Here is a 55,421-nt window from a genome sequence, read left to right as displayed (position 1 = left end):
GGCCCGAGGCCCGGATCCGCCCGCAAAGCCGCCGCCGTCTGCACAAAGAGTGCATAATCGGCCTGCAGCGCGGGATCCGCGGCAATCTGACGGCGCAGCTGCGCAGAGGTCTCTGCGTCAAGCTCGCCGTCGGCGAGGGCCATCAGCATCTCATCCTCAACCCTCATGGCGGACCTCCTTTGTGGTGTCATCGCTTCGGCCGAGCATGGCGGCCAGGGCGCGGCGGGCGCGGGCAAGGCGGCTCATAACGGTGCCGATGGGCAGCCCGAGCGCCTCGGCTGCCTCGCGGTAGCGCAGACCTTCAACCCCCACCAGCATCAGAACCTCCCGCTGCCCCGGATCCAGCGCCGCCATGGCCCGGCCGACGGCCCGAAGTTCAAGCCGGTCTTCAATCCGCGCGGCTCCGTTCAGATCCTCAATCTCGCGCTCAGAGATATCAGCCGCCAACGCCAGGTGTCGCGGGCCGCGCCGCTCATCCAGAAAGCTGTTGCGCATGATCCGGAACATCCAGGCGTCCAGCCTGGTGCCATATTCAAAAGACGAAAGGGCCCGCAGTGCCTTTTCACAGGTCAGCTGCACCAGATCATCCGCCGCTGCCGCATCCCGCGTCAAAGACCAGCCAAAGGCCCGCAGGCGCGGCAAAAGCAGGATCATCTCCTGGCGGATCTTCTCATGCTCGGTGTTCATCACGAAAAAGGGTCCTGGCCGTCCGTCAGAGAGAAAACGGCACAGCGGCCGGATTTATTCCCCGCGCCGTAAATAATATACCGCAGGGCGGATGAAAACTGCCCCTCCGCCCGTTATCCTGACCTGCGACAGGAGAAGTTCATGCGTGATGATGCGTTTACAAGGCGGCGGGCGCTGCTGATCGGTCTGGGTGTGACCGGGGGCGCCTGGATCGCCCCGGCGCTTTGTGGCTATGACACGGCGCGTGCCTCGGGCGGTTCGGTCAGTGCCGTGTCGCGGGCGTCAGCGCCGTCGCGCCCGGCCCCTCCCCGGGCTGCGCGGCCTGAACTTCTGGTTCTTGGACCGGCTTTGCAGGAAGGTGCTTTGGAAGCGGCGGGATATGTGGTGCTGCAAAGCCGCGCCTTTGCCGGTGGTCAGCTTTACCGCCTGCTGAGCCCCGCCCGGCTGAGCACCGATCAGGCGCTCAGCGATCTGGCGCGGCGATTTCCCGCCGCCACCGTCAGCCGCAACGCGCTGTATCGCAGCGGGGCGTTTCTTTGCGAGGGCGGAGATTGTCTTGCACATCAGGCCATTTCCTGGCCCCTTTCCCGCAGGGTGACTGCGCGCCGGATCGGCATGATCGATACCGGGATCAACCTCGGGCATGAGGCACTGAAGGGCGCGAACATCCGCGTTTTTCAGGCGGATCTGGGCGAAAGAAGCCAGGCGGGTCGCCGCCACGGGACCGCCGTTGCAGCCCTTCTGGTGGGGCAAAGCCTCAGCCGCACACCGGGGCTTCTGCCGGATGCCGAACTGGTGGCGGTTGAGGCCTTCCATAAATCCAGCACAGGCGAAGCGGCAGACGCCTTTACCCTGACCGAGGCCGTCGGGCATCTGATCGGGGCCGGGGTTGCGGTCATCAATCTGTCGTTTGAGGGAGAGGAGAACCCGGTTCTGCATCTGGCCCTGCAGGAGGCGGCGGCGCGCGGGATTGCGCTGGTCGCCGCTGCCGGAAATGGCGGAGCGGGCGCGCCCCCGGCCTATCCCGCCGCCTGGCCTGAGGTCATCGCGGTGACGGGGGTGGACGCAGAGGGACGGGCCTGGCGCCAGGCCAACCGGGGTCCCTATATCCGCTTTGCCGCGCCGGGTGTGCGGCTTTGGACGGCCGCCTCAATCTCGGGAGGGCGGCTGCAGTCGGGCACCTCTTATGCCGCGCCCTTCGTCACGGCCGCCCTGGCGCTGCGCCTCGCGGAGAACCCCGACCTCAGTCTGGAGGCGCATCTCCGGGCCCTCGAGAGTTGCACCACGGATCTGGGGGTGCCCGGACGGGATGATATTTTCGGCGCGGGTCTTGTGTCTCTGGAAGATCAGTGCGGCGGGTGAATATCCGCAGTCGATAAAAAATTCTGAGGGGTGGAATAAAGCCCTGCGCTGTCCCGTTCTTCTTCTGTCGCCGCATCCGGCGTCGTGGTTCAGAAAGGATCCTGTCATGGGTAAAACGCAGATCGACACCCTCTCCCGTCGCCGCCTGCTGGCGAAAATGGCTCTCGGCGCCTCCCTGGCCTGGGCGGCCCCGGCGATGGCGGGCTTTGACGTTGCCCGCGCGAGCGGCGCCTCTGCGGCGACTTCCCGTGGCGCCTCGGATGGAAATTCGGCGGGGCAGTCGCGCGGCGGATCACGTGGGACCTCGCGCGGCAACTCACGGGGCGGTTCGCGGGGCGCAAACAGCGGCCCGTCGCGCGGTCAGGTCAGCCGGGGGTGAGACGGGCCGGCCTCCGGGGCGCGGCGCTGCAGGGCTGGTCGTTTGACCGCCGGGCCGCGCCGCTGCTTCTTCCCGATGATCCCGCGCTGAAAGAGGCGCTGTTGCGCTGCCTGGACGGCTGGTCACTGCAGCCGGTCCGGAGCAGGCCCGATGAGGCGCTGGCTATTGCCCGCGAGGCTTCCTGCGGGCGTTGGAAGATCACCTCGCGCTATAGCGATCGTCCGACCGGCGCTTTGCCCCTTGCCTCCGCTGTCTGCGCGCTGATCGCCGATCTGTCGCTGGCGCGGCTGGAGAGCGGGGAGGACCTCCTTGGCCTTCATGCGGCCGCAGTCGCCCTCGGGGGTCAGGCCTTTGTGCTGACCGGTCCGGCCCGGGCGGGCAAAACCAGCTTTGCCACCCGCCTCGCTGCAGAGCCGGGGGCGGAGTTCATCTGCGACGATGTTCTCGCCATCACCCCTGACGATCAGGCCATGTCCTTTGGCATTGCCCCCCGGCTGCGTCTGCCCCTGCCGCCGGATCCGACACTTCGCAGGCTGCTCGGTGGGGGGGCCGTCCTCCAGGATGACCGCTACGCCTATGTCCGGCTGCCCTCAGCGCAGCCCTGTGGCGCAAAATCACCGATCGCCGCGATCCTGTCGTTTGAGAGGCGCGGGGATCATCCGCCGAGCCTCCGGGCTCTGCCGCCTGAGGCGGCTTTGCCCCTTCTGCTGCGCCAGACGCTCACGCGGTTTGAGACCGCCTCTCAGGCCCTGGACCGGCTTACCGCGCTGACGATGCGGCTTCCCCGGGCGCGCCTGATCTGTTCGGACCCGGACGAGGGCATCGCTTTGCTGCGGGCCTGGCAGGCGCAGGGCCTGCCGCAGGATCTGCCCGAAGCCCTCCTGCCCCTGTCGCCTCAGGCTGCCGCCCCCGATCTGCCGCGGCCCGCATCGGGTCAGATCTTTGCACGCAACCCGGCGGTGCGGCTGCGCGCCAGCGGGCAGATGGTCTGGCTCTGGCAGGAGGAGGACGGCTTTCTCTGGGAACTGAACCCCATGGCCCATGCGCTGTGGCAGATGCTGGAGATGCCCGGATCGGTCGATGATCTGGCCGAAGTGATGGCAGAACTCTTTCCCGACACGGCCCCGGCGCGCATCCGTGAGGATCTCGGCCGCTGCCTCGCGCAGTTTCATCAGGAGGGGCTGGTGGTGGTGCGCTGATATCCCCCGTCTGCCTCAGGCCGGACAGAGCCGGGGTGAGCTGAACCGCGGTTCCTTCGCGGTTTGCGGTCGATCCTGAGGGCGGGGGCGGCGGCTGTCTTCAGACCCCCGGGCGCAGGCGCTGCGCCTCACGAACTTGTCAGAGAACCGGGGTGATTCGCCGAAGCCGCCCGGGTCTGCGAAAAACAGATTTCCCCCTGGACAGGCCCCGACAGCAGAGAATTTCTGCCGGGGAACTGGCGCAGAATGGCTGTGTTCCAAACTTCAAAACCGGCTCGGGCTTTCGTTGAAGAGCGCTGCAGTTGCGCGCAATTGTCCGGGAAAGTTTTTCTCTGATACCGGATTTCCGCAATGTCTCAAAGCCTTACCCGCCGTGGTCTGCTGCGTTCGGCGGTCGCAACCCTGCCGCTTCTGGCCGCCCCTTCGCTGATCGCCTCACGCGGCTTTGCGGCGGATACCTGGGCGAAGAAGCCTGTCACGCTGATCTGCCACACCGCCCCCGGCTCGGCTGCCGATATCTACAGCCGTGAACTGGCTGCAGCCCTTGAGCCGGTGATTTCGCAGACGGTGGTGGTCGAGAACCGCACCGGCGGCAATGGCATGGTGCAGATGGCCGCGCTGCGCGGGGCAAAGGCGGATGGACAGACGCTTGCGATCAACACCGTCTCGCATCTGTCGATCCTGCACACGGCGGGCAAGGGCACCTTCGGGATCGAAGATTTTGACTGGATCGCCCGGGTCCAGACCGAGGGCTTCTTCACCGTTGTGCGTGCAGACAGCCCCTTCAACACCCTCGCAGACCTGGTGGCCCATGCCAAAACCGCGCAACCGCTTCTGAACATCGGCGGACAGGGGGCGCCGGGGTCGGCCCATAACATCCACACCAATATTCTCGCAGATGCTGCGGGCTTTCAGTTCAACTGGATCCCCTTCCCCGGCGGGATTGAGCATCTGACCGCGCTGCTGGGCGGCTCGCTGGATGCGACCTCGAACAACCCGCAGACCATCGTGCAATTCGCCGAAAGCGGCCGTATCCGTCTGCTGGGCTATCAGGGCAGCGAGCGGCTCGCCTCATTCCCCGAGGTGGCAACCTATCGCGAGCAGGGCATTGATGCCGATCCGGCCTGGCAGCAGATGCGCGGCGTGATCGCCCCCAAAGGGCTTGCGCCCGAGCTGAAAGAGGCGATCGCCTCCTCGATCCGGACCGCGACCGAAACCTCTGAGCCCTGGGCGAAATATATGACCGCCTCGAACCTGAGCGCGGGTTACATGGGACCGGAAGAGTATCACGCCTTCGTCCTGCGCCAGAGCGATGTGACGCTGACCTGGCTCAAGCGGCTCAGCCTGGTGTGATGGGGAAAGTTCATCTGAGCGCGGCTGCGACGCGCCGGGGGGCAGCGCTGCTGTTTCTGGTCGTGAGCGCCGGGGCGATCCGCGAAAGCCTGCGCCTGCAGGCGCTCTCCGGCGCAGATGCGGTCGGGTCCGGGGCTTTCCCCGGCCTTGCCGCTCTGGCGCTAGGGCTTGCCGCGCTGGTGCTTCTCAGCGGCTGGCGTGATCAGAGCATTGCCTTTGAGGTCTCACAGCCCCTGCGGGTCCTTGCGGCGCTGCTGGCGATGATCGCCTTTGTCGCGGCGCTCGGGCAGGCGCCGATCCTGCCGGTCATCGCCGCCTTTGTGGCCCTTTTTCAGGCTCTGCTCGGCGAGCGGCGCCTGCCGGTGATCTTTGGCGGCGCGGCTGCGGTGACACTGGCGATCCAGGTGATGTTCGGGCTGCTGCTGAACGTGCCCTTCTGAAGGAACTGAGATGTTCGAACATTTGCTGACGGGCCTCGAGGCGGTTTTCCACTGGCAGGTCCTTGCGGCCATCGTCTTTGGCACCATCATCGGTTACGGCATCGGGGCCATGCCGGGGGTGGGGCCGCTGCTGACCATCGCGCTGCTGATCCCCTTTACCTATGGCATGGACCCGCAGGTCGCCATCATCGGGCTGATCTCGCTTTATGTGGCTGCCGAATATGGCGGGGCAATCTCGGCCATTTTGCTCAATACGCCCGGCGAGGCGGCGGCCGTGGCCACGGCCTGGGACGGCTATCCCATGGCGCGGCGCGGCGAGGCGGCCAAAGCGCTGCATATCTCGATCATCGCCAGCGGCGTGGGCGCGCTCATCTCAGCCCTTCTGCTGATCATGACCGCCATTCCGCTGGCCGAATTTGCCATTCAGTTCGGACCCAGCGAATATTTCATGCTCTCGGTCCTGGGTCTGACGCTTGCGGCGGGTCTTGGCGGAGCCTCTGCGCCGCGCGGGGTGATTGCCGTGGCGCTTGGCCTTCTGGCGGGGGTGATCGGCATCGACGGCATCTCGGGCCAGCCGCGCTTCACGCCTGCGCCGATGTTTTACGACGGCATCCCCCTGGTGGCGGCGCTGACCGGGATCTATGCGCTGTCTGAGGCGCTGATGATGGCGGAACGCGCTGTGGTGACATCGGGCCGGGCCGGAAAGATCGGCTCGCTGATGGCCTTTCCGCTGTCGATGTACAAAGGCATGTGGGGCACCATGACCCGCAGTTCGGTCCTTGGCTTTTTCATTGGGGTCATCCCCGGCGCAGGCGCGGTCATTGCCTCGCTTGTCGCCTATAATGAGACAAGGCGCCGCTCAGATGACCCCGACAGCTTCGGCAAAGGCAACCCCCATGGCGTGGCCGCCGCAGAGGCTGCGAATAACTCTGCCGTGCCGGGCGCTCTCGCCCCGCTGCTCGCGCTCGGCATCCCCGGCTCTTCCACCGCTGCCATGCTGGCGGGGGCGCTGATGATCCAGGGCATCCAGCCCGGACCCATGCTCTTCTCCTCGCATCCCGAGATCCCCTATTCGATCTTTGCGGCGCTTCTGGTCGGGCTGCCGGTGATGGTGCTGACCGGGCTTCTGGGGGTGCGGTTCTGGGCAAAGGTCACGGATATTCCACAGCCGCTGCTGGCCGCACTGATCGTTGTGACCTGCTGCATGGGGGCCTATTCGACCACCAATGACATCTACCCGGTCTATATCACCATGGCCTTCGGGGTGCTGGGCTGGCTTTTGCAAAAGATCGGCATTCCGCTTGGCCCGCTGGTGCTGGCCTATGTGCTGGGAGAGATGCTGGAAGCCAATTTCCGCCGCTCGGCGCTGCTGGCACAGGGGGATTATACGATCTTTCTTCACCGCCCCATCACCCTCGCTCTCGCCGGTCTGACCGTGCTTTGCGTGATCTTCGCCCTGCGCGCCGGGATCCGGTCCCGCAGATCCCCCCCTGCCCGATCGGAGCAGATCTGATGTCCCTGACCCTTCAGCTTGCCGAACATATCGCCGCCTCCCGCCCGGGGGCCGGGGCCCTCGCCGCCGCGCGGCTGGCGCTCACGGATTACCTGGCCTGTGCCATCGCGGGCAGCCGTGGCAGCGATTTTCAGCGCTTCAAAGCGGCCTTTCTGCCCGGCGCGGGCAAGGGCCAGACCCTGGTGATCGGAAGCGCCGCGCGGGTTGATCCGACCACGGCTGCGCTGCTCAATGCCTATAGCGGCCATGCGCTCGATTATGACGATGTCCATGCCTCCATGCGCGGCCACCCGGGAACGGTGCTTTTTCCCGCCCTGCTGGCCGCAAGGCGCGGCGAGAGCGCCGCGCGCGTTCTGGAGGCCTTTGTGGTGGGTCTTGAGGTGGCGGGCCGTCTGGGCCTGAGCCTTGGCCCCTCGCATTATGAGCGCGGCTTTCACGCCACCTCGACGGTCGGGTCAGGGGCGGCCGCTGCCGCTGTGGCCTGGCTGCGCGGATTGCCCCCGCAGGACATCGCAAAAGCCCTGAGCCTCGGGGCCACCCAGGGCGCGGGGCTGCGCGGTCAGTTCGGCACAGAAGTGAAACCCTTTCACGCCGCGATGGCCGCGCGGGCCGGGCTTGAGGCGGTGGTCATGGTTGAGGCGGGTCTCTCCGGCTCGGAGAGCCTTCTGGACGGGCCGACGGGCTTCATCGCCCTGATGGGCTTTGACAGCGCCGCCCCCGAAAAGCTGCTGCCCGGCTGGGGCGCGCCATGGCAGATCGAGGCGCCGGGGCTGATTTTCAAGGAATTTGCCTGCTGCACCGCCACTCATTGCGCGGCCCAGGCCATGCTGCATCTGATCGCGCAGCACGACCCCGCCGCAGATGAGGTGGCCGCCGTCACCGTGACCTTCCCGCCCGGCGGGGATGCGGCGCTGATAACGGGGCCTGCGCCCGAAACCGGGGTCGAAGGCCGCTTCAGTGTGGAATATGTGCTGGCGCGCGCGCTGCTTGATCGCCGGCTGAGCGTGGCGGCTTTTGATGAAACCCCCGTCTCCGCTGCGGCGCTCGCTCTCGCAGCCCGGGTGAGGCGGAGATGGGATCAGACCGCCCCGCGCCAGTCGAATGATCCGAAAACCCGCTTTGCGGAAGTCGCTCTTACCCTGACCGACGGCCGGTGCCTCAAGCGCCGCGAGACGGCGGTGAGGGGCCTGTCTGATCCGTCAGAGAAATTTCTTGATGCCACCGGGCAGAACCACACCCTGCTGGCGCAGATCCGCTCCATGCAGAGCGTGGCGGATTTCGACCGTTTACTCTCTCTTCTTGCCTCTGCGGAGCTTTAAGCCATGACCCGAAAACAGCTTCATCTCGGCCTCTTTCTGCAGGGGGCGGGGCATCACGTCGCGGGCTGGCAGATGCCGGGGGCGACCTATGGCTCTGAAAACCTGCCGCATCTGCAAAATGTCACCCGCATCGCCGAAGAGGCGAAGTTCGACATGGTCTTCCTGGCCGATGGTCTGACCACATCGCCCACGGCGCATCCGTCGATGGTGGCCCGGCTGGAGCCGCTGACTCTGCTTTCGGCCCTGGCCATGGGAACGCGCCACATCGGTCTCGCGGCCACCGCCTCCACCACCTATGGCGAGCCGTTTCACACGGCCCGGGTCTTCGCCTCGCTCGATCACCTCAGCGGCGGTCGCGCGGGCTGGAACGTGGTGACGACCTCTTACGCGCGTTCTGCCGCCAATTTCGGCAAAGCCCATCCCGATCACGACGCCCGTTATGAGATCGCTGATGAATATGTCTCGGTGGTGCGCGCGCTATGGGACAGCTGGGAGGATGATGCCTATGTGCAGGACGCCGAAGAGGGCCGCTATATCGACCCCGCTAAAATGCATGTCCTCGACCACAAGGGCCGCTATTTTGAGGTCAAAGGCCCGCTGAATGTCACCCGCCCGCCCCAGGGGCATCCGGTGATCATTCAGGCCGGATCGTCCGATCCGGGGCAGGAACTGGCGGCGCGCAGTGCCGATGTGGTCTTCACCGCTCAGGCAACGCTGGAGGGGGCAAAAGCCTTTTATGACGGGCTGAAGGCCCGCATGGCGAAATACGGCCGCAACCCCGATGAGCTGGCCATCATGCCCGGCGCTTTCGTGCTGATCGGCGACACCCGGGCGGAGGCAGAGGCCCTTCTGGAGCAGCTTCAAAGCCGCACCGATCCCGCAGAGGCCTATCCTTTGCTCAATGAGCGTCTGGGCACCGATGTTTCGGGCTATGACATCGACGGCCCGCTCCCCGATATTCCGGTGTCCGAAGAGATCCGCTCGCGCTCAGAGCTGCTGATCCGTCTGGCGCGCAGCCGCAATCTGACGATCCGTCAGCTGTTGAATATGGTGGGTGCCGCGCGTGGTCATCTGATGCTGGTGGGCACCGCCGAAGAGGTGGCCGATGAGATCGGGGCCTGGTTTGAGGCCGGGGCGGCGGATGGCTTCAACATTATGCCCGCCTGGTTTCCCAAACCCCTCGAAGATTTTGCCACGAAAGTCGTGCCGATCCTGCAAAGCCGCGGTCTGTTCCGCGAAGACTACCAGGGCCGGACCCTGCGCGAGCATCTGGGCCTGAAACGCCCCCGCCATCCGCGCGCCACTTGAAAAGACCTGCCCCCGGCCTCACAGGCTTCAATGCCCGTGAGGCCGGTCAGTCTGCAGCGGGAAGAAAGGGCTTTCTTCCTTCCCCGCCATTCCCGGCCCATGGCGAAATGGCCAGAAAGAAACCCTCACCGATCGTCGGATGCCGCGCCCTCTTCAGGGCCGGGACCTGTCTCCGGCTGCGGGCCCTCTGCCCCTTCGGGTTTGAAACGCGGCAGGACCGCCAGGGTCGCCGTGGTCAGAAGTGCGATGACAATCGCAACCTCATAGGCCCCGAGCCCCACAGCCGCCCCGATCGCGCCCGTCCCCCAGAGACTGGCTGCGGTGGCTGTGCCCGTGACGGAGTTCTGAAGTTTCAGAATTGCGCCGCCTCCGATGAAGCCGATGCCGGTAATCAGACCTTCGACCACCGCCCCCATCGCGCCAAGATCCTCGCCCAGACGCCCCTCTGCGGCCTGGACGAACCCGCAACAGGAGACGGCGACGAGCGGGAAGGTCCGCAGACCTGCGCTGCGTTCTTCGCGTTCCCGGTTCCAGCCGATGGGCAGCGCCAGGAGATAGGCCACAAGAAGCGTGATCGTCTGGCGCAGCATATCCGGCCACTCGATCTGGGAGACCCATTCATACATCGGCGCCACCCTCCTGTAAGGTGACGGTCAACGTCTCTGCGGGCGTCAGGCTTCCGCCCGGATCCGTCGTGAGTGGATCTCCGCTCAGGGGCCCAGGTGTGCGGCCCGCCCGGCAGGCCTGGTCACAGATCAGTCAGCTCACGCCTCACGGCTTTTCGGCAGCGGTCTGAACCGGCGAGAGGAACACATCATAACGGGTGGATTTGCCAAGGATCTGATGCGAGGGCTTTCGGATCCCCTCCAGCGGCTTGCCTTTCAGCGGCCACTTCAGCACGGTGCGCCTGCGCGCGCTGGCCAGAGCCACCTGCATCAGTTCGGCGGAATCTTCATCCGCACCGACGATGTCACGCACCTGCCGAAGCGGAAGTTTGACCAGCGCCGAGCTTTTGCGGGGAGGATGCATCGGATCCACATAGATCACCTCCGGCGCCAGCTGCGGCAGAAGGTCTTTGGCATCGCCGCATAAAAGCGTCATCCGCCCGGCGATCTCGGCATATTCACCGCCCGCCTGCCGGCATTGCTCCAGCCCCTCCTGCAGAAGGTTCTGCATCGTCTCGGAACGCTCAATCAGCGTCACCTGAGCGCCGAGCGAGGCCATGATGAAGGCGTCACGGCCAAGACCGGCCGTGGCATCCACGACATGGAACTCCTGCTTTCCCTTCATCCCGAGGGCGCGCCCGAGCGCCTGAAGGCGCCCGCCGCCATATTTCAGGCGATGAGCAATCGCTCCGCTAAGGTAATCAACGCGCAGGCTGGCTATGGCCCTGTCCTCTCACAAACACTTATCGCCGTGCCTCTGGGGCGGCGGATGCGGCTGTTCATAAGAGCCTGCACGGATTTGGACAAGACGGTCCGGATGTTGCCCCGATCACGGGGCAGGTGGTGCGCCCCCCTCCGGGCAGGGGGGACGCGGTCTCTGACAAAGAAGCGGGGCTTACGCCTCGTCAACAACACCATTGCGCAGCAGGCCGACGCCGCTGATTTCCACCTCGACCGTGTCACCGGCCTTCATGAACAATTTCGGTTCACGGAAGAGGCCGACGCCGCCGGGGGTGCCGGTTGCAATCACGTCACCCGGCAGCAGCGTGCAGATCGACGAGCAATAGGCAATTAGTGCCGGAATGTCGAAAGCCAGATCCGAGATCGGCGTCGATTGCATTTCCTCGCCGTTCAGCCGGGTGATCATATGTTGCGACGCCGGATCGAGCAGCTCAGCACTGGTCACCATGAAGGGGCCCATGGCGCCCGAACGGTCGAAGTTTTTGCCCGGCCAGAACTGGCTGGAGTGGCGCTGGAAATCACGCACGGAGCCGTCGTTGAAGCAGGCGTAGCCGGCAATGGCTGCCATCGCATCGGCCTCGGCGATGTGACGCCCGCCTTTGCCGATGATCACGGCCAGTTCGCCCTCAAAATCGAACCAGGTCGAGGATTTGGGGCGCAGCAGATCTTCGCCGTGCGCCACGATAGAGCCGGGATAGCGGGTGAAGATCGGCGGATGCGCAGGCTTTTCGCGGCCGGTCTCCAGGATATGGCTCATATAGTTCAGGCCGATGCAGATGATCTTATCCGGGTTCGGCAGCGGCGACAGCAGTCTGACCTGCGACAGGGCCAGCGTCTCGCCCGCGGCCACAGCCGAGAGGTCTTCACCGGTGGCGAGGAAAGCGCGCAGATCGGCTGCACGGGCGCGCAGATCCGCGCCTGCATCGCGCAGCGTCTCGCCGGTCACAAAGCCATAGGACGCGGTGCCGCAGGGCAGGATATAGGAAGCAATAGGCATAGTCGTCTCCGTCATCGTCGAAAAGAAAGCTCAGCGCAGCATCTGCGGCAGCCAGAGGGTGAGGGCAGGAAAGATCACCAGGACCGAGAGGCGGACCAGATCAGCCATCAGGAAGGGGAAAATTCCGCGGTAAATGACGCCAAGGGGGGTCTCTTTGTGCATCGCGTTCAGGACCATAACGTTGATCCCGACGGGCGGCGTGATCATCCCGATGCCGATGACGGCCACGTTGATGATGCCCCACCAGACCAGATCATAGCCAAAGTGCAGCACCAGCGGCACCACGAAGGGCAGCGTGATCACCATGGCGGCGACTTCGTCAAAGAAGGCCCCCATGACAATATAAAGCGCGAGCAGCAGGAAGATCACCACCAGGGGGGCGACATCGAGCGCGCTGATCCACTCCACCACAAAAGCGGCCGCCCCGGTGACGGTGATGAAATAAGAAAAGATCGTCGCGCCAAAGACCATGACATAGATCATCGCCGTCGCAGCGCTGGCCTCGGCCAAGACGCCGATCAGGCTGGCTTTGGTCAGCTTGCCCCGGATCAGCGCAAAGACAAAGGCAATGGCCACGCCCACGGAAGCTGCTTCGCTGACCGTGAAGATGCCCGAGTAAATTCCGCCCAGAACCGCGGCCCCCAGCAAAAGCACGCCCCAGCCCTGACGGATCGCCGCCAGACGCGCGCGCCAGGGCAGGCGCGGGCCCTCGGGGCCTGCGGCAGGGTTCAGGGCGACGGTGACGCGCACCGCCAAGTAATAGCACAGCACCGTCAGCGCCGCCGGAATAACTGCTGCTGTGAAGAGATCGAGCACCGAGGTTTCCGTCAGCACCGAGTAGAGGATCATAATTCCGGAGGGGGGGACGATAATGCCCAGGGTGCCCCCGGCCGCAATGGTCCCTGCCGCCAGACCCGGCGCATAACCGCGCGCCAGCATCTCGGGCATGGCCACCCGGCCAAAGGTCGCCGTTGTGGCAATCCCCGAGCCGCAGACAGCGCCAAAACCGGCGCTGGCCAGAACCGTCGTGGTCGCAAGCCCGCCCCGGCGGTGCCCCAGCATGGCAGAGGCCAGATTATAGACATCGGCGGCCAGCCCCCCGGTGGTGGCAAGGCTCCCCATCAGCATGAAGAGCGGCACCACGGCCAGATCGAGGTTGCCCATCGTCGAGGCCGGCTCAGAGGCCATCAGCGACAGCGCCGGCCCCCAGCCCGCGATCTGCGCAAAGCCCGCCACGCCGACCAGCGCCATGGCAACCCCGATCGGAACATGCAGGGCGATCAGACCAAGCATCACAAGAAGGCCGGTCAGGGCCAGATAAAGCGGATCCATGTGATCTCCGGGTAAGTGCAGAGGGAGAGAGGGTTAAAGGGCGGTCGGCTCTTCAGCGTCCGCAAGGCGCGCGCCGCCGCGGGCAAGGGCCACGAGATCCGACAAAAGCACGACCAGCTGCGCGAGGGCAGCCAGGATCACAAAGACCGCAGCCGCCACCCAGAACGGCCACAGCGGCATCCGAAGCACCCATGTCTGTGCGCCGCTCTCCCAGGAGCTGATCGCATAGGGCACGAAGGCCCATGCCATCAGACCCGCAAAAATCATGGTGATGAGGGAGGCAAAGACATTCAGATTTGCGCTGACCTTCGGGCCGCAGGCTGAGCCCAGAAGGGTGACCGTGATGTTTTGCCGGAAGGCAAAATTCGCAGGCAGGCAGGCTGCGATGACGACCGCCATGACCACTGAGCTGACATCATTCACGCCCTGGATGGGGGCCTTGAACAGCCAGCGCATCACGACATCCAGCGTCGTCATCATGGCCAGCCCCAAAAGCCCCGCGAGGGCCACAAGCGCCAGCACCCGCGACGCTGTGCGCAGGTAATTTTCCAATGTTATCATCGCAGTCCTCCCCGTACCTACTGAGAGCAGGTACAATGAACAGGTTGACAGATGCAAAGGATGCGCCAAAGACTCTCCTTATACCTGTCCATACTGCGGACAGTCGGAAGGAGGACTCATGGCATCGGGAGACTCTGTCCGGGCGCTGCGCCGGGGCATCGAAATCCTGCGGCTGATCAATGCCGAGCCGGGACTGCGCGAGAGCGATATCGCAAAGCGCACCGCCATTCCTCGTCCGACCGTTTACCGCCTGATGGAAACCCTGGAGGAGCTTCATCTGGTCACCCGCTCGCCCAGCGATGAGCGGTGGCGTCCGACTGTGCATACGCGTGCGCTGACGTCAGGCTACCGCGATGACGGCGGCATCTCAGCGGCGGCACTGCCGCATATGACGCGGCTGGGACGGCAGATCCTGTGGCCGATCGATCTGGTCAGTTTTCACGACTACGCAATGCTGGTGCGCGAAACGACCCATAACAGCAGCCCCTTTTCCATCGATGTGGGCATGGCCGGACGCCTGCTGCCCGTGACGGAAACGGCAGGCGGCCGGGCCTGGCTCGCCTGGTGCCCGGAGGAGGAGCGCGACATGATCCTCGCGGGCATTGAGGCGCGCAGCAAAGAGGCGGGCGGCATGAATTTTGACCGCCGCGCCTTTGGCCATATTCTGGACCGGGTGCGCCATCTGGGCCTTGGCTTTCGGGTCGAGGGCTTTCGCAACCACACCATGAGCCTCTCTGCGCCCATCCGCGCGGAGGGGCGGATCCTGGCCTGCCTGACCATCGTCTGGATCGCCTCGGCGCTGGATTTTGAGACGGCGCTGGACCGCTATCGCGGCCCCCTTCTGGAGACGGTGGCCGCGATCGAGGCGGATCTGGCGGCCTGATCGCGCCGTCAGAAGCCGCAAAGGCGGGCGTAATCCGCCAGACCCGTCGCCAGATCCTCGGGCCAGAAGGCCGCCGCACAATAGCGGTCGGGCCGGATCAGCAGGATCTGGCCGCGGTGGGTGGCAAAGGGGCGCGCGGCCATCGGATCTGACGCCCGGAGCCCGTCTGAGCCGCGCTGCGACAGGCGGATCTGCGCCAGCGGCAGACCGGCGAGGGTGGTCCGCGAAAGCGCCTCAAAGGCGGCTGCCGCCTCGGCCCCGACCGCCAGCAGCGCAAAGCCTGCGCCAAGATGGGCGTCCAGCAGGCGGCCGTCGCTCAGCACCGGCTGAGGGATCATCTCGCCCACGAGGCTCGCCTCCAGCTCGGCAGTCTGTGCGGCCATCAGCAGGCCCGCCTGATACCGCGGGCGGGGTTTGAAGCGCATCTGGATCAGATAATCGCGCACCGCAGGGAAGGGCTGCAGCGCCTGCAACAGCAGATCGCGGAAGTGACGGCCCGCCGCATTGCTGGGCATTACGATGCTGCCCATGGCAACGGCCAGCCGGATCATGTCTTCGGCCGGACCACGCCGCTCAGCCTCATAGCTTGCCGCCAGCGCCTCAGGGGCCTCGGTCTTCAGCATCGCCGCCAGCTTCCAGGCAAGGTTCGTTGCATCGCGCAGCCCCGCATTCATCCCCTGCCCCGCAAAGGGCGGCGTAAGATGCGCAGCGTCTCCGGCGAGGAAGATCCGCCCCTCGCGCCAGCGTGCTGCCATCCGCGCATGGAAGGTATAAACGGTGCGGCGCAACACATCCTCTTCCCGCCAGGGGCGGTAGGGGGCCAGCAGGCTCCGGAGGAAGGGGGTGGAGAGTGCCTCTTCGCGGGTCTCACCGGGAAGCAGCATGAATTCATAACGCCGTCCTCCCCGCGGGGCGGGCACGCTGACCGCCGGTCGCGCGGAAGAGCAGAAGAATTTGCTGCGCGGGTCCTGGTCGGGATCATTCAGGCTGTCGAGGACGATCCAGTCCTGGGCGTAGGTTTCCCCCTCCATCGCAATGCCAAGGCGCTCGCGCATGGGCGAGCGGCCGCCGTCGCAGGCCACGACATAGTCAGCCACAATCCTGCGCACCCCTTCGGCGGTCTGCACCGTGACCTCGACTCCCTGGCCGGTCTGCACCGCACCGGTCACCTCAGCGCCAAACTGCAGCCGCCCCGGGCAGGCCGACCCAAAGGCCTCGGCCAGCGCGCGCTCAAGGTCCGGCTGGTGGATGAAGCTACGTTTGGGAAAGCCGTAAGTCTGCGGCCCCGCGCCGGTTTCGGCAAAGGCCACACCGTCATCGCCGATATACAAAGACCCGGTCCCCTGCAGCGTCTGCGGCTGATAGCCGGCGGCGAGACCGAAGATCTGCAGACTGCGCAGCCCCTCGTCGTCCAGAACGATGGCACGCGGCAGGTTCAGCGGCTGTGCCTCGCGCTCGAGCACCAGTGCCTCCACGCCATAGACCTGCAGCAGGTTGGCCAGCGTCAGCCCGCAGGGACCTGCACCAATGATAAGAACGGATGTCCGATTGGGTAACATGTGAAATTCTGCCCTTACCTCTTTGCGCCAGCTAACCCGTGCCGTCGGGGGGCTGCTAACCGGCGCTGGAAGATGTCCGCCAAGCGGACGTCCCCCGCCTCAGTTGTCCGCTCTGTGAACGCCTGGAAATCGGCGCGGGGAAAATCCTGCGCTCTCGCGGATGATAGGCCCCGTGATGGAGGAGCTTTGACCATGTCTATCTGTGCACTGGGTTACATCGGCATCAGATCCGGGCGTCTTGACGACTGGAGCCAGTTTGCCACCGATCTGCTGGGCATGCAGCAGGTGGACCGCGGCGGAAACGTGCGCGCCTGGCGGATGGATGACCGCAAACAGCGCCTGATCGTCACCGATGACGGCGAAGAAGGCCTGGATTTCATGGGCTGGGAAGTCGATACGCCGGAAAACCTGGACCGGATTGCCTCGAAACTCGAAAACAACGGCATCGCGGTCAAATGGCATATGCGCGCGAAGGCGGATGAACGCCACGTGACGCAGCTTTTGAGCTGCTATGACCCCGACGGCAATTACATTGAGCTCTTCTGCGGCCCCCATATTGCATCAGAGCCCTTCGTGCCGGGCCGCCCCATCACCGGCTTTCGCACCGGCACTCTGGGGATGGGGCATGTGGTGCTGCATACGCCCACGGCAGAAAAACTGCTGTGGTTCTACCGCGATCTCCTTGGCTTTGCCGTCAGCGATTACGGGATGAAGCCCTATCCGCTCTATTTCTTTCACGTCAATAACCGCCACCACAGCTTTGCGATCGTGGGCTCCGGCCGCCGGGGCCTGCATCACTTCATGGTCGAGCTGCAGGCGCTTGATGATGTGGGCCAGGGCTATGACATTGCGAAATATGAACAGGACCGCGTGGCCTATTCGCTGGGTCGCCATGCCAACGACCCCATCATCAGCTTCTATGCCAATTCGCCCTCGGGCTTCTTTGTCGAATATGGCTGGGGCTCGCCGGTGATCGATCCCGCCACCTGGGAGCCGCATGAAACCGTGGACGGGCCCAGCCTCTGGGGCCACGACCGCGTTCACCTGCCCGAGGATGACCCCACCCGTCAGCGCCTGCGTGAGATGGCGCTTGAGACCGGGCGTCGCGGCCGTCAGGCTCCGAACCCCAATCCCAACTGCGCCTGGCTGGACAGCGTGATCCACCGCCAGTGACGCCCCCCGCCCGCTGCCGCGCGCCTTCCGCGCGCCAGGGCAGCGGGCCCGACTGAACGGACTTTGCAAATGACTGATTTCCTGGCCGATGTGATCATCGTCGGCGGCGGGCCGGCCGGCCTGACCGCAGCGCTGCTTCTGGGGCAACGCGGCATTCCCACCGTCCTGTTTGAGGCGAGCCGCGACACCGGTGGCCATCCCCGTGGCCACGTTGTCTCGACCCGCAGCATGGAGATTTTCCGTGAACTGGGGCTGGAAGCGGCCATCGATGCGGTCTCGCTGCCCCTCGAGCGTCACGGCGGCGTGGGCTTTGTCACCAGCCTCGCGGGCGAAGAGATCGGCCATATCCGCACCCGTGGCGATGCCGCGCGCGATGCGGCTGAAATCGCCCTCAGCCCCTGCCTGAAACGCTCCTGCCCCCAGGACCGGCTGGAGCCGGTGCTGCAAGAGGCCGCCCGCGGGCTGACATCGGTAGATCTGCGCTTTGGGACCAAAGTCACCACGATCGCGCAGGACGACGACGGGGTCACCGTTGGCTGGGAAGCGGCGGACGGGACCACCGGCACTTCACGCGCGCGCTGGCTGATCGGCGCCGACGGCCCGCGCGGCCCGGTGCGCGAAGCCGCCGGGATCGGCATGTCGGGGGAAGTCCTGGGCCAGCAGATCGGCGTCTATTTCCATGCGGATCTGTGGGACCTGGTGCAGGATCGCCCCTGGCTTTTGTGGTGGATCTATAACGCGCAGACCACCGGCGTGCTGATCTCGCTCGATGGCCGCCACCGCTGGACCTATAACTTCCCCTATCCCGAAGGTGTGGACCGCAGCGCGTTCACCGAGGACCGCTGCCGCGAGATCGTGCGCGCCGCGATCGGCCTGCCCGATGCCCCGGTAGACATCCGCAGCATCATGCCCTGGCGCATGCAGGCCCGTCTGGCCGATCAGATGCACAGGGGCCGCATCTTTATCGCCGGGGACGCTGCCCACCCGCTGCCGCCGACCGGTGGCCAGGGCATGAACACTGGCATCGCAGACGTGCACAATCTGGTCTGGAAGCTCGACGCCGTCCGCCAGGGCCGCGCGGGGCCGGAGCTTCTGGAGAGCTATACCGACGAGCGCCTGCCGATCGCGCGCTTCAACGTCAGCCAGAGTGCCGCCAATGCGCGCAAAATGGCCAAAGCCGGGCTCTCGGGCATTCTGGCGCTGGACCCGGAAAACAGCCGCATCATCGACAAGCCCGAAGGGGCCGCACTGCGGGCAAAGATGGCGGCCGCCATTCCCGCGCAGCGGGGCCATTTCGACTATCCCGGCCAGACCTTCGGCATCGGCTATTCCTCGGCGGTCATTGTGCCTGACGGCACCCCCGAGGTGGAACTCTCGGTGGAGACCTTCACCCCCTCTGCCCGGCCCGGCATGCGGCTGCCGCATCTGTGGGTCAAGCGCGGCGGGCAGCGTCTGTCCAGTCTCGATCTCTGCCGCGGCAAAGACCTGGTGCTGCTGCTCGCGGCGGAGACTGCCGATGCGGAAGCGGCGTTCCGGCACTCCTGCGCGGCCCGGGGCCTTGACGGCGAGATCTACGTCGAGGGGCGTGACGGTCTGCGCTTTGAGGAGGCGCAGTGGCGTGAAATCTACGGCCTGGGCGTAGGCGGGGCGCTGATCCTGCGGCCCGACGGGCATGTGGCTTTTCGCAGCCCTTCGGCGGATGGCACGCTCGCTCAGGCCGTTGCGCAGATCCTGCCGCTGTAAATCGGCTTGATATTGCTGCATAATCCTGCCCCATAGGGCAAAGCAGCGATGAGGACGCTATGAGCAGATCTGCCGGAACCATCAGATCTGTGGCACGGGCCATCAACGTGCTGCAGGCTCTGAACCAGAAGCGTGAAATGCGCCCCGCCGATCTGGCCCAGGCCACCGGCATCCCGCGACCGACCGTCTATCGGCTGCTGGAGACGCTGGAGGAGCTGCATCTTGTGCAGCGCGATCAGTCCAGCGAGCGCTGGCGCATCGCGCTGCAGGCGAAATCCCTCAGCGCGGGGTTTCGCGAAATGGACTGGATCAGTCAGGCGGCTTTGCCCGAGATGAACCGGCTGAGCCGCGAGATCCTGTGGCCGCTCGACCTTAATCTGTGCATCAACGGCCGGATGGAGGTCCGCGAGACCACGATGAACCACAGCCCCTGGTCGATGGAATACGGGATGGTCGGGCGGATGCTGCCGATGCTGCCCGTGGCCAGCGGCCGGGCCTGGCTGGCCTTCTGCCCCGATCAGGAACGTCAGGAGATTCTGAGCCTGCTCTGCAGCCAGTTTGATGAGCAGCCCCCCTTCCTGACCTCCGACGGCCCGCTGGAGGAGGTGCTGCGCGTCAGCCGGGATCTTGGACTTGGCTATCGGCGTCACGGATTTCGGGAAGAAACCATGAGCCTCTCGGCGCCGATCTTCCATGACGGTCGCGTTATGGCCTGTCTGACGGTGATCTGGCTGAAAACGGCGGTCAAATTTGATCTGGCCGTTCAGCGCTATGCGCAGCCGTTAAAGGAAACGGCTGCGGCGATCAGCAAAAGGGTTCAGCTTGCCGGCTGATAAGTCAGCGGCGCCACATGGCAGGTGCCCTGACGCCAGCCCTCCCCCTCGCGGTGCCAGGTCTGGGTGACAAACCCATGCATCTGCCGCCGCTCGCCGGTGGCGAGGATTTCAAGTTCCTGATCGAGAACCCCGGTCATCACGGCGCAGTCGCCGATCACCCGCACCACCATGTCAGAGCGGCGGATGTTGTGAAACCGGTAGCGCCCGCCGACGCCGTCCAGATAGGTCGCCAGATCATCGGCTTTGCCGTTCATATGCACATGAACCAGATCGTCGCGCAGCAGGGCCGCCAGGGCGGCACGATCCCCCTCCATCAGTGCATTGCAACGCTGCGTTTCAAGCGCCAGAAGCGCGGTGGTCTCTGCGGTCATTGAGGATATCCCTGATTAGTCTGCCCCCTTGCTGAACCACCGCAGATCATTCGGAAATCATTTGCACCGGGCTGTCCGCTGCGTGAACAGCAGAAAACTTGGCTGCGGCTGAGTCGCAGCTTATGCAAAAGCGACAACCGGAGGAGAGACCCATGACTCAGGCCCGTCTTGACCTGATCGATCGTCGTATTCTGACAGAGCTGCAAAAGGATGCCCGCGTCAGCAATGTGCAGTTGGCCGCGCGCGTGGGGCTCTCGCCCTCGCCCTGCCTGGCCCGGGTCCGCCGGCTGGAACAGGAGGGATATCTGAAAGCCTATGTCGCGCTCGTCTCTCCCGAAGCGCTCGGGCTGAGCATCACGGTCTTCATCCAGGTCAGCCTTGAGATGCAGCACAAAGAGGCGCTGCGGACCTTCGAGACACGGGTGACGGAGCTTCCGGAGGTCATGGAATGCTATCTGATGACGGGCGACAGTGACTATCTTCTGCGCGTCGTGGTGCCGGATATGGAGGCGCTGCAAAGCTTCATCATGCAGGATCTGACCGAGATTCCGGGCGTGCGCAACATCCGCTCCAGCTTTGCGCTGCGCCAGGTGTCTTACAAAACAGAACTGCCGCTGTCCGCAGAGTGAACCATGCGGTTGTGCGGCTTTCTGCGGATCCGACAGCAGATCATACTGTTTGAAACGGGAACCACCACATAGTTTAGCACCCTGTGCCGACTGTTCCATGGCAGGATCCCTTCAACGACATACAGGGATGCGCCCATGACCCACGTTGATCCGCTTCAAACCCATGACCCCGATCCGCAGGAAACGCAGGAGTGGCTCGACGCGCTGCGCGCGACCGAAGTGCACTCCGGCTCGGCGCGCGCGCATTACCTGCTGCGCCGCCTCGAAGAGGCCGCCCGCGGCTCGGGCCTCTTTACCTCCGGCCAGCCCTTCAGCGCCTATCGCAACACCATCCCGTTGAGCGCCCAGGGTCCCTACCCCGGTGATCTGGCCATGGAAGAGCGCCTGACCGCCATCATGCGCTGGAACGCGCTGGTCATGGTGCTGCGGGGCAACAAAGCCTATGGCTCGCTGGGCGGGCATATCGCCAGCTATGCCTCGGCGGCCGAAATTTTTGAGACCGGCTTCAACCATTTCTTTGAGGCCCCGCGCGAGGGCCACGGCGGCGATCTGGTCTATTTCCAGCCGCATTCGGCACCGGGCGTCTATGCGCGGGCCTGGCTCGAAGGCCGCCTGAGCGAAGAGCAGCTGTCGAATTACCGCCAGGAGACCGACGGCACCGGCCTGTCGTCCTATCCGCACCCCTGGCTGATGCCTGATTTCTGGCAGTTTCCCACCGGATCGATGGGTCTGGGCCCGCTGAGCGCGGTCTATCAGGCGCGCTTCATGCGCTATCTGGAAGGCCGGGGTATGGCCGAAACCGCCGGGCGCCACGTCTGGGGCGTGTTCGGCGATGGCGAGATGGACGAGCCGGAATCGATCGCGGGCCTGACGCTGGCCGCGCGCGAGGGGCTCGATAACCTGACCTTCATCATCAACTGCAACCTTCAGCGCCTGGACGGGCCGGTGCGCGGCAACGGGCAGATCATCCAGGAGCTGGAATCGCTCTTTATCGGCGCGGGCTGGAACGTCATCAAAGTGCTCTGGGGCTCTGACTGGGACGGGCTTTTTGCGCGCGACAGCGGCAATGCGCTGCTGAAGCGTTTTGCTGAAACCGTGGACGGGGCCTATCAGGATCTGGGCTCCAAAGACGGCGATTACAACCGCCAGAAGTTCTTTGAGGCCAACCCCGAGACGGCGGCTCTGGTCGCCCATATGACCGATGCGGAAATCAACGCCCTGCGCCGCGGTGGCCATGATCTGCGCAAGCTTTATGCCGCCTTTGCCGCCGCGAAAGCCCATAAGGGCCGCCCCACAGTGATCCTGGCCAAGACGAAAAAGGGCTATGGCATGGGAGCTGCGGGCGAAAGCCGCATGGTGGCGCATCAGGCCAAGAAGCTCGACACCGATGCGCTGCGCGCCTTCCGGGACCGCTTTGGTCTGCCGATTTCGGACAGCGACATCGAAGAGCTGAACTTCTACAAACCCGCCGACGACAGCCCCGAGATGACCTATCTGCGCCAGCGCCGCACGGCCCTTGGCGGTGCGCTGCCGCAGCGCTCGGCAGGCCGCGCGGGTGCGGTGCAGGTTCCGCCGCGTGAGGCCTGGGCAGGCTTTGCGCTGCAGGGCGACGGGCGCGAAGGCTCGACCACCATGGCGGTGGTCAGGATGCTGGGCAACCTTTTGAAAGACAAAGAGTTCGGCCCGCGCATCGTGCCCATTGTCGCCGATGAGGCGCGCACCTTCGGCATGGACAACCTCTTCCGCCAGATCGGCATTTATGCGCCCCAGGGCCAGCTTTATCAGCCCGAAGATGCCGGCAGCATGATGTTCTATAAGGAAGCGACCAATGGTCAGCTTCTGGAAGAAGGCATCACCGAGGCCGGGGCGATTTCCTCCTGGACGGCGGCTGCCACCTCTTATTCGGTGCATGATCTGCCGCTGCTGCCGGTTTATATCTACTACTCGATGTTCGGCTTTCAGCGGATCGGCGATCTGATCTGGGCCGCCGCAGACCAGCGCGCGCGGGGCATTCTGCTGGGCGCCACGGCAGGGCGCACGACGCTCTCGGGCGAGGGGCTGCAGCATCAGGACGGCTCAAGCCTGGTGGTGGCGCACAGCGTGCCGAACTGCCGCTCCTGGGATCCGGCTTTCAGCGCCGAACTCGCGGTCATCATGGATCACGCCACCCGCGCCATCATGCAGGAGCAGCGCGATGAGTTCCACTACATCACCGTGATGAACGAGAATTACCCCCAGGGCGCGCTGCCCGAGGGCGCGGAAGAGGATCTCATCAGGGGCATGTATCGCTATGCCCGTTACGGCGACGGAGAGCCGCAGATCCGTCTGCTGGGCTCGGGCACGATCCTTCTGCAGGTGATTGCAGCCGCTGAGGCCCTGGCCGCGCGTGGCATTGCCTGTGCCGTCTACAGCGTGACAAGCTGGTCCGAACTGGCCCGCGATGGCGCCGCCACCGAACGGCAGAACCGTCTGGCGGGTTTGTCTGCTGCGGATCAAAGCCATATTGAGCGCCTGCTGCCCGGGAATGCGCCTGTCGTGGCCGCAACCGACTACATCCGCGCGCTGCCGCAGCTGATCGCGCCCTGGATCCGGGGCCGTTATGTGACGCTTGGCACCGACGGCTTTGGCCGCTCCGGCACGCGCGAGCAGCTGCGCGCCTTCTTCGAGGTCGACAGCCGCTCGATCCTGCTGGCAGCCCTGGAAGCACTGGCCCGCGACGGCGCCATTGACGCCGGTATTTACGAGGCAGAGCGGGCCGGGGCACTGCAGCAGGCCCCCTCCTGGACGCGATAAGAAAGGCCGCCCCGATGAAAGAGATCCTTATTCCCGATATGGGCATGGGCGGCGCTGTGCCGGTGGTGGAAATCCCCGTTCAGCCCGGCCAGCACATCACCGCAGGCCAGACCGTTCTGGTGATCGAGGCCGACAAAGCCACGCTGGATGTGCCCTGCGAAATTGAGGGCACCGTGCTGGAAATTCTGGTCGCCCTTGGCGATCAGGTCAGCGCAGGCCAGCCCATGCTGCGGCTGGAGGTGGCGGGGGCTGCCGAGGCCGCCCCGGTGCCTGCCCCCGCCCCGGACGCGGCGCCGCCCGCTGCCCCGGCCCCGGCCGCAGCGCCCGCAGTTGCGCCCGCCCCTGCTGCCCCGGCTCCGGCTTCGGCCATGGCCGAGCCTGTCCGGGACCCCGAGGCCGCAGTCTATGCCTCGCCCTCAGTCCGCCGCATGGCTTTCCGGCTGGGCGCGGATCTGTCGCGCATCGCAGGCTCGGGCCGCAACGGGCGCATCACCCCTGAGGACGTGGAGGCCTGGGTCAAGGCGCGTCTGGCGGCCCCGGCACCCGCTGCAGCCGCGGCGCAGACCAGCCTTGGCCTGATGCCCTGGCCAAAGCTGAACCCCGAAGCCTACGGGCCGGTCGAGCGGCTGCCGCTCTCGCGCATCGGTCGCCTGTCGGGTCCGGCGCTGCAGCGCAACGCCGTGCTGATCCCCCATGTCACCAATTTCGACGAGGCGGATCTGACAGAGCTGGACGCCCTGCGCAAATCCGTCAACGCCACTGAGGGCCGCAAGGATTCGATCCTGCCCTATATCGCTAAGGCCTGTGCCGCGGCGCTGAAGCTGCACCCCAAATTCAACGCCGTGCTCGATGGCGAGGATCTGATCCTGCGCCGCTATGTGCATATCGGCATCGCCGCAGACACGCCTGAGGGGCTGGTGGTGCCGGTCCTGCGCGACGTGGACAAAAAGTCGGTCCGCGAACTCAGTGACGAGATGGCCTCGCTGGCCGCTGACGCCCGGGCGGGGCGGCTGAAGCCTGCCGATATGCAGGGGGCGGGCTTTACGATCTCCTCGCTCGGCGGCATTGGCGGGACCGGTTTTACCCCGATCATCAACGCCCCCGAAGTGGCCATCCTTGGCCTCGCGCGTGCGCAGATCAAACCGGTCTGGGACGGCGCAGGCTTTGCGCCCCGGCTGATCCAGCCGATGGCGCTCTCCTGGGATCACCGGGCCTGCGACGGGGTGGCAGCGGCACGCTTCCTGCGCACGATTGCGGATTTCACCGGCGATTTCCGCCGGATCCTGTTGTAAAGGCTCGCTGACATGACCAATTGTGATCTTGTTGTCATCGGCGGCGGCCCCGGCGGCTATACCGCCGCCTTCCGCGCGGCAGATCTGGGCCGCAGCGTTACCCTGATTGAGGCGGATGACCGTCTGGGCGGGGTCTGTCTGAACCGCGGCTGCATCCCGTCAAAGACGCTGCTCTCGGTTGCGGAAAAAATCGAAAGCGCGGCGGCGGCAACGGAAATGGGGGTCGCTTTCGGCGCCCCCACCCTGAACCTGGACGCCCTGCGCGCCCATAAAGACGGGGTGGTGAACCGGCTGACCACGGGGCTTGCGGGGCTTGCGAAACGGCGCAGGGTAACCGTCCTCCAGGGAACGGCAAAGTTCACCGGGGCCAATGCGCTGCAGGTCCAGACCCCCGACGGCAGCCGCATGGCTCTGAGCTTTACGCAAGCCATCATCGCCACCGGCTCTGCGCCCATTACGCTGCCCATGCTGCCCGATGATCCCCGCATCATGGACAGCACCGGCGCGCTTGCCCTTCAGGATGTGCCCGCGCGGCTGCTGATTATCGGCGGCGGCATCATCGGGCTGGAAATGGCGCAGGTCTATCACGCGCTCGGATCAGAGGTGGTGATCGCCGAGGCGGGTCCGCAGCTTGTGCCCGGCGCAGACCCGGCGCTCCTTTCCCCCCTGACAGAGGCGCTGAAAGGCAAAGTCGCGGTGCATCTGACAACACAGGTCAGCGATGTGCGGGCCGAGGAAGAGGGCCTCTGGGTCTGCGCCGGTGCGCAGGATCTGGGCCGGTTCGACCGTATCCTGGTGGCGATCGGGCGCCGCCCGCGCGGGGCAGAGATTGACCCCGCCGCCGCAGGGGTGACCCTGACCGAGCGGGGCTTTATCCCCACCGGGCGCGACAAACGCACCAGCCAGCCGCATATTTTTGCCATCGGCGATGTGACCGAAGGTCCGATGCTGGCCCATAAGGCCGTCCATGAGGCCAAAGTGGCCGCCGAAGCCGCCTGTGGCGAGAAGGTCGAATTTGACCCCCGCGCCATCCCTTCGGTCGCCTATACCCACCCGGAGGTTGCCTGGACGGGCCTGACCGAAACCCGCGCGAAAGCCGAAGGGATTGCGGTCAAGGTGACGTCATTCCCCTGGGCTGCTTCAGGCCGGGCGCTCTCCGCGGCTGTGGGCGCAGGCACCAGCCGTCTGATCCTTGATCCGTCAACGGGGCGTATCCTCGGGGCCGGGATCTGCGGGGCCAATGCGGGCGAGCTGATCGCCGTTGCAGGTCTTGCCATCGAGATGGGGGCCACGGCTGAAGATCTGGCGCTGACCATCCATGCGCATCCCACGCTCTCAGAGACCCTGGCCTTTGCCGCCGAAAGCTTTCTGGGCACGCTGACCGACCTTTGAGGCCCTTCTCTGAAACAGAAAACCCCCGACCCGCAGACAGCGGGCCGGGGGCTTTTTTCTGCGAAACGGCAGATTACTTCGCTGCCGCCAGGGCGGCTTTCATCGCGTCATAGATCTGCTGGCCGTTCGGGGTCTCAGCGATCCAGGCATCGGTTGCCGGGCGCACGGCGGCTTCCCAACGGGCCGCGGCCTCTGCGTCGACTTCGGTGATGGTGGCTTTGCGATCTTCGGCCCGCTTGCGTGCGGCAACCATATTCTCGTCAAAGATCCGGCCGAACCGCTCCGAGAAGGCTGCGCCCGAATACTGGTCGATGGCGGCTTTCGCTTTCTCCGGCAGCGCGTCGTAGCGGGCCTTGTTCATCAGAACCAGCATCGGCGTGGCCCCGAGCGGCGCCATCAGATAGTTGTTGGCGACTTCGGTGACGCGGAAGGTCTCGCCGGCGGTCCATTCGGTCAGCGTCCCTTCAACGAGGCCGCGGCTGATCGAATCCGCGAGGTTCGCCCCGGTGATCCCGCCGATCGGAACGGCCCCCACCGCCTTCAGCGCGGTCAGCAGAACCGGACCCGGGCCGCGGAAGTTGACGCCATTAAGGTCTTCCGGCTCGGTGATCTTTTTGGTCGAAGCGATGAAGTTCGGCGCGCTGACAACCACGCCGATCAGCTTGAACTTGTTGTAATCATTTGCGAATATGCCGTCTTCATACATCTTCCACATGGCTTTCGAGCCGGCGGTGGAATCCGGCACGAGGAAGGGAAGCTCTGCGACCGAGCCTTCCACAAAGCGGCCCGGCGAATAGCCGGGGATAACCCATGCGAGATCAGCCACACCATCTTCCACCAGCTTCAACTGTTGGTCGGGGGCGCGACCCAGGGTCCCGCCGGCAAACATTTTAACGTCAAGCGTCCCCTCAGACGCTTTGGAGACGTCTTCTGCCCAGGCGGTCAGGACATTTTTGGTGACATAGGCCTGCGGCGGCTCGAAGCTCGCAAAACGCAGGGTTTCAGCCTGTGCCATAGTGGCCGTGGCCAGAAGGGCCGCGGCGGCATAACGAATGAAAGACATGGTTCCTCCCGAACTTTCCCGGCCAGAGCTTAACCTGCCTTACGGCGCGCAAAGGGACGGATCACGATCTTGTCCACCTAATGAACAGGGCCGAAAATGGCCAGCCGCCCATTGCCCTGAGAAAGGCCCCTGTCCGCATCACGGACAGCCACGCCACGGCCCTGGTCAAAGCCCTTTGCAAGGGGGATGACCATCGGGCCAGGGAGGGCTTTATATGGCTAAAGACATCGTCACATGCGCCGAAGCTGTCAGCGATATCGCAGACGGTATGAGCGTTATGATCGGAGGGTTCGGGGGTGCCGGATCCCCGGTTGAACTGATCGGGGCGCTGATCGCGCGGTTCAGAGAGACCGGACATCCGCGCGATCTGACCGTGATCAACAACAACGCCGGAAACGGCACCGTCGGCATCGCGGGCATGATTGCCGCCGGAATGGTGCGCAAAATCATCTGCTCTTTCCCGCGTTCGGCCTATCCCCAGGCCTTTACCGAGGCTTACAAAGCCGGGCGGATCGAACTGGAACTGGTTCCCCAGGGCACGCTGGCTGAGCGGATCCGGGCGGGCGGTGCGGGCATTCCGGCCTTCTACACGCCGACGAGCTATGGCACCGAACTGGCAGCCGGCAAGCCCGTGGCCGAATTCGAGGGCCGCCCCTATGTGCAGGAACGCTGGCTGAAGGCGGATGTGGCTCTGGTGAAAGCGGAGCTCGCAGATGAGGCGGGAAACCTGACCTATCACGGCGCTGCGCGCAATTTCGGCCCCATCATGTGCATGGCAGCGGCGCTGAGCATCGTGCAGGCCCGCGAGATCCTTCCCCCGGGCACTCTGGACCCGGAACAGATCATCACGCCGGGCATCTTCGTCGACCGCCTGGTTCGGGTTGAGGCCCCCGTACAGGAGGAAGTCCTGGTTCGCGCCGAGGCCGCCACCGCAGCAGGAGAAAACGGATGAAACGTTTGACGAGCAGTCAGATGGCCTGGCGTGCGGCGCAGGATATCGCCGACGGCGCCTATGTGAACCTTGGTATCGGCCTGCCCGAGAGGGTCGCGGCTTATCAGCCCCCCGGCCGCGCGGCCATTTTTCACACTGAAAACGGTATTCTGAACTTCGGCCCCTCGCCGGCCGCGGGGGACGAGGACTGGGATATCATCAACGCGGGCAAACGGGCGGTGACCCTGCTGCCGGGGGCCTCGTTTTTCCACCATGCGGACAGTTTCGCCATGGTGCGCGGCGGACATCTTGATGTTGCGATCCTTGGCGCCTTCGAGGTGGCTGAGACGGGGGATCTGGCCAACTGGTCAACCGGCCCCGGCGGCGTGCCTGCCGTAGGCGGTGCGATGGACCTCGTCCATGGGGCAAAACGGGTGGCCGTTCTGATGGATCACACGACCAAAGACGGGCGTGCGAAACTCCTGAAACGCTGCAGCCTGCCGCTGACCGGTGTCGGCTGCGTCACCCGCGTTTATACCTCTCTGGCCGTCCTTGATATCGAGGCCGGGCGTTTTCATCTGCGCGAGAAGGTGCCCGGCCTGAGCGTTGCGGAGCTTCAGGCGATGACGGAAGCAGAGCTGGTTGTGCCGGAAGGTCTGACCGATCTGATCTGCCCCGACCTCTGAAAAGCCCCCCCGGCGCAATACTCCTGCGCCGCGGGGCAGCACACCGTCCTGACTGCAGACGTGCTTTGCGGGGACTGGGGATCGTCCGCGGCTCAGCATGTCAGAGGCGCGATCAGTCACGGATGGTGCCCGAGGCTTTCAGCGCTTCCACCTCTTCTGCGCTCAGCCCCAGGTGGCGCTGCAGGACGCCGACCGTATCCGCGCCAAGGCGCGGTGGCGCACGATCATATCGTGCGGGCGTCTCAGAAAATCTGATCGGGTTTGCGATCAGGCTGACGGTGCCGGTGCGCTCATGCGGCAGATCCACCACCATGCCGCGATGCCGGATCTGCGGATCCTCCAGCATCTGCGGGATGGTATTGATCGGCGAGCAGGGTACATCCGCCGGGGTCAGCAGCGCCTCCCACTCGGCGGCGGTGCGCTGCGCGAAAGCGGCTTCCAGCTGCGGCAGAAGTGCGGGCTTATTGGCCATACGGTCGCGGTTGGTGGCAAAGCGCGGATCCGCACCGACCTCAGGCAGTCCCAGCACATCGCAGAGCTTTTTGAACTGCCGGTCATTGCCGACTGCAATCATCAGATCACGGTCCGCGCAGCGAAAGGCCTGCCAGGGACAGGTGATCTGTGAGGCCGATCCCGCCCGCACCGGGGTTTTGCCCGAGACAAGGAAGTTCGTGGCAATATGAGAGAGCGCCGCCACCTGCGCATCGAGCAGCGCCAGATCAATATGCTGCCCTGAGCCGCCATTGTCGCGATGCGTTGCGGCAGCCAGGATCGCGATGGTGGCATAGAGCCCGGCGGTGATGTCCGAGACTGAATAGCCAACCAGGTTCGGCCCGGCCCCCGGTGCGCCGTCGGGCACGCCGGTGATGCTCATCAACCCGCTCAGCGCCTGAAAGAGCGGGTCATAGCCCGGCAGTTCCGCCGAAGGGCCGGTCTGACCAAATCCGGTGATCGAGCAATAGATGATCTTCGGATTGACCGCCTTCAGATCGGCATAGCCCAGACCGTAGCGATCAAGTGTGCCGGATTTGAAATTCTCAATCACCACATCCGCATCGGCGGCCAGGCGGCGGACCAGCTCCTGGCCTTTGGGGTCCTTCAGATCGATGGCCACCGACTGTTTGCCGCGGTTCATCGCGAGAAACGAGGAGGTCTCGCCCAGATCATTGCCTTCGGCATCCTTGCGATGAATGCCGAGGTGGCGGACGTCATCGCCGAATTTCGGATGTTCGATCTTGATCACTTCCGCGCCGAAATCCGCCAGGATCTGCCCGGCATAGGGACCGGCGAAGACACGGCTGAGATCGAGCACGCGCAGATGGGAGAGACAGCCCTTCGGGGCGTTTTGATGCGTTTCGGTCATGTCAGCCCCTCAGCCCGGCAGATTCAGAACAACTTTGGCGATCACATTGCGCAGCACCTCGCTGGAGCCGCCAAAGATCGTCGTCGGACGTGCCATCAGATAGGTGCCCGCCGCATGCAGTTTGGGGTCGTCATTCATCGGATGCATCAGACCGGCGCTCGCCCCCCCGATCTCCAGCATATATTCCGAGATGCGCTGATAAAGATCGCTCTGAAAGATCTTGAGAAGCGAGACTTCTGCACCGATCGGCTCCCCCTTGCGGAGTTTTTCGACATAGGTCTCAAAAAGCGCGGTCAGATCGGCCACATCGAGCCGCAGGCGGGTGAATTTCTCAAGGAAAACCGGATCGCGCTCCAGTCCCAGTTCGCACGCCAGCAGATGCAGCCGCCCCAGAGCCGAGGCGGAGAGGCGCGGGGCCCCGATAAAGACCCGCTCATGGCCCAGAAGCGCCTTGGCCATGGTCCAGCCTTTGTTGACCTCACCCACAAGGTTGCCCTTCGGCACGCGGACGTTGTCAAAGAAGATCTCGCAGAATTCGTCGTGCATCTCGAGATTTTCGATCGGCCGCACGGTCACACCGGGCAGATCCATCGGCACCAGGATAAAGCTGATCCCGGCCTGCTTCTTAGCGGTCTTATCGGTGCGCGCCAGGATGAAGATCCAGTTGGCGTCATTGCCGAGCGTCGCCCAGGTTTTTTGCCCGTTGATGACCCATTCATCGCCGTCGAGCACCGCTTCGGTGCGCACAGCCGCAAGGTCCGAGCCCGCGTTCGGCTCTGAATAGCCCTGCGCCCAGATATGCTCGCCCGAGAGGATTTTCGGCAGATAGGTCGCCTTTTGCTCCTCCGTGCCAAATTCGATCAGCAGCGGCCCCAGCATGACCGGCCCGATGTCATTGATCCGCGCCGCGCCATAGCGCTCGCATTCCTCAATCCAGATCAGCTGTTTGGTGGCCGAAAGCCCCATGCCGCCATATTTCACCGGCCAGGAGGGGGCGATCCAGCCCTTTTTCGACAGCGCCATATACCAGGGGCGGCTTTGGCGAAAATGCACGCGCTTCTGGGCATAACGCGGGATATCAGCGGGGTAATGCGCCTCGATGAAAGCGCGGGCTTCCTGACGGAAGTCCTCATCCGACATGGTGGCGTAGATTTCGTTCGCAGAAGTCATTCGTGGTCTTTCCCGCTCAGGCTGCCGGCGCATAGGGCAGCACCGCTGCAAAGCGGCGACGATGGAAACCGGCAGAGCCGAAGTGATTTGCGAGGACCATGGCCTTGCGGACATAAAGGCCCACATCATGCTCATCGGTGAAGCCGATCGCGCCATGCATCTGGATCGCCTCTTTGCCCACCATCAGCGCCACGTCAGAGGCGCGCGCCTTGGCCTGGCTGACCGCAGCACTCAGAGCCGCAGTCTCGGCCCCGGCATCCATCAGCGCCACGGCGCGGTCGACGGCGGCCCGGCAAAGCTCAAGCTGAAGCTTCAGTTCCGTCGCGCGGTGCTGCAGGGCCTGGAAGCTGCCGATGGGGCGGTCAAACTGCTGGCGGACGCGCAGATAGTCCAGCGTGATCTCAAAGGCGGTCTCGGCCCCGCCCTGAAGATAGGCCGCCGTGGCGAGCGCCGCCTCATTGAGGGCAAATTCCACCTCAGAGGCAGGGGTCTCCAGCACTTCAACCGGGGCATCTTTCAGCGTCAGGCGGCCGTAGTTGCCGCCGTCCTGGGTCTGCTCAAGCGTCAGGCTGACACCTTCTCCGGTTTTGTGAACCAGCGCGAGCTGACCGGCTGCGGTAATCACAAAGGCATCCGCCCCGGCCGCATTCAGAATGAAGCGCTTCTCGCCACTGGCGCGACCGTTGACGATCTGCATCGCGCCATCAGCATCAAGGCCGTCCATCGCCTCCTGCCAGGCGGGCAGCAGAATTTCTTCACCCGAGAGCACCCGCTCACCCGCCTGATCCCCCGCCAGCCGCAGCGCCAGCAGCGCATGGATCAACGGCTCAGGAACACAGCCGCCGCCCAGGACCCGCGCCAGCGCAACATAGGCGTCCATCCCGAGGCCCAGCCCCCCCTGCGCCTCGGGCAGGCGGAGCATCAGCCAGCCGAGATCGGCCATGCGGGTGAATGTCTCGCGGTCAAAGCCGGGTTCGGTAAAACGCAAAGCGCGCACGCGCGACAGATCCCCGCCCGGTGGCACGATGGCTCGGGCGCTGTCGCGGATCATCTCCAACTCGGCGATATCGGACACTGCAGCCTCTCCTGAGTATTTCATATTGCATTAAACTCTAAAAGTCAGTTTATTGATCTTTAGGGGGCTGTCAAGGCGCGAGACCACTGAGGAGCCAGCTTAACCGACTGAAATTGCCTTGCATTCCTGACAGAGGTTCGATTTCGTCGCCGTGCATGACGTAAAAAGTCAATAAATTAGCATATTCAACACAAGGGCCCAGCCCGGCAGGTGACATGACGACAGTCCCCCTTGCCCGAGTCGATCTCAATCAGAGTTCGGTCTCGCGTTACATTCAGCTTGCGACGCTCTTTCGTCAGCGGATCACCTCCGGCCAATGGCGCTCCGGCGCGCAGATCCCGACAGTCGCAGATCTCGCCGAAGAATACGGCGTTGCGCGCGCCACCATCCGTCAGGCGCTGGATGAGCTGGTCCGCGAGGGGCTGATTGAGCGCTTCCGTGCGCGGGGCACCTTTGTGCGGGCGCGGGCGCGGAATCAGCTCTGGTGTCAGGTCGGGACGGAATGGTCTGGCCTGCTGCGCGCGATTGACGGCGCGAGCATTGAAGTGCTGGCCGACAGCGCCGCCGTGGGCCTGCCGGAGCTGCGCTATGCGATCGGCACACCGGCTGCAGCCTACCGGCAACTCAAACGCCGCCACTGGCGCCCCGGCCAGCCCTTCCTGCTTGCCGATCTTTACATCTCAGAGGATCTGCGCGGCCGGATCAGCGATGAAGATCTGCGCCTGAAAACCGCGCTGCGTCTGATCGATGACATTCCCGGCCTGATCCCGGCCTCTGCCCGCCAGACCCTGACCATCGCGGCCGCCGATGTTGAAAGCGCGCAGGCTTTGCAGATCCCGATTAATGCCCCGGTCGCCGTGGTTCATCGCCGCGTGGTCGATTCGGAGGGGCAGCTGATCCTGGCTGCCGACGGGATCTACCGCGGCGATGTGCTGCGCCTCGATATTGAGCTGCGGTGACGGAGACATCAAAAAATCCGGCTCTGGCGGCCCGCCCGGGCGGTTTGGGTCTGGACAGCATAAAACCATATATCTAGCCTTATGCATCAAATGGACAGCCCGGCACTGAAAGACGGGCTGCAGAGAGGAAAACACCACAGCCATATCGGCTGCGGGGGGAGCAGAGGGGGCCAGGGGCCCCGCTCAGGGCCGCAGGCCCGGGCAACAGCACAGTCTATATATCTGGGGAGGATATCATGACAGGTTCGGCACGTATGACCGCCGTTAAATCGGCACTTCTCGGCACGCTGATCGCAGCGGGCACAGCTTTCGGCGCCATGGCGCAGGACTTTCCGAGCAAACCCATTGTGATGGTTGTTCCCTTCCCGCCGGGCGGCTCGACCGATGTGGTCTCGCGCGTTCTGGCGCAGAAAATGGGCGAGAAGCTCAAACAGACCATCGTGGTCGAAAACAAGCCCGGTGCAGCCGGGACGATCGGCATCGGCGAAGTCGCGCGCTCGGCGGCTGATGGCTATACCGTCGGCGTGAGCGGCGTCGGTCCCTCGATCATCCTGCATGCCCTTGGCCAGCAGCTTTCCTATGATCCGACCAAAGATCTTGAAGTGGTGGGTCTTGCAGGCTCGACCGGCTTTGTGCTGGCGGCCCGCCCGGACTTCCCGGCGGATGATCTGGGCGGCGTCCTGGCCTGGGCCAAAGAAAACCCCGGCAAGCTTGCTTATGGCACCTCGGGTGTCGGCTCGCCGGGCCATCTGGCAATGGAATGGCTGCGCATGATCGCCGATGTGGAGGTCAACCACATCCCCTATAAAGGCAACGGCCCGCTGCTGACCGATGTGATCGGCAAGCACATTGATATGGGCGTTCTGACCATCCCCGGCACCGCAAAACAGGTGAATGAGGGCCAGATCAAAGCCCTCGCCGTCACCGGTGCTGCGCGCAGCCAGGAACTGGAAACCGTGCCGACCGTGGCTGAGCTTGGCCACGAGGGCTATGCCGCCGAGATCTGGAACGCGCTCGTCGTGCCGACCGGCACCCCCGAGCCGGTGGTCGAAACCCTGGCAAAAGCCCTGGATGAGGTCATGGCCGATCCCGCGACCCAGGCTGAGATCGTGAAGCTGGGCTTCACCCCCAATTCGCCCGGTCGCGCCGCTTCGGCCGAATTCATCGAGGCTGAGCGCGCCAAATGGACCGAGGTCATCAAAAACTCGGGCGCAAAACTCGAATAAGCGCGATCCCGCATAACGACAAAGGGGCCCCTGCGGGGGCCCCTCATGACTGACGACTTCAAGGGAGGGGCGGCGATGATTGCGATCAGAAGCCCGAAGTTTTTCTGGAATGGCGCCATTTTTCTGGCCACCGGCCTCTTCGGCCTGAGCGTGGCGCAGAACTATTCCTTCGGGACCACCGCCCGCATCGGGCCGGGGTTCTTTCCGGCGATCGTCTCCGGCCTTCTGGTCGTCGTGGGGCTGCTCACCATCCTGAAATCCCTGCGCAGCCACGGCGAGCCGGTGGGGCGCATCCACTGGAAGCCGCTGCTGCTGATCACGCTGAGCGTGATTTGCTTTGGTCTGCTGCTACCCCGCATCGGCCTGCCGCTGACCATCCTTGCAAGCTGCATCACCGCCGCAGTCGCCAGCACCTGGTTTCGCTTTGCTGCGGTCCCGGCCCTGCTGGCTCTGGCTTTTGCCGCACTCTGCACGCTGGCCTTTTCCATCGGGCTTGGCCTGCCGATGCTGGTTCTGGGCAGCTGGCTTCAGCCGCTTGCTGAACTCTTCACCGCAGCGCGGACGAACTGACCATGGATCTGATTGCCAATCTCTCGCTCGGGTTTGAAACGGCTTTCGGGCTGCAGAACCTGATCTACTGCTTTCTCGGCGTTTTTCTTGGCACGGCAGTCGGCGTGCTGCCGGGGCTGGGGCCGATCGCCACCATATCCATGCTCCTGCCGCTGACCTTTGGTCTGTCGGCGGATGCCGCGCTCATCATGCTGGCGGGGATCTATTACGGCTCACAATATGGCGGCTCGACCACCGCGATCCTCGTCAATCTGCCGGGCGAAGCCTCCTCCGTCGTCACGGCCATGGACGGCTATCAGATGGCGCGGAAGGGCCGCGCGGGCGCGGCGCTGGCAACCGCCGCCATCGGCAGCTTTTTCGCAGGCACCGTCGGCACCATCCTGATCGCGGCCTTCGCGCCGGCGCTTGCTGTGGTCGCGCTGAAATTCGGGCCGGTGGAATATTTCTCGCTGCTGGTGCTGGGGGTCATCGCCTCGATCATCCTTGCCAGCGGCTCTCTGCTGAGCGCCTTCGGCATGATCCTGATCGGGCTGATGCTGGGCTTTGTCGGCACCGATGTGAACTCGGGCCTGCCGCGCTTCACCTTCGGCTCGATGGATATGATGGATGGCATTGATTTTGTCGTCGTCGCCATGGGGGTCTTCGGCATCGGCGAGATCATCGCCAACCTTGAGAATGAGCGCACCCGCGAAGTGATGGTCAAAAGCGTCACCGGCCTGATGCCCACCCGCAGCGACTGGAAGCGGATCACCGGCCCGATCCTGCGCGGCACCGGGCTTGGCTCTGTGCTGGGGGTGCTGCCGGGCGGCGGCGCGATGCTGGCGGCATTCGGCTCCTATGCGATGGAAAAGAAGCTCTCAAAAACGCCCCGGGAGTTTGGTCAAGGCGCGATTGAAGGCGTGGCCGGTCCCGAGGCTGCCAATAACGCGGCCGCCCAGACCGCCTTTATCCCGATGCTGACGCTGGGCTTTCCGGGCAATGCCACCATGGCGCTGATGATCGGCGCGCTGATCATTCAGGGCATCCAGCCCGGACCCGGCGTCATGGCCGAGCAGCCGGCGCTCTTCTGGGGCCTGATTGCCTCGATGTGGATCGGCAACCTGATGCTGGTGATCCTCAACCTGCCGCTCGTCGGGCTTTGGGTGAAGCTGATCTCGATCCCCTATCACTTCCTCTATCCGGCGATCTGCATTTTCTGCGCGATCGGGGTCTTCAGCCTGGCCAACAGCACCTTTGATGTCTGGATGATGGCGGCCTTTGGCGTGCTGGGCTATATCTTCCGCAAGCTCGATGCGGAGCCCGCGCCGATGCTGCTGGCGCTGATCCTTGGCCCGATGCTGGAGGAATATCTGCGCCGTGCGCTGCTCATCTCGCGTGGCGATGCGACGGTGTTTTTCACCCAGCCGATCAGCGCCGTGATGCTGGGCGCGGCGGCGCTGCTGCTGGCCGCAGTTCTGCTGCCCTCATTCCGCAAGACCCGCGAAGTTGCCTTCCAGGACGAAGACTGAGCCCTGCGGGGGCTTGAACCTTCCGGGCGGGCCTGCGACATCCTGCCCGACTGCCAATCCTCCGGTCTGCTCTTTGCGGGCCGGAGCCAGCGACCCGGAACCGGCCCCATGACCCATAGCCCCGAAGCCCCCGGCCCGCTTGAAGGCGTGACGGTCATCGACGTCACCCGGGTGCTGGCCGGCCCCTATGCCAGCATGGTGCTGAGCGATCTGGGCGCCACCGTCATCAAAGTCGAAGCCCCCGGCAGCGGCGATGACAGCCGCGGCTTTGGTCCGGTTGTCGGCGGCACCTCGACCTATTTTGCCTCAGTCAATCGCGGCAAGAAATCCATCGCCCTCGATCTCAAGGCGCCGGATGACCGGGCCATTCTGATGGATCTGCTCGCCACCGCCGATGTGCTGCTGGAGAATTTCCGCCCCGGGGTCATGGAAAAACTTGGGCTGAGCTGGGAAGAGCTTGCGCCGAAATTTCCGCAGCTGATCTATGGCTCTGTCTCCGGATTTGGCCAGACCGGTCCTTACCGCGACCGCGCCGCCTATGACATCGTCGTCCAGGCCATGGGCGGCATGATGTCGGTGACCGGACCCGAAGATGGCCCGCCGGCCCGTGTCGGCACCTCCATCGGCGATGTGGGCGCGGGGGCCTTTCTCGCGCTTGGAGTGACATCGGCGCTTTATGCCCGCAGCCGCAGCGGCAAGGGGCGGCGCATCGATATCTCCATGCTCGACTGCCAGGTGGCTCTGCTCGAAAATGCCGTTACCCGCTACGGCGCCACCGGCGAGCTGCCGCGCCCGATGGGCAGCAAACATCCCCTGATCGCGCCCTTTCAGGCCTTTCGCACCGCCGATGACTGGCTGGTGATTGCCGCCGGAAATGACCGGCTCTTTGCACGCTTCACCGCCGCGATCGGGCGGGCCGAACTTGCGCAAAATCCGCTCTTCCTCAAGCGGACGGATCGTCAACGCCATCACCAGGCGCTGGAGATTGAGATTGAGCTCACGCTGGCCACGCGATCGCGCGACGAATGGCTCAGCCTTCTGCAGGCCGAGGGCATTCCCTGCGGGCCGATCCGCAATGTCGCCGATCTGATGGAGGATCCGCAACTTGCCGCAAGACAGATGATCTGCGAGACCCGCGACAGCGCCGGGCAGCGGTTTCAGGTGGTGGGAAATCCGGTCAAAATTTCAGGCTATGACGACCGCCCCGAGCGCGGAGCGGTGCCCGATCTTGACCAGCACCGCGGCGAGATCCTGACAGCGCTTTATGGGCGCCCCCCCGCGCCCTGACACGGGGGGACCTGATCCTCAACCCGGATAATCGCTCGGGCGGATCATCTCAAAGCTCTCGCTGAGGCTGTTGTAATCGCGATATCCCATTCGCGACAGCATCCCGGCGGCCACCACATCCACGCGGCCGTCTTTGATATAACGATCGTCGATATGGATGCCGGTCACCTGACCGATAAAGTGGATGTTGTTGGTATAGCTGCCATCGAGGAGTTTGATGCGGCGGAACTCCAGCAGGCGGCATTCAAAGGCGCAGACCGCCGTGGCCACGCGCGGGGCAGAGATGGTCACGCCTGCCGCCATCGGCACATCGGCAAACTCAAACTCATTCACCTCAGGCGGCAGCGTCGCAGACGACAGGTTCAGCATCTGCGCATGCTCGCGCCCGGCCATATTGATGGTGAATTCCTTCGTCGCGATGATATTGCGTGAGGTGTCCTTCAACCCCTCAGACGAGAAGCCCAGCACCGGCGGCTTGCCGGAGATCGCATTGAAAAAGCTGTAGGGTGCCAGATTGGGGCGGCCTTCGGCATTGCGGGTCGAAATCCAGGCGATAGGGCGCGGCGCGACCAGGGCGGTGAAGGGATTGTGGGGCAGCGGTGCCCCGTCCTCGGGTCGGTAGAACATGGGTCTTTTCCTTGGCGCTCAACGCTTTGGGTGGGGCCAAAGGCTCAGGCGCGGCCATAAAAGGCGCGCGCTGCCTCCAGCAGGGTCCGGGCGATATCGCCCCGCGTTTCGCGGGTGATCGCGGCCGAATGGGGTTGCAGGACACAAGTCTCAAGCGTGGCAAACCGCGGATCGATCTGCGGCTCGCGGGCAAAGACGTCAAGCCCCGCACCGGCGATCGCCCCGCTTTGAAGCGCGGTGATCAGCGCCTCTTCATCAACGACCGAGCCGCGGGCGATATTGATCAGCCAGCCCTCAGGACCAAGCGCGCTGAGGATGCCCGCGTCGATCAGCCCCGCCGTCTCCGCGCCGCCTGCCACGGTGACGACCAGGACATCGGCCCAGGCCGCCAGTTCGCTCAGCGAAGAGGCCCGCGCCCAGGGCCCGGGCTTCTCGCTACGGGAATGATAGCGCACCTCCATCTCCAGGGCAGAGGCGCGTTCGGCCACCCGGCGACCGATGCGGCCAAGGCCAACGACGCCCAGACGGGTCCCCTTGATGCGACGCCCGGGGCCGAAACGCTCCGGCCCCCAACGGCCCTCGCGCACGAAACGGTCCGCGGCCACCGTGCGGCGCAGCAGCGCATAGGTCAGCGCAATCGCCGTATCGGCGGTGTCTTCCGTCACGGCGTCGGGCGTATTGACCACCCGAATGCCCCGCGCCTGAGCGGCGGCGAGGTCGATTTTCTCAAGCCCCGTGCCATTGCATAAGATCAGCTTCAGGCCCCGCAGAGCCGCCATCTGCGCCTCTGTAAAGCCGGCCATGGAGGTGGTCACCGCCACTTCGGCGGACATTCCCTCGGGAAGATCCGTCACCAGAGTGAATTCCGCGCTCAGCACGCTTTGCAATTCAGGCGGAATGGCGCAGGTCACCAGCAGCGCCGGGGTCATATCAGGGGTCAAGGCTCGCCTCCGCAGCGGTATGGGTGCCCGTGCGCAACAGCCGAAGGACCGAGCGCAGCGACATAAAGAAGATCACCGCCGTAATGATCAGCAAAACGGCGCTGATCGGGCGTTCGAGAAAGATCGAGAGCTTACCCCGGGACATCAGCATCGCGCGGGAGAAATGCTCCTCCATCAGCGGCCCGAGCACGAACCCGAGCAGGATCGGCGCCGGAGGATAGCCAAAGCGCAGCAGCACCAGACCCAAAGCGCCAAAGGCCACCACCAGCCAGATATCAAAGACCTGCTGCTTGATCGCAAAGACGCCCATACAGATGAAAAACAGGATCAGCGGGTAGAGAAACCGGTAGGGCACCGTCAGCAGCCGCACCCAAAGCCCGATCAGCGGAATGTTCAGGAAGAGCAAAAACACATTGCCGATCCAGAAGGAGGCGATCAGCCCCCAGAACATCACCGGCTGTTCGGTCAGAAACCGCGGTCCCGGCACGATGCCGTGCATGATCATCGCGCCCAGCAGAAAGGCCATCAGCGCATCACCCGGAATACCAAGCGACAGGGTCGGCATGAAGGCCGCCTGAACGGCAGAGTTATTCGCCGCCTCCGGTGCCACCACCCCCTCAATCGCGCCTTTGCCAAAGCGCGAGGGGTCTTTGGAGACCTTCTTCTCGGTCGCATAGGCCATGAAGGTGGCAATCGTGGCCCCGGCCCCCGGCAACGCGCCGATCACGGCCCCGATGCCGGTGCCGCGCAGGGTGGGCATGACGCTGTCTTTGACGTCTTTGCGGGTCGGCATCATCCTGCGAAAGGTGATCTCGCGGGCCGACATGGGTTTATTGTCGCTTTTCCCGATCGAGCCGATGATTTCGGTCAGCCCGAACATCCCCATGGCAATGGCCACAAGGCTGATGCCCTCGGTCAGCTCAAGCTGGCCAAAGGTATAGCGCAGCGCCCCGCTGTTGAGATCCATCCCCACGGTGCCAAGCGCCAGTCCGAAGGCCACCATCGCAAGGCTTTTGATCGGCGAGCCGGGCGCGACCGTGGCCGCCATGACCAGACCCATGGCCATGATCATGAAATATTCCACTGAGGACATTTTCAGGGCCACCGCCGCGACCAGTGGCGTTGCCACCATCATGATCAGGATCGCAATCGATCCGCCCACAAATGAGCAGATCGTGGTCATGAAAAGCGCAACCCCGGCCCGACCCTGTTTGGCCATCGGATAGCCATCCAGACAGGTCACCGCAGAGGTCACCGAGCCTGGCACATTGAGCAGGATCGACGCCGTGGAGGAGCCATATTGTGCGCCGTAAAAGATCCCGGCCAGCATGATCAGACCGACGGTCGGATCCATGTAAAAGGTCAGCGGCAGACAAAGCGCCACAGCGGTCAGCGCACCGACCCCCGGCAGAACCCCGATGAAGGTGCCGATGGTCACACCGACAAAGCACATCAGCAGCGCATCAAAGGCAAAAGCGCGCTCAAAGCCGGAAAGGATATGGGCAAATTCAACCATGGCTCACCACCAGAAGGGTTGCAGCGGCAGGCGCAGGCCCAGGATGAAGACACCCCAGGAAAAGAGACCCGCCATCAGGCTGAGAATGAAGCCGCCGAGGACCGGGTTGCCCGGTTCGGCAAAGCGGCTGATAAAGACGAGCGCAAAGCTTGCCGGCACAAGTCCCAGCGGTTTCACGATCAGCGCGAAGACCAGCAAGGCTCCGAAGCAGACCAGCAGGACGCGCGGTCGGATCGCGGGGGGGCGCGCGGTGGAATAGCGCGCCTCCAGCCCGCAGCAGATCCCGAAAAAGACCATCAGCCAGCCGGCCGCACTCGGAAAAAAGCCCGGCCCGATCCGGCGGAAACTGCCGGTGCCGAACTGGCCTCCGGTGACGATCAGGGTCACGCCGATTGCGACGATGACACCGGCGATCGCCAGTTCCCAATAGTTCAGCTTCCTGGCTGTCTGCGCGCCGCCGCTCATGGTGCGATCCTGTCTGAAAAGCGTTTTTGCAAAGCGGCGGCCAGTCCCCCGGCCTGCCAGACTTCGATCATCTGCGGCGCAAAGGGGCGAAAGCCCAGCCGCGCGCCGGTGGCAGGATTTTCAACCTCGCCCTTCGCCATATCAAGGCGCAGCTCCTGATGATCCGCGCAAAGACCGGTGATGCCCGGGCAGACCACAATCGGCAGACCGGCATTGAGCGCCTTGCGCACGAAGGCGGAATCCGTGCTTTCCACCAGACAGGCCGCAACCCCGCATTCGCGCATGGCAACGCAGGCATGGGGGTGGCTGTGATGGCCGAAGTTCTTACCCGCAACGACGAAATCGCCCGGCTGAACGCCGGCGCGGAATTCGGGGCGGATGGTGGCAAAACACATCGCGCGCAGAGCGGGGATGTCGAAAGAGCCGAGGTCAGGCACCTGCGAATATTGGATAATTCCGTCATCCGCGCTGATGTTATCGCCAAAAAGCCAGGCTCTGCCGGTCAGGACGAGCATCGTCTTTCCTTCCTGTTAAGGGCCATGGGGCCCCGGCAACGGGCGCGGCGTCAGCCGCCGCGCCCCTGCGGCTCAGTCAGCGTTGCGCACGCCGGATTTTTCGATGATGCCGCCGACGGTTTCCGCATCGCTCGCCACGAAGGCTGCGAAATCTGCGCTCGGCAGATAGAAGGGATCGACCCCGGCGGTGGTCAGGCGGTTCAGGACCTCGGAGTCCTGCATGGCCTTGGCAAGTGCTGCGTCAAGCTTTGCCACCACAGCCTCGGGCAGACCTTTGGGGCCCGCAACGCCGTACCAGGTGCCCATCTCATAGTCCTGGAAGCCCAGCTCGCCCATCGTCGGCAGATCCGGCAGCTGCGGCGAACGTTTGGTGGAGGCAATCGCCAGGGCCTTCAGATCGCCCGACCGGATGTGCGGCACCAGCGCGGTCGCATTCATAAAGCCGATATCGACATTGCCTGCGAGCAGGTCCACCGTCGCCGGGGCCACCCCCTGATAGGGCATATGCAACATGCTCGCACCGATCTCATCGGCGAACATCAGCCCGATCATATGCGGCAGCGAGCCGGGCCCGACCGAGCTGTAGCTGATGGCTTCCGGCTCTTTCAGGGCGGCCTCTTTGATCTTCTCAAGGCTGTCGAGACCGCCTTTGGCCGAAGTTACGAGGATATTCGGCACGTTCACAACGCGGCTCACATAGCTGAAAGCCTCAGCACCCGAATACCCCGCATCGGCGTTCAGCGCCGGGGCAATCACAAAGGTCGGCGAGCCCGCGATGATGAGCGTATGCCCGTCCGCCTCTGCCGAAGCCACCGCTTTGCCCGCAATCGCGGTCGAGCCGCCGGTGCGGTTATCGACAACCACGGGCTGGCCCAGTTCGCGGGTCAGCGATTCTGCCAGCGTGCGCGCGATCAGATCCGCCGCGCCTCCGGCCGCATAGGGGTTGATCAGCGTGACCGTCCGGTTCGGCCAGGTGTCAGCCGAAGCCTGAGACAGGCCGAATGCGGCAAAAGCGGCCGCCAGTATCAATGATTTCTTCATATCCATCCTCCCAAAATGGCCCTTTGCGGGCTTCGCCGGTGCCGCCCTCTCCCCGCGACGGCACCGGCCGTGCCTTGATCAGCCGGTCAGGCTGCGCGGATCCGTCATCACCCCGCGCAGGGCTGAGGCCGCGACCGTCAGCGGGCTTGCCAGATAGGCGCGCGCGTCCTGGTGCCCGTGGCGGCCGTTGTAGTTCATCTGATGGGTGGAGATCTGAACCTCCCCCGCATTGAGGAAGCCCTCATAGCCCCAGCAGGTCGTGCAGCCCGGCGCGAGGATCGTGGCCCCCGCTTCGGTCAGATCGGCCAGAACCCCCTCGCGGGAGGCCTGGGCATAGATCTCCCGGCTGCCTGGCGTCACATAAAGCGTGACATGGCCTGCGATTTTCTTTCCGCGCAGCACAGAGGCTGCGGCGCGCAGATCCTCCATCCGGGAATTGGCGCAGGTGCCGATGCAGGCCTGATCGATGTGCTGACCGATGAACTCCGTGACCGGGCGGGCCAGATGCAGCGCCGGGGGCGGCGTGATCATCGGCTCAAGGCGCGAGAGGTCATAGACGGCCTCAAAGTCATACTGCGCGTCCGGATCCGCCTCGAGCCCGGGCAGCTCCGCCTCTCCGGTGCGGGCGCGGGCATAGGCCATCGCCAGATCATCAAGCGGCATCAGCGCCGTGTCGGCCCCGGCATGATAGGAACAGGCCAGCAGGGACTGTCGCTCATCAAGGCTCAGCCCGGCGATCGCGGACCCGCAGTATTCGATGCAGGCCTGGGCCAGCCGGTCGCCTTCGGCGTAATCGCGGATGATGCATTGCACCAGATCGCGGGCCATGACCCCCCGGGGCAGCGCCCCCTCAAGCCGGATGCGGACCGAGCGCGGCACCATCATCCAGTTGCTCTCTGAAAGCTGCGTGACCACCACCTCAGACGACATGGCAATATTGAGCGCGCCGACCACACCGACGGTCGCGATATTCGGCTCGTCCGAGAAAACCAGCGCGCCGGGGCGCGCGAAGCCGTTTTCGGTCATCATATGGTGCCTGAGCCCGCTGCCCGCGCCGAAGAAATGCGCGCCCTGTTCGGTGGCAAAATCCCGCATCTCGCGGTGGGCCTGGTAATAGGGCGTGCCCATACCGGCAGAGGTCGTATGATCCACCACCATCACCACCCGCTCAGGCCGGGCGAGCTTTGAGCAGCCCGCGCGCTGCATGATCGCCTTGCGCGCCGACCAGGAAATCTCCTGGCAGACGGTGTAATCGGGCGTCACGGTGACATATTCCCCGGGCCGCACCAGCGGCAGACCCGCCGCACGGGCGACGATCTTTTCGGCCATGGTCATGCCCATTTCGGCGGCTCCCTGCTGGAAAGGACGGGCGGGGAGGCCTGGGGGCCTGTGGCCTCCCGCTCTGCCCGCATCTGTGCGATCAATGCGTCGCGACGTGCGCGGGCGGTGGCATCGCCCTCATCATAGACCGAGCGCCCGCGGGCATCGATCCCGACGGTCAGCGGCCCGAGGTTTTCGACCTCAAGGCAGACCAGCCGGTAATGCGCGATCATATCGGGGTAGCCGATCTGGCGGATCCCCCGGATCCCGGCGGAAATGATCGGCGCACCGCCACCGAGAAACGAGAGATAGACCCCGCCGGTCTGCGCAAGGGCTGCCGCACAGTGCCGGTCAAGACCGCCCTTGCCGCCCACGCATTTGAGATCGAAATGCCGGATCAGCCCCGGCATCACATCGTTAAACCGCGTCGAGGTCGTCGGGTTCATATAAAGGATTTCAAACTCACCACTGGCGCTTTCGCGACTAAAGCTGCCCAGGTGAAAGAAGGCCCCGCCCTGCAGCGGCACCGGCGGCGCCTCGCCGCTTTCCATACAGGCCACCAGGCGCTGATGAGTGGGGATCCCGGCGGTCGCAATGATGGTGCCCGACAGCGTCACCATATCGCCGATAGTGAGTGCCGCGAGGTCCGCAGGATCGGCCGGAAGCCGGAGATGTCGGATCATATCGGCAACCACTCCACCGGCTGGCCCGCCCGCAGACGCGCGGTGGCGCGGCGGTTGATCCAGCAGTTGAAGGCGACCGCGACCGGGGTAAATCCATGGCCTGCCGCGTAATTGACATGCACGCCCAGGACCGTGCTGTCGCCGCCGGTGCCCATCGGCCCATAGCCAAGCCCGTTGACGGCGCGGAAGAGCCGCTCCTCAATGCCGGCGACCATCGGCTCGGGATGGGGCTGGCCGACGGGGCGCAGCGTGGCCTCTTTGGCCATTTTCGCGGCGTAATCAAAGGTGCCGCCGATCCCCACGCCCATGATCACCGGCGGGCAATGCTGAGCACCGGCCTTGATCGCCACATCCAGCACCCAGGTCTCGATGGTTTCCAGTGTCGGAAAGGTAAACAACTCCAGCGCCGCCCAGCGGCCCGAGCCAAGCGCCTTCGGGCTGCAGGTGATCTCGATGTAATCGGCATCCTCGATCAGATCGAAGGTCACAATCGGCATGTCTTTGCCGTGATAGCCCCGCTCGAGCGTCAGCGGGTTGGTGACATGCTGCAGGATCGGCGGATCGATTTCGCGGACCAGTTCATCAAACCCCTGCCGGATGGCCGATTTGATATTGGCCCGCCAGTCGCAGCGGGTGCCGATCCGCACGAAATAGACCGGCACACCGGCGTCTGAGCAGACGAAGCGGTCTTTTCGCGCCGCAAGCTCGGCAGAGCGCAGCATGAGATCGAGCGTTTTACGCCCGGTCTCGCTGCTTTCAGTCGCCATCGCATGTCTCAGTGCTGCACGGGTGTCCTCGGGCACCGCGCGCAGGCAGCGTGAATATAGCGCCTTGCTGACCTCTCTGATGTCCTCCTCCCCAAGAGACATCAGGCACCAACCGGCAGAGCTGCGGTGAAATCCAGCAGGGCCGAAGTGTCGCGCCGTTGCGGCGGCGCATCATCGACGATGCGCGTGGCCATCACTTCGGGCAGTTGCTCCATCGCCTCCGCCCAGGCCCGCAGGCCGGGAAAGGCCTCGCGCCAGCGGCTTTGCGAGAAGCGCAGATCGATCTGGCCCAGAAGGCAGATCAGCGCAATGGACGAGCGCGCGATCTTTGCCTGGGGAAGCTGCGCCACCCGAGCTTCAAAGCGCGCAAGCCCGCGGTGCAGCTTGGTGGAAAGATTGTCGATCATCCCCTCAGATGGCTCATCGCGCTGATATTCGATGCGCAGCAGCAGCGCCGCTCCGGTCAGCTCATCAGCCAGGGCCTCATCGGCCATCTGCCCGAGACGCTCCATCGGATCGGCCGGATCAAGCTGCCCGCCGGAGGCGTGATCGATCCAGCTGAGGATGACCCGCGAGTCCTGCAATACCAGCCCGTTATCCAGAACCAGCGCCGGGATTTGTCCGGCCGGATTATCCGCAAGGATCGCTTCGGGCGAGCGGCTGACAGAGGAGACCACCGTGCGGCAGAGCTCAATTCCATCCTCAAGTCCGGTGGCTTTCAGTGCAATCATCACCTTCCGAACGAAGGGTGAGCGCGGGGACCAGTGCAGCTTCAAATCCGCCTCCCTTAATAAATTAAAAAACTATATCTATGCATTAATCGAGGCTGTCAATGAAGTCTGACAGCGCCGCGTTGTAAGCCTGTGTCTGCTCGAGGTTCGGGATATGACCCGCGCCGGGAATGATCTGCAGGCGGGCTTTGGGGAAGATCCCCTCCATACGCGCCATGACATCCGGCATCGCCCCGTCAAGCGCGCCCGCCACCAGCAGAACAGGCTTGTCGAAGCCCGCAGCCACAGATGCGAAATCATAGCCCTGAAGCGCGGTGGCGCAGGCGGCATAACCCTCAAGCGAAAGGGTCCGGATCGAGGCTTCGAGCGCCTTAACCCCCGGCAGTGTCCGGTTTTCGGGCTGGAACCACCGGGTGATGATATCCTCAGCCACCCAGTCCATCCCCCGCTCCCGCGCGCGGGCGACGCGCTTTTCCCACATGGCCGCGCCACCGGGCTGGGTCGCGGCCTGACCATCCGTCAGCACCAGCGCCCGCAGGCGTTCGGGGGCGCGTCCGGCGAAGGCCAGCATCGTCGGCACCCCCATCGAGAGCCCGACACCCACGGCGTTGCGCACATCAAAATGCTCTGCAAGCGCTGCAAGATCCGCGCCGAGGTCTGCAATGGTCACCGCGCCGGTGGCCGGAGATTCCCCATGCCCGCGCTGATCATAGCGCAGCAGATTGAACCGCCCCGAGAGCATCTCTGCCTGTGCGTCCCAGATCCGGTGGCTGGTCGCGAGCGAGTTTGAAAAGATCACCCAGGGGCGATCCGCCTCTGCCGCGCGCTGCACCCTGACCCTTAACCGCGCCGCCGGGGTCGTCACAAAGCCGTCGAAATCAGAGGTTTGCATCGCTGCGTCCTTCTATATAAGTTATTAACATAGCATATCTATGTTTTTGCTGCCAACACGTCCCTGAGCAGCGACTCACCGTTGACCGCACCAAAATTAAGAGCATAAACTATGTTATTAGCACAAGTGGGCTTGAGAGTGACTCGGTGCCCGCTGTCAGCGCTCAATCTCAGGGAGTTACTATGACTTTGACGGTCACTCGCGACCAGACGGTCGCAACGATCACGATGGACAATCCTCCGGTCAATGCGCTGACGCTTGAGCGTTATCGCGAGATCGGCGATGTTTTTGAAGAGACCGCAGCCTGGAGCGATATCCACTGCATCATCCTGACCGGCGCGGGCTCAAAAGCGTTCTGCGCGGGACTTGATCTCAACGAATTCGTGGCCGCCACCGTCGAGCAGGACCCCAACCGCGCCGCCATCATCCGCCGTGCCTTCGCCGCGATCCGCAAGGCTTCGGTGCCGGTGATTGCCGCGATCAACGGGCCGGCGCTCGGGGCGGGCAATGTGATCGCCTCCTGCGCGGATTTCCGCATCTGCACGCCCAACAGCCGTTTCGGCATGCCGGAGGTCAATATCGGCCGCTGCGGCGGGGCTGCGCATATGGCGCGTCACCTGCCCCAGGGCCTGCTGCGCCGGATGTATTTCACGGGCCTTCCGATCTCTGCCGAAGAAGCCGCCCGCTGGGGCTATGTCGAAGAGATCGTTGCGGCAGAAGATCTGATGCCGCGCGCGCGCGAATTCGCCACGCTGATCGCATCAAAAGCGCCGCTCGGCCTGCGGCTGGCGAAAGAAGCGCTCAACCGCATTGAGTTTATGCCCACTGAGGAGGGCTATGAGCTGGAGCAGAGCTATTCGACCCGCCTCATGACCACTGCCGACGCCCGCGAAGCGATCCGCGCCACCGTCGAGAAGCGCGCTCCGGTCTGGACCGGCCGCTGAAACACCCTTGCAGAAACAGAAAGTCAAAGTAGTGGCCGGACCTCTCTCTCACATCCGCGTCCTCGACCTCAGCCGGATCATGGCCGGTCCCTGGTCGGGGCAGATTCTCGCGGACCTTGGCGCGGACGTCATCAAAGTCGAACGCGCCGGCGAAGGCGATGACACCCGCAAATGGGGCCCGCCCTGGGCCACCGACGCCAACGGCGAGCCGACCCGGGAAGCGGGCTATTACCTCTCGGTGAACCGCGGCAAGCGCTCGATTACAGCGGATCTGTCGGACCCCGCCGATCAGCAGATGCTGCGTGATCTGGCGAAACATTGCGACATCGTGCTGGAAAACTTCAAAGTCGGGACGCTGCAGCGCTATGGCCTGGGCCCCGAAGATCTGCATGCGGTCAATCCGCGGCTGATCTATTGCTCGGTGACGGGCTTTGGTCAGGATGGCCCGCGCGCCGCGGATGTGGCCTATGATTTCATGATCCAGGCCATGGGCGGCCTGATGAGCGTGACCGGCGCCCCCGACACCGAGCCGGGCGGCGGCCCGCAGAAGGTGGGCGCGCCGATCATCGACATTATGACCGGAATGTATGCCACGGTGGCGGTTCTCGCGGCGCTCGCGCGGCGCGAGCAGAGCGGCGAGGGTGAATATATCGATCTCGCCATGCTCGATGTGGCCACCGCCATGCTGGCCAATCAGGGCATGAACCATCTGCTCTCTGGAAAAGTGCCCACCCGCGCGGGCAACCGGCATCCCAATATCCAGCCGCAGGATGTCTTCGCGGTGGCCGACGGCCATATCGTGCTGGCGGTCGGCAATGATGAGCAGTTCCGCCGCTTTGCGGCCTGCCTGGGCGAGCCGGGCTGGGCCGATGATCCGGATTATGCGACCAATGCTGCAAGGGTTAAAAACCTGGCACGGCTGCATCCGATGATCTCAGAACGCTTCCTGTCGCAGCCGCTGGCTCATTGGCTGCACGCACTTGGCCAGGCGAAGGTGCCCTGCGGGCCGATCAACACCGTTCCCATGGTCTTTGACGAGCCGCAGATCCGTCACCGCGAGATGCTGCGCGATCTGCCGCATCCGCTGCTTGGCAGCCTGCGCCAGGTGGTCAGCCCGCTGCGCTTCAGCAAAGCACCGCTGGATTATCGCGCCTCGGCTCCGCTTCTGGGCCAGCATGACGCCGAGGTGCGCGCCGAATTCGGCCTGCGCCCGCTTGGAGAAACCGGGGAGGACCGCGCATGAAAACCATTCTCGGAGCCCGCATCACGCTTCCCGATGTTGAGGGAATGAACGCAGACCAGCAGCGGGTCTATGACAGCATCGTCACCGGCAAACGCGGCACCCTCGTCGGCCCGCTGCGCGCCGCGCTGCATGTCCCCGCCCTCGCCGCCCCCTGGAGCGCGCTTGGCGAGGCTTTGCGCTTCAACCCCACCCTGCCGGTGCGCCTGACCGAACTTGCGATCATCCTCGTCGCCCGTGCCACCAATTCCGAGCTGGAATGGGCGATCCACAGCCGGGTGGCTCTGCGCGAAGGTCTGCCGCAAGCCGTTGTCGATGCCATCCGCGACGGCCGCGCGCCGGAGGGGCTAAGCGACGAAGAGGCCGAGATTTACACCTATACTGCGGAACTTCTGAACGCGGTCCAGGTCTCGGACGCGAGCCATTCTGCCATTCGCCGCCGCTGGGGCGAAGAGGGTGTGGTGGTTCTGACGGCCCTCACGGGCTATTACATGATGGTCGCCATGACGCTTAACGCGCATCGTCTGCCGCTGCCCGAGGGCATGGGCCCGGAACTGGGGCTCGGGGGCACCGTCCCCGAGGCTCTGAGCCGGATCCCGATGCTGTGAAAGACAAAGCCCGGCCATTGGCCGGGCTTTTTGCTGTCAGCGCAGCTTCACCTCGATGCGCATCATATCCCCGCGATAGATCCCGCGGGCGAGCAGCACAATCTCCCCCTGCTGGCTGACCACAATCCGGTCCACCCGCGCCACCGGATCGCCGATCGCGATGTCGAGCTCAGTCGCCACCGAGAGATCAGCAATCCCCACGGTCACGATCTGACGCGCATCGCGGATTTCAAGCGAGGGGATATCGGCCACCAGCCGCATCGCGGTCAGATGGCTGTAGGCTTCTTCCGGAATATACGGGCAGAGCCGCTCGTCAATATAGACATCCGCCAGCAGAAAGGCCGCACCGTCACGCGCGTGGCGTCGGCGGAGATGGCGATACGAGGGGGCGGTGGCATAAAGCGGCCCCTCATGGCTCGGCAGATCGACATTGCGGCGGTCTTCGAGAATTTCAATCTGCGCATCGGTGCGCGCCATCAGCATGCCCGACCAGTCCGTGTTGACCTCGCACCAGAGGTCTTTGGGCTTGCGCGCCTTCACGAAGGTGCCTTTTGCCCGGAAGCGTTCAATCAGCCCGTCCTTCTCAAGCTGATCCAGCGCCTGACGGATTGTCATACTGGCGACACCGCATTGCTCAGCGAGCTCCATAACCGTCGGGATGCGTTCACCCACAGCCCATTCCCCGGAATCGATACGCTGGCGAAACAGGCTGGCGAGTTGCAGGTAGCGCGAGACCGCACTCTTTTTCAGAAGTTCCGCCGTGCTGTTCGTTTCTTTGGACATATCGTTGCACTTTTTAGGGACGGCCGGAGCCTGACATGAGCTTAAGTTATTAAACCATATGAAAGCTTTTGTCGATTGGCGGGAGGGGAACCGAACCGGATGTGCCTCAGTCTCTGAGGCGGTGGTTCGGGAATCCGGATCATTTTGCCGCTCAGCCCCTGGTCAGCCTTTATGCGGCCTCAGAAAGCGCCCTGGACCTCACAGGGCGCGGCAGCATCGCGTCCGGCTCGCAGTCGGCCTTTGGTTACCGAGAAACGGGATCGCCCCGCTCTGCCAGGCCTAGCTTATGCAACATCGCATCTGCCGGCGTGAAATCCGCCCAAAGCCGCAGATCGACGAGGGGCTCTCCCTGAAAACGGTCGGTCTGGTAAAGCCAGGTCCGGGCATATTCGGCTTCCTCTGCCTGCAGCCCGCCGTTCACCGTCCAGGCATCGGCGTAGTGACCGGCCAGCACCTTAAGATCCTGCGGCGCGATATCCGGACGTGCGCGGGCCATGGCCGCAGGCCAGAGCGCGGGATCTGCCGCGAAATCTCGGGCCGCGCGCGTCAGCGCAGTCAGAACGGCCTCTACCTCCGCCCCCCTGGAGGCAAGAACAGACGCCGGGACGGCGTTCACCTTGGTCAGGATCGGGGCGGCTTCATAAAAGTCAGCCCCGTCGATCAGGATCTGCAGATCGTCGCGGTCGGGGATAGAGAGAAACATCCCGATGGAGAGGGTGCTCGCATCAACCCGTCCCTGCACAAGCGCCTGAGCCCGCACCTGGGGCTGCCCCAGCGGCACCCAGGTCACGGCAGAGGTCTGCACGCCATGATCGCGCAGCACAAGAAGCGACATGGTGTGATCGAGGCTGTTGGGCCGCCCCACCCCGAACCGCGCCCCCTGCGAGAGATCGGCAAGGCTCAGCCCTTTGCGGGCGGCAATGATATAGGGGATGGATTTATCGGTGGAGCCCACGGCTTTCAGGCTGTGATCGCCCCCCGCATGAAGCCCCAGAAGGGTCTCAAGCCCGATATTGGCCATCTCGCCCGCACCGGTGCGCAGGGCGGTGACGGCCATGGGGGTCTGCTCTACCGCGATCAGTTCCACCTCAACGCCTTCACGGGCGAAATAGCCCTCACGCTCTGCCAGATGGAGGACCGAATTGGGCACCAGGGGCACCTCCGTGCTGGTCACGATGATCCGGAAGGGCTGAGCGCCAAGCGGTGAGGCCCCGGCCAGAAAACAGGCTGCCAGCGCAAAGCCCAGATTTTTCACAAGACGCATCACAGAGCCCTTTCCGCAAAAAGGCGGCGGCGCAGCCGCGCCTCGAGACGGCGCAGAGCGGTGCTGAGGGTCGCACCAATCACCGCAAGTGTCAGAACAACCACGAAATAGCGCGGCATATTAAAGGCGCTGCCATAGCCCGCCACCAGCCCGCCCAGCCCGGTCATGGCGGTATAGATCTCCGCCACAACGCAGGCCGTCAGCCCCTGAGAGGCCCCGACCCGCACGGCAGCGATCATCTGCGGCAGGGCCTGAGGCCAGACCGCCTTCGCCCAGGCGGTCGTTCGGGAGGCGCCAAGGTTCATCGCGGCTTCGGCATAAAGCGGGCTGATCTGGCGCAGCGCCGCCGCGCCGCTGACCACCAGGGGGATCAGCGCGGCGAGAAAGACCACACAGATCTTCGCCTCCGGCCCGAGCCCGAGAAAGGCCACGATCAGCGGCATCAGCGCGATATTCGGCACCGAGGCCAGCAGGTCAAAACAGGGGCTGAGCACCCGTCCTGCCAGCGGAAAGGCCCCCATCAGAAAGGTCAGGCCGCCCCCCGCCAGCGACGCCGCCAGAAGCCCGGTCAGAAAAACCGAAAGCGTCTCGCCGATGGCGCGCAGATAATCGCCGCGCCGGTCCGCCAGCATGTCATAAAGCGCATCGCCGGTCTCGGCGGGCGAGGGCAGAAAGGCCGCCGGAAGCTCTGCTGCAAACCAGATCCAGCTGCCGATCAGCGCCAGAACCAGAGCCGCGATGATCCGGCTTTCGACGCGGATGCGGCGCAAGGCCTGACCTGCGGCGCTCAGGTCTTCGCGAAGCGTGGCAAGGGCCGCTCTCATGGCCGCCCTCCAGACACCGCCCTCGGGGCGTCGGCCAGGCGCCGCGGCATAACGTCACATAAAATCATCACACACCCCGATTGCGGCCCCAGGCTCCGGCGCGCTGCCAGTGGGTCATCTGCGCGAAATATTCAAGCCCTGCGCAGTAAAATTGGACATCTACGTACGGAAACCGGGAATTTTCCGCCCGAAAGGTGCCGAGCGAGCGAGCGGCTGTCGCCCCATCACAACCGCTCTCGCCCGCCTCACGAATGGTTGACCCCGCGACGCATAGTCGCCATTGGCCACCGCAGATGCAGTTTCTGCATACGAATGCATACCAGACTTCAGGCGTAACTATGTCCCAAGAGATAAAGGCGTCAGCCCGGGCCCCCATTGCGGTGCTTCTGCTGTCGCTCATCATCGCGGCGGGGGGGATCTTCCTCACCGTCTTCGGAGCCCGGCTCGTGTCGCTGGGTGGCTCTTTTTACTTTGTGCTCACGGGTCTTGCGCTCGTGGCAACGGCAGGGCTTCTGGCGCGGCGCAATGCGCTTGGCCTCTGGCTTTATGTCGCAACCTTCGTGGCCACAGTCATCTGGTCGCTTTTTGATGCCGGGCTGAACTTCTGGCCGCTGGTCTCGCGTCTGGCCGCACCGGGCGTCATCCTGATGCTGGTCTTCCTGGCCGCGCCCACGCTGACCCGCGGCCGCACGCTGCCGACTTCGCTCGCGCTGACCGGCGCGGGCCTTTCGGCGCTGGCACTCCTGGCCATGGGTGTACGGGTTTTCCAGCCGGTGCCCTTCATCACCAATGATGTGACCCCTGAGAAAATCGCTGAGGGTGGCGAGCTGAACGGCAACTGGCCCCATTACGGCGGCAGCCTGAAAGGCACGCGTTACACCGGGAAATCCTCGATCACCCCGGAGAATGTGGCGCAGCTGGAACTGGCCTGGACCTTCCGCCACGGCCATCTGCCGGTACACGGCCATGCGGCCGGTGCCGAAGATCAGAACACGCCGACCGTCATCGACGGCATCGTCTATACCTGCAACACCAAGAGCCAGCTCTTCGCGCTCGACGCCGATACCGGCGAGCAGCTGTGGAAGTTTGACCCTGAAGCCAAAGCCCCCTTCTGGGAGCGCTGCCGCGGCGTGGGCTATTATGAATCCAACGGTCAGCCTTCGCCGGAACTGCAGCGCGTCAAGCGCGAAGCGGCGGGCTTCACCACCACCGCGACCTTCACGGTCTCGGACGACAGCGCCCCGGCAACGCCCGCACCGGTCGTGCCGGAGGGCCTTTGCGCCAAACGCGTGGTTCTGCCGACCATCGATGCGCGCATCATCCAGCTTGATGCCAAAACCGGCGAGCTTTGCCCGCAGTTCGGCACCAATGGTCAGATCGACCTGAAAGAGCATATGGGCGAGGTGAAACCCGCCTTCTATATGCCGACCTCGGCGCCCACCATTGCCGATGGCATCATCATTCAGGGCGGCTGGGTTGTTGACAACGTCACCACCAATGTCCCCCCGGGTGTGATCCGTGGCTTTGACGCGGAAACCGGTGAGCTGATCTGGGCCTGGGATCTGGGCCGTCCGGAAACCAAACGCTTCCCGCCGGAAGGGGAAAGCTACACCCGCGGCACCCCGAACGCCTGGGCCGGCCTCGCGGTCGATCAGGATCTCGGCTATGTCTATCTGCCGCTCGGCAATGCGACGCCCGATTTCTTCGGCGGCCACCGCCGTCCGTTCGACGATGAGTTCAACGCCTCGGTCGTTGCCCTTGATTACCACACCGGTGAATACAAGTGGCACTTCCGCACGATGAACCATGACATCTGGGACTATGACCTGCCCTCGCAACCGGCGCTTTACGATCTGCCCGACGGCAAAGGCGGCGTGCAGAAGGCGCTCGTTCAG

General features: G+C 64.4%; 54 protein-coding genes (2 of these 54 only partly in view). 27 read left to right on the top strand and 27 right to left on the bottom strand.

The annotated features are described in order from the left end of the window. Both EP867_RS11040 and EP867_RS11035 read right to left on the bottom strand, forming a co-directional pair. Positions 1–167, bottom strand: partial view of an anti-sigma factor family protein gene (locus EP867_RS11040; RefSeq protein WP_128489138.1) — the 5' portion only. 502 nt of this gene lie to the left of the window's left edge; only the first 167 of its 669 coding nucleotides appear in the window; it begins with the start codon at positions 165–167; the stop codon falls past the left edge of the window. Then, positions 157–687, bottom strand: a complete 531-nt coding sequence (locus EP867_RS11035) for a sigma-70 family RNA polymerase sigma factor (RefSeq protein ID WP_128489158.1) — start codon at positions 685–687, stop codon at positions 157–159. Before EP867_RS11035 ends, EP867_RS11040 begins: the two co-directional genes overlap by 11 nt. Before the next feature lie 141 nt (positions 688–828). Between EP867_RS11035 and EP867_RS11030 the strand changes: the two genes are divergently transcribed. The 8 genes from EP867_RS11030 to EP867_RS10995 all read left to right on the top strand — a co-directional run bounded on the left by EP867_RS11030 (position 829) and on the right by EP867_RS10995 (position 9,560). After that, positions 829–2,049, top strand: a complete 1,221-nt coding sequence (locus tag EP867_RS11030; protein ID WP_128489136.1) for a S8 family serine peptidase — start codon at positions 829–831, stop codon at positions 2,047–2,049. A 106-nt stretch (positions 2,050–2,155) separates the two neighbouring features. Then, the gene (locus EP867_RS11025) at positions 2,156–2,428 is read left to right on the top strand and encodes a hypothetical protein (RefSeq protein WP_128489133.1); all 273 of its coding nucleotides are present in this window, start codon (positions 2,156–2,158) and stop codon (positions 2,426–2,428) included. Next, positions 2,425–3,627, top strand: a complete 1,203-nt coding sequence (locus EP867_RS11020; RefSeq protein WP_128489131.1) for a PqqD family peptide modification chaperone — start codon at positions 2,425–2,427, stop codon at positions 3,625–3,627. The genes EP867_RS11025 and EP867_RS11020 overlap by 4 nt, the downstream gene beginning before the upstream one ends. Before the next feature lie 351 nt (positions 3,628–3,978). Beyond that, entirely contained in the window at positions 3,979–4,980 is a 1,002-nt protein-coding gene (locus EP867_RS11015; RefSeq protein ID WP_128489129.1) for a Bug family tripartite tricarboxylate transporter substrate binding protein, read from the top strand. Beyond that, the gene (locus tag EP867_RS11010; protein WP_241656893.1) at positions 4,980–5,420 is read left to right on the top strand and encodes a tripartite tricarboxylate transporter TctB family protein; all 441 of its coding nucleotides are present in this window, start codon (positions 4,980–4,982) and stop codon (positions 5,418–5,420) included. Before EP867_RS11015 ends, EP867_RS11010 begins: the two co-directional genes overlap by 1 nt. 10 nt (positions 5,421–5,430) lie before the next feature. Continuing rightward, the gene (locus EP867_RS11005; RefSeq protein WP_128489125.1) at positions 5,431–6,933 is read left to right on the top strand and encodes a tripartite tricarboxylate transporter permease; all 1,503 of its coding nucleotides are present in this window, start codon (positions 5,431–5,433) and stop codon (positions 6,931–6,933) included. Then, entirely contained in the window at positions 6,933–8,252 is a 1,320-nt protein-coding gene (locus EP867_RS11000; RefSeq protein WP_128489123.1) for an MmgE/PrpD family protein, read from the top strand. Before EP867_RS11005 ends, EP867_RS11000 begins: the two co-directional genes overlap by 1 nt. A 3-nt stretch (positions 8,253–8,255) precedes the next feature. Next, a complete protein-coding gene (locus EP867_RS10995) occupies positions 8,256–9,560 on the top strand; it encodes an LLM class flavin-dependent oxidoreductase (RefSeq protein WP_128489121.1) in 1,305 nt (434 codons plus the stop codon). A gap of 125 nt (positions 9,561–9,685) precedes the next feature. Here EP867_RS10995 and EP867_RS10990 read toward each other — a convergent pair whose 3' ends face one another. The 5 genes from EP867_RS10990 to EP867_RS10970 form a co-directional block, all read right to left on the bottom strand. Then, the gene (locus tag EP867_RS10990) at positions 9,686–10,186 is read right to left on the bottom strand and encodes an MgtC/SapB family protein (protein ID WP_128489119.1); all 501 of its coding nucleotides are present in this window, start codon (positions 10,184–10,186) and stop codon (positions 9,686–9,688) included. A 145-nt stretch (positions 10,187–10,331) separates the two neighbouring features. Further along, a complete protein-coding gene (locus EP867_RS10985) occupies positions 10,332–10,937 on the bottom strand; it encodes a class I SAM-dependent methyltransferase (RefSeq protein ID WP_277749362.1) in 606 nt (201 codons plus the stop codon). Positions 10,938–11,120: 183 nt separating this feature from the next. Beyond that, positions 11,121–11,963, bottom strand: a complete 843-nt coding sequence (locus EP867_RS10980) for a fumarylacetoacetate hydrolase family protein (protein WP_128489115.1) — start codon at positions 11,961–11,963, stop codon at positions 11,121–11,123. Positions 11,964–11,993: 30 nt separating this feature from the next. Continuing rightward, positions 11,994–13,295 carry a TRAP transporter large permease gene (locus EP867_RS10975; protein ID WP_128489112.1) on the bottom strand — a complete coding sequence of 434 codons (1,302 nt, stop codon included), beginning with the start codon at positions 13,293–13,295 and terminating at the stop codon, positions 11,994–11,996. A 33-nt stretch (positions 13,296–13,328) separates the two neighbouring features. Continuing rightward, the gene (locus tag EP867_RS10970) at positions 13,329–13,856 is read right to left on the bottom strand and encodes a TRAP transporter small permease (RefSeq protein WP_128489110.1); all 528 of its coding nucleotides are present in this window, start codon (positions 13,854–13,856) and stop codon (positions 13,329–13,331) included. Positions 13,857–13,974: 118 nt separating this feature from the next. On the opposite strand from EP867_RS10970, the gene EP867_RS10965 reads away from it, so the two are divergent. Next, complete coding sequence (locus EP867_RS10965; protein ID WP_241656891.1) at positions 13,975–14,739, top strand: helix-turn-helix domain-containing protein; 765 nt, start codon at positions 13,975–13,977, stop codon at positions 14,737–14,739. Positions 14,740–14,747: 8 nt separating this feature from the next. Here the strand turns inward: EP867_RS10965 and EP867_RS10960 are convergent, their stop codons facing one another. Beyond that, on the bottom strand, positions 14,748–16,298 hold the full coding sequence (locus EP867_RS10960; RefSeq protein WP_128489108.1) for a bifunctional 3-(3-hydroxy-phenyl)propionate/3-hydroxycinnamic acid hydroxylase: 1,551 nt from the start codon (positions 16,296–16,298) through the stop codon (positions 14,748–14,750). Positions 16,299–16,490: 192 nt separating this feature from the next. On the opposite strand from EP867_RS10960, the gene EP867_RS10955 reads away from it, so the two are divergent. The 3 genes from EP867_RS10955 (at position 16,491) to EP867_RS10945 (ending at position 20,047) form a co-directional block, all read left to right on the top strand. Continuing rightward, positions 16,491–17,471 carry a VOC family protein gene (locus tag EP867_RS10955; protein WP_128489106.1) on the top strand — a complete coding sequence of 327 codons (981 nt, stop codon included), beginning with the start codon at positions 16,491–16,493 and terminating at the stop codon, positions 17,469–17,471. Between the two features lie 69 nt (positions 17,472–17,540). Then, positions 17,541–19,214: an FAD-dependent monooxygenase gene (locus EP867_RS10950; protein ID WP_128489104.1), complete on the top strand. Its 1,674-nt coding sequence runs from the start codon at positions 17,541–17,543 to the stop codon at positions 19,212–19,214. A 59-nt stretch (positions 19,215–19,273) separates the two neighbouring features. Beyond that, entirely contained in the window at positions 19,274–20,047 is a 774-nt protein-coding gene (locus EP867_RS10945; protein WP_128489102.1) for a helix-turn-helix domain-containing protein, read from the top strand. Here the strand turns inward: EP867_RS10945 and EP867_RS10940 are convergent. Continuing rightward, positions 20,032–20,421: a nuclear transport factor 2 family protein gene (locus tag EP867_RS10940; RefSeq protein ID WP_128489100.1), complete on the bottom strand. Its 390-nt coding sequence runs from the start codon at positions 20,419–20,421 to the stop codon at positions 20,032–20,034. The genes EP867_RS10945 and EP867_RS10940 overlap by 16 nt on opposite strands. 152 nt (positions 20,422–20,573) lie before the next feature. Here EP867_RS10940 and EP867_RS10935 point away from each other — a divergent pair, with 152 nt between their 5' ends. From EP867_RS10935 to lpdA, 4 genes are all read left to right on the top strand, one after another. Continuing rightward, positions 20,574–21,050 carry an Lrp/AsnC family transcriptional regulator gene (locus EP867_RS10935; RefSeq protein ID WP_128489098.1) on the top strand — a complete coding sequence of 159 codons (477 nt, stop codon included), beginning with the start codon at positions 20,574–20,576 and terminating at the stop codon, positions 21,048–21,050. Between the two features lie 135 nt (positions 21,051–21,185). After that, positions 21,186–23,843, top strand: a complete 2,658-nt coding sequence (gene mdeB / locus EP867_RS10930) for an alpha-ketoglutarate dehydrogenase (RefSeq protein ID WP_128489096.1) — start codon at positions 21,186–21,188, stop codon at positions 23,841–23,843. Between the two features lie 14 nt (positions 23,844–23,857). Beyond that, positions 23,858–25,135 (top strand): 2-oxo acid dehydrogenase subunit E2, encoded by a 1,278-nt coding sequence (locus tag EP867_RS10925; RefSeq protein WP_128489094.1) that lies wholly within the window; start codon positions 23,858–23,860, stop codon positions 25,133–25,135. 12 nt (positions 25,136–25,147) lie between these two features. Further along, positions 25,148–26,527, top strand: coding sequence for a dihydrolipoyl dehydrogenase (lpdA, locus tag EP867_RS10920; RefSeq protein ID WP_128489092.1), 1,380 nt, complete (start codon positions 25,148–25,150; stop codon positions 26,525–26,527). A 73-nt stretch (positions 26,528–26,600) separates the two neighbouring features. On the opposite strand, the gene EP867_RS10915 is transcribed toward lpdA, so the two are convergent. Next, positions 26,601–27,590, bottom strand: a complete 990-nt coding sequence (locus tag EP867_RS10915; protein WP_128489090.1) for a TRAP transporter substrate-binding protein — start codon at positions 27,588–27,590, stop codon at positions 26,601–26,603. A 214-nt stretch (positions 27,591–27,804) separates the two neighbouring features. Here EP867_RS10915 and EP867_RS10910 point away from each other — a divergent pair, with 214 nt between their 5' ends. Together EP867_RS10910 and EP867_RS10905 are read left to right on the top strand one after the other, a co-directional pair. Then, on the top strand, positions 27,805–28,542 hold the full coding sequence (locus tag EP867_RS10910; RefSeq protein WP_128489088.1) for a 3-oxoacid CoA-transferase subunit A: 738 nt from the start codon (positions 27,805–27,807) through the stop codon (positions 28,540–28,542). After that, entirely contained in the window at positions 28,539–29,207 is a 669-nt protein-coding gene (locus EP867_RS10905) for a 3-oxoacid CoA-transferase subunit B (RefSeq protein WP_128489086.1), read from the top strand. The genes EP867_RS10910 and EP867_RS10905 overlap by 4 nt, the downstream gene beginning before the upstream one ends. A 112-nt stretch (positions 29,208–29,319) precedes the next feature. Here EP867_RS10905 and EP867_RS10900 read toward each other — a convergent pair whose 3' ends face one another. Genes EP867_RS10900 through EP867_RS10890 form a run of 3 tightly spaced genes read right to left on the bottom strand, consistent with a single transcriptional unit; the run spans position 29,320 to position 32,815 of the window. Beyond that, positions 29,320–30,570: a CaiB/BaiF CoA transferase family protein gene (locus tag EP867_RS10900; RefSeq protein WP_128489084.1), complete on the bottom strand. Its 1,251-nt coding sequence runs from the start codon at positions 30,568–30,570 to the stop codon at positions 29,320–29,322. Between the two features lie 9 nt (positions 30,571–30,579). Next, positions 30,580–31,740, bottom strand: coding sequence for an acyl-CoA dehydrogenase family protein (locus EP867_RS10895; protein WP_128489082.1), 1,161 nt, complete (start codon positions 31,738–31,740; stop codon positions 30,580–30,582). Between the two features lie 16 nt (positions 31,741–31,756). Beyond that, on the bottom strand, positions 31,757–32,815 hold the full coding sequence (locus EP867_RS10890; RefSeq protein ID WP_206616327.1) for an acyl-CoA dehydrogenase family protein: 1,059 nt from the start codon (positions 32,813–32,815) through the stop codon (positions 31,757–31,759). Between the two features lie 215 nt (positions 32,816–33,030). Between EP867_RS10890 and EP867_RS10885 the strand changes: the two genes are divergently transcribed. The 5 genes from EP867_RS10885 to EP867_RS10865 all read left to right on the top strand — a co-directional run bounded on the left by EP867_RS10885 (position 33,031) and on the right by EP867_RS10865 (position 38,365). Continuing rightward, entirely contained in the window at positions 33,031–33,774 is a 744-nt protein-coding gene (locus EP867_RS10885; protein WP_128489078.1) for a GntR family transcriptional regulator, read from the top strand. 236 nt (positions 33,775–34,010) lie between these two features. After that, positions 34,011–35,000, top strand: coding sequence for a Bug family tripartite tricarboxylate transporter substrate binding protein (locus EP867_RS10880; protein ID WP_128489076.1), 990 nt, complete (start codon positions 34,011–34,013; stop codon positions 34,998–35,000). 45 nt (positions 35,001–35,045) lie between these two features. Continuing rightward, entirely contained in the window at positions 35,046–35,570 is a 525-nt protein-coding gene (locus tag EP867_RS10875) for a tripartite tricarboxylate transporter TctB family protein (protein WP_128489073.1), read from the top strand. Between the two features lie 2 nt (positions 35,571–35,572). Next, positions 35,573–37,078, top strand: coding sequence for a tripartite tricarboxylate transporter permease (locus EP867_RS10870; RefSeq protein WP_128489071.1), 1,506 nt, complete (start codon positions 35,573–35,575; stop codon positions 37,076–37,078). Between the two features lie 108 nt (positions 37,079–37,186). Then, positions 37,187–38,365 (top strand): CaiB/BaiF CoA transferase family protein, encoded by a 1,179-nt coding sequence (locus tag EP867_RS10865; protein WP_128489069.1) that lies wholly within the window; start codon positions 37,187–37,189, stop codon positions 38,363–38,365. A gap of 18 nt (positions 38,366–38,383) precedes the next feature. Here EP867_RS10865 and EP867_RS10860 read toward each other — a convergent pair whose 3' ends face one another. The 11 genes from EP867_RS10860 to EP867_RS10810 form a co-directional block, all read right to left on the bottom strand. Next, positions 38,384–38,992: a flavin reductase family protein gene (locus EP867_RS10860; RefSeq protein ID WP_128489067.1), complete on the bottom strand. Its 609-nt coding sequence runs from the start codon at positions 38,990–38,992 to the stop codon at positions 38,384–38,386. A 44-nt stretch (positions 38,993–39,036) separates the two neighbouring features. After that, positions 39,037–39,933: a 2-hydroxyacid dehydrogenase gene (locus EP867_RS10855; RefSeq protein WP_128489065.1), complete on the bottom strand. Its 897-nt coding sequence runs from the start codon at positions 39,931–39,933 to the stop codon at positions 39,037–39,039. Next, the gene (locus EP867_RS10850) at positions 39,923–41,449 is read right to left on the bottom strand and encodes a tripartite tricarboxylate transporter permease (RefSeq protein WP_128489063.1); all 1,527 of its coding nucleotides are present in this window, start codon (positions 41,447–41,449) and stop codon (positions 39,923–39,925) included. Before EP867_RS10850 ends, EP867_RS10855 begins: the two co-directional genes overlap by 11 nt. Positions 41,450–41,452: 3 nt before the next feature. Beyond that, positions 41,453–41,914 (bottom strand): tripartite tricarboxylate transporter TctB family protein, encoded by a 462-nt coding sequence (locus tag EP867_RS10845; RefSeq protein ID WP_128489061.1) that lies wholly within the window; start codon positions 41,912–41,914, stop codon positions 41,453–41,455. Beyond that, on the bottom strand, positions 41,911–42,429 hold the full coding sequence (locus tag EP867_RS10840; protein WP_128489059.1) for a 3-isopropylmalate dehydratase small subunit: 519 nt from the start codon (positions 42,427–42,429) through the stop codon (positions 41,911–41,913). Before EP867_RS10840 ends, EP867_RS10845 begins: the two co-directional genes overlap by 4 nt. 72 nt (positions 42,430–42,501) lie before the next feature. Further along, on the bottom strand, positions 42,502–43,470 hold the full coding sequence (locus tag EP867_RS10835) for a Bug family tripartite tricarboxylate transporter substrate binding protein (RefSeq protein ID WP_164888834.1): 969 nt from the start codon (positions 43,468–43,470) through the stop codon (positions 42,502–42,504). Between the two features lie 78 nt (positions 43,471–43,548). After that, positions 43,549–44,811, bottom strand: coding sequence for a 3-isopropylmalate dehydratase large subunit (locus tag EP867_RS10830; RefSeq protein WP_128489055.1), 1,263 nt, complete (start codon positions 44,809–44,811; stop codon positions 43,549–43,551). Continuing rightward, positions 44,802–45,473, bottom strand: coding sequence for a fumarate hydratase C-terminal domain-containing protein (locus EP867_RS10825; RefSeq protein WP_128489053.1), 672 nt, complete (start codon positions 45,471–45,473; stop codon positions 44,802–44,804). The genes EP867_RS10830 and EP867_RS10825 overlap by 10 nt, the downstream gene beginning before the upstream one ends. Further along, on the bottom strand, positions 45,470–46,342 hold the full coding sequence (locus EP867_RS10820; protein ID WP_128489051.1) for a fumarate hydratase: 873 nt from the start codon (positions 46,340–46,342) through the stop codon (positions 45,470–45,472). Before EP867_RS10820 ends, EP867_RS10825 begins: the two co-directional genes overlap by 4 nt. Further along, positions 46,342–47,016, bottom strand: a complete 675-nt coding sequence (locus EP867_RS10815; protein ID WP_128489048.1) for a glutathione S-transferase family protein — start codon at positions 47,014–47,016, stop codon at positions 46,342–46,344. Before EP867_RS10815 ends, EP867_RS10820 begins: the two co-directional genes overlap by 1 nt. Before the next feature lie 40 nt (positions 47,017–47,056). Continuing rightward, positions 47,057–47,863, bottom strand: a complete 807-nt coding sequence (locus EP867_RS10810; RefSeq protein ID WP_128489046.1) for an alpha/beta fold hydrolase — start codon at positions 47,861–47,863, stop codon at positions 47,057–47,059. Positions 47,864–48,045: 182 nt separating this feature from the next. On the opposite strand from EP867_RS10810, the gene EP867_RS10805 reads away from it, so the two are divergent. From EP867_RS10805 to EP867_RS10795, 3 genes are read left to right on the top strand one after another with little or no spacing between them, the layout of a single operon-like run. Then, positions 48,046–48,807: an enoyl-CoA hydratase-related protein gene (locus EP867_RS10805; protein ID WP_128489044.1), complete on the top strand. Its 762-nt coding sequence runs from the start codon at positions 48,046–48,048 to the stop codon at positions 48,805–48,807. A gap of 7 nt (positions 48,808–48,814) precedes the next feature. Then, entirely contained in the window at positions 48,815–50,050 is a 1,236-nt protein-coding gene (locus tag EP867_RS10800; RefSeq protein ID WP_241656890.1) for a CaiB/BaiF CoA transferase family protein, read from the top strand. Continuing rightward, positions 50,047–50,655: a carboxymuconolactone decarboxylase family protein gene (locus EP867_RS10795; protein WP_128489042.1), complete on the top strand. Its 609-nt coding sequence runs from the start codon at positions 50,047–50,049 to the stop codon at positions 50,653–50,655. The genes EP867_RS10800 and EP867_RS10795 overlap by 4 nt, the downstream gene beginning before the upstream one ends. A 36-nt stretch (positions 50,656–50,691) precedes the next feature. Here EP867_RS10795 and EP867_RS10790 read toward each other — a convergent pair whose 3' ends face one another. The 3 genes from EP867_RS10790 to EP867_RS10780 form a co-directional block, all read right to left on the bottom strand. Then, positions 50,692–51,438 carry a GntR family transcriptional regulator gene (locus EP867_RS10790; RefSeq protein WP_128489040.1) on the bottom strand — a complete coding sequence of 249 codons (747 nt, stop codon included), beginning with the start codon at positions 51,436–51,438 and terminating at the stop codon, positions 50,692–50,694. Positions 51,439–51,682: 244 nt separating this feature from the next. Continuing rightward, positions 51,683–52,702, bottom strand: a complete 1,020-nt coding sequence (locus EP867_RS10785) for an ABC transporter substrate-binding protein (protein WP_241656889.1) — start codon at positions 52,700–52,702, stop codon at positions 51,683–51,685. Continuing rightward, positions 52,702–53,526, bottom strand: coding sequence for an ABC transporter permease (locus tag EP867_RS10780; protein WP_128489038.1), 825 nt, complete (start codon positions 53,524–53,526; stop codon positions 52,702–52,704). The genes EP867_RS10785 and EP867_RS10780 overlap by 1 nt, the downstream gene beginning before the upstream one ends. Positions 53,527–53,864: 338 nt before the next feature. Here EP867_RS10780 and EP867_RS10775 point away from each other — a divergent pair, with 338 nt between their 5' ends. Further along, positions 53,865–55,421 carry the 5' portion of a membrane-bound PQQ-dependent dehydrogenase, glucose/quinate/shikimate family gene (locus tag EP867_RS10775; RefSeq protein WP_128489036.1) on the top strand. It continues 900 nt past the right edge of the window, so 1,557 of the gene's 2,457 nt are visible here — the first part of the coding sequence; the start codon lies at positions 53,865–53,867; the stop codon falls past the right edge of the window.

The sequence above is a fragment of the Falsigemmobacter intermedius genome (assembly GCF_004054105.1).
Taxonomy (GTDB): Bacteria; Pseudomonadota; Alphaproteobacteria; order Rhodobacterales; family Rhodobacteraceae; genus Wagnerdoeblera; species Wagnerdoeblera intermedia.
The sequence above is the reverse complement of the archived record's forward strand: the minus strand, read 5'-3'. Positions and strand labels throughout refer to the sequence as shown.

What these genes read in the sequence shown, in the direction of transcription:
- EP867_RS10850 (WP_128489063.1), bottom strand. Translation starts at nt 41,449, where the DNA reads ATGGTTGAATTTGCCCATATCCTTTCCGGCTTTGAGCGCGCTTTTGCC.
- EP867_RS11000 (WP_128489123.1), top strand. Translation starts at nt 6,933, where the DNA reads ATGTCCCTGACCCTTCAGCTTGCCGAACATATCGCCGCCTCCCGCCCG.
- EP867_RS10950 (WP_128489104.1), top strand. Translation starts at nt 17,541, where the DNA reads ATGACTGATTTCCTGGCCGATGTGATCATCGTCGGCGGCGGGCCGGCC.
- EP867_RS10905 (WP_128489086.1), top strand. Translation starts at nt 28,539, where the DNA reads ATGAAACGTTTGACGAGCAGTCAGATGGCCTGGCGTGCGGCGCAGGAT.
- EP867_RS10955 (WP_128489106.1), top strand. Translation starts at nt 16,491, where the DNA reads ATGTCTATCTGTGCACTGGGTTACATCGGCATCAGATCCGGGCGTCTT.
- EP867_RS10990 (WP_128489119.1), bottom strand. Translation starts at nt 10,186, where the DNA reads ATGTATGAATGGGTCTCCCAGATCGAGTGGCCGGATATGCTGCGCCAG.
- EP867_RS10845 (WP_128489061.1), bottom strand. Translation starts at nt 41,914, where the DNA reads ATGAGCGGCGGCGCGCAGACAGCCAGGAAGCTGAACTATTGGGAACTG.
- EP867_RS10870 (WP_128489071.1), top strand. Translation starts at nt 35,573, where the DNA reads ATGGATCTGATTGCCAATCTCTCGCTCGGGTTTGAAACGGCTTTCGGG.
- EP867_RS10965 (WP_241656891.1), top strand. Translation starts at nt 13,975, where the DNA reads ATGGCATCGGGAGACTCTGTCCGGGCGCTGCGCCGGGGCATCGAAATC.
- EP867_RS10975 (WP_128489112.1), bottom strand. Translation starts at nt 13,295, where the DNA reads ATGGATCCGCTTTATCTGGCCCTGACCGGCCTTCTTGTGATGCTTGGT.
- EP867_RS10875 (WP_128489073.1), top strand. Translation starts at nt 35,046, where the DNA reads ATGACTGACGACTTCAAGGGAGGGGCGGCGATGATTGCGATCAGAAGC.
- EP867_RS10865 (WP_128489069.1), top strand. Translation starts at nt 37,187, where the DNA reads ATGACCCATAGCCCCGAAGCCCCCGGCCCGCTTGAAGGCGTGACGGTC.
- EP867_RS10995 (WP_128489121.1), top strand. Translation starts at nt 8,256, where the DNA reads ATGACCCGAAAACAGCTTCATCTCGGCCTCTTTCTGCAGGGGGCGGGG.
- EP867_RS10830 (WP_128489055.1), bottom strand. Translation starts at nt 44,811, where the DNA reads ATGGGCATGACCATGGCCGAAAAGATCGTCGCCCGTGCGGCGGGTCTG.
- EP867_RS10895 (WP_128489082.1), bottom strand. Translation starts at nt 31,740, where the DNA reads ATGACTTCTGCGAACGAAATCTACGCCACCATGTCGGATGAGGACTTC.
- EP867_RS10885 (WP_128489078.1), top strand. Translation starts at nt 33,031, where the DNA reads ATGACGACAGTCCCCCTTGCCCGAGTCGATCTCAATCAGAGTTCGGTC.
- EP867_RS11005 (WP_128489125.1), top strand. Translation starts at nt 5,431, where the DNA reads ATGTTCGAACATTTGCTGACGGGCCTCGAGGCGGTTTTCCACTGGCAG.
- EP867_RS10810 (WP_128489046.1), bottom strand. Translation starts at nt 47,863, where the DNA reads ATGCAAACCTCTGATTTCGACGGCTTTGTGACGACCCCGGCGGCGCGG.
- EP867_RS10780 (WP_128489038.1), bottom strand. Translation starts at nt 53,526, where the DNA reads ATGAGAGCGGCCCTTGCCACGCTTCGCGAAGACCTGAGCGCCGCAGGT.
- EP867_RS10785 (WP_241656889.1), bottom strand. Translation starts at nt 52,702, where the DNA reads ATGCGTCTTGTGAAAAATCTGGGCTTTGCGCTGGCAGCCTGTTTTCTG.
- EP867_RS10910 (WP_128489088.1), top strand. Translation starts at nt 27,805, where the DNA reads ATGGCTAAAGACATCGTCACATGCGCCGAAGCTGTCAGCGATATCGCA.
- EP867_RS10900 (WP_128489084.1), bottom strand. Translation starts at nt 30,570, where the DNA reads ATGACCGAAACGCATCAAAACGCCCCGAAGGGCTGTCTCTCCCATCTG.
- EP867_RS10805 (WP_128489044.1), top strand. Translation starts at nt 48,046, where the DNA reads ATGACTTTGACGGTCACTCGCGACCAGACGGTCGCAACGATCACGATG.
- EP867_RS10915 (WP_128489090.1), bottom strand. Translation starts at nt 27,590, where the DNA reads ATGTCTTTCATTCGTTATGCCGCCGCGGCCCTTCTGGCCACGGCCACT.
- EP867_RS10980 (WP_128489115.1), bottom strand. Translation starts at nt 11,963, where the DNA reads ATGCCTATTGCTTCCTATATCCTGCCCTGCGGCACCGCGTCCTATGGC.
- EP867_RS10825 (WP_128489053.1), bottom strand. Translation starts at nt 45,473, where the DNA reads ATGATCCGACATCTCCGGCTTCCGGCCGATCCTGCGGACCTCGCGGCA.
- EP867_RS11010 (WP_241656893.1), top strand. Translation starts at nt 4,980, where the DNA reads ATGGGGAAAGTTCATCTGAGCGCGGCTGCGACGCGCCGGGGGGCAGCG.
- EP867_RS11025 (WP_128489133.1), top strand. Translation starts at nt 2,156, where the DNA reads ATGGGTAAAACGCAGATCGACACCCTCTCCCGTCGCCGCCTGCTGGCG.
- EP867_RS10840 (WP_128489059.1), bottom strand. Translation starts at nt 42,429, where the DNA reads ATGCTCGTCCTGACCGGCAGAGCCTGGCTTTTTGGCGATAACATCAGC.
- EP867_RS10925 (WP_128489094.1), top strand. Translation starts at nt 23,858, where the DNA reads ATGAAAGAGATCCTTATTCCCGATATGGGCATGGGCGGCGCTGTGCCG.
- EP867_RS10790 (WP_128489040.1), bottom strand. Translation starts at nt 51,438, where the DNA reads ATGTCCAAAGAAACGAACAGCACGGCGGAACTTCTGAAAAAGAGTGCG.
- lpdA (WP_128489092.1), top strand. Translation starts at nt 25,148, where the DNA reads ATGACCAATTGTGATCTTGTTGTCATCGGCGGCGGCCCCGGCGGCTAT.
- EP867_RS10970 (WP_128489110.1), bottom strand. Translation starts at nt 13,856, where the DNA reads ATGATAACATTGGAAAATTACCTGCGCACAGCGTCGCGGGTGCTGGCG.
- EP867_RS10880 (WP_128489076.1), top strand. Translation starts at nt 34,011, where the DNA reads ATGACAGGTTCGGCACGTATGACCGCCGTTAAATCGGCACTTCTCGGC.
- EP867_RS10945 (WP_128489102.1), top strand. Translation starts at nt 19,274, where the DNA reads ATGAGCAGATCTGCCGGAACCATCAGATCTGTGGCACGGGCCATCAAC.
- EP867_RS10795 (WP_128489042.1), top strand. Translation starts at nt 50,047, where the DNA reads ATGAAAACCATTCTCGGAGCCCGCATCACGCTTCCCGATGTTGAGGGA.
- EP867_RS10960 (WP_128489108.1), bottom strand. Translation starts at nt 16,298, where the DNA reads ATGTTACCCAATCGGACATCCGTTCTTATCATTGGTGCAGGTCCCTGC.
- EP867_RS11035 (WP_128489158.1), bottom strand. Translation starts at nt 687, where the DNA reads ATGAACACCGAGCATGAGAAGATCCGCCAGGAGATGATCCTGCTTTTG.
- EP867_RS10940 (WP_128489100.1), bottom strand. Translation starts at nt 20,421, where the DNA reads ATGACCGCAGAGACCACCGCGCTTCTGGCGCTTGAAACGCAGCGTTGC.
- EP867_RS10820 (WP_128489051.1), bottom strand. Translation starts at nt 46,342, where the DNA reads ATGTCTCTTGGGGAGGAGGACATCAGAGAGGTCAGCAAGGCGCTATAT.
- EP867_RS11015 (WP_128489129.1), top strand. Translation starts at nt 3,979, where the DNA reads ATGTCTCAAAGCCTTACCCGCCGTGGTCTGCTGCGTTCGGCGGTCGCA.
- EP867_RS10935 (WP_128489098.1), top strand. Translation starts at nt 20,574, where the DNA reads ATGACTCAGGCCCGTCTTGACCTGATCGATCGTCGTATTCTGACAGAG.
- EP867_RS10860 (WP_128489067.1), bottom strand. Translation starts at nt 38,992, where the DNA reads ATGTTCTACCGACCCGAGGACGGGGCACCGCTGCCCCACAATCCCTTC.
- EP867_RS11030 (WP_128489136.1), top strand. Translation starts at nt 829, where the DNA reads ATGCGTGATGATGCGTTTACAAGGCGGCGGGCGCTGCTGATCGGTCTG.
- EP867_RS10835 (WP_164888834.1), bottom strand. Translation starts at nt 43,470, where the DNA reads ATGAAGAAATCATTGATACTGGCGGCCGCTTTTGCCGCATTCGGCCTG.
- mdeB (WP_128489096.1), top strand. Translation starts at nt 21,186, where the DNA reads ATGACCCACGTTGATCCGCTTCAAACCCATGACCCCGATCCGCAGGAA.